The following is a 57,671-nucleotide window of genomic DNA, read 5'->3' as shown; positions in this document are numbered from 1 at the left end:
ATCAAGTCCGCCACATAGATGCGCTTACTGGGTAGATGATACAAGCTCAAATCTCTATCCGTATGACCGGGTGTGTGTATCGCTTGCCATTCGTTAAAGTAGGGCAAGCTATCGCCATCAGCTAGGAAAAAATCTGGTGATAATTGTCTTGGATACCAAAGGTTACGTTTGGCCTTGCGCTTTCTCCCTGCAACCCAAAGTGCTAGCGCCATATCGGAGAGGTGCATCATGACTCCATCAATACCACGATACCACTGACTGGGGGCATTTGCGGCCGCAATCTTTGCGCCCGTGAGTTTTTTGAGTTTATGCGCGCCACCGGCATGATCTGGGTGCATATGCGTGACCACAATCAGCTTGAGTGCGCTTAGTGGCTTTTGCATTTGTAGGATGTAGTTGCAGACCAACTCAACATCAGCACGACAGCAACCATCGAGTAACAGCAGATCCGTTTCGTGCTCAACCAGATAAATATGTTGAATATAGCCTTCTAAGACATGGATTTTCATTAGTCACACTCATTTCTCCAATCAGATCTCAACATAGCATAGGTTAAAGACATCTGACCAGTTGTGTGTGGAAGTGATAAATCGCAGACATAAAAAAACCGCAATGAAGCGGTTTTCTTATAAGTGATGGCGGAGAAGGAGGGATTCGAACCCTCGATAGGGCTACAAACCCTATACTCCCTTAGCAGGGGAGCGCCTTCAGCCACTCGGCCACCTCTCCGGCGCAATACTTTAAAAATGGCGGAGAGATAGGGATTTGAACCCTAGATACGCTATTAACGTATGCCGGTTTTCAAGACCGGTGCTTTCAACCACTCAGCCATCTCTCCATGGGCAAAGATAATACTTAGCGATTTAGGCGCTGTAAACCGTTTTTAAACTGTTTGCTTAAAAAATGTGCTAAAAGTGAGGTTTTTTTAAAATTGTGCTAGAAATTAGCGGTTTGACGAAGAGGTTTTGTACAAAAATGCTGGTTGAAGTGGTGCTTTTATGGTCTATTGAAACAAATGCTGACGAGAGCATGGCGGGTTGGGGCGCCATGCTCTGTGCAGACTTACTTATACATAATCACGTCTTTTAACGCTAAGTGTTGACCACATACTGCCAACCACTTCGTCCAATTGATACGACGTTGTTTAGTTGGTTGTGTTTGGTTAAACGTGTTTTGTGATGGGCTGCAAGGTGCAGCTGAATTAAGCATGTCTGGCTCCTAATAAGCTATGATTGAAAACAAGGCTATTTTGCACGCAATTTGTTTAAATTTAAAACGATAAAAATTGATGTTTTCGGATAAAAATAACTAATGAATTAATGGTTTGTTCATTTTTGTTTTAATGGGTTCTTTGCATGTTTATGCATGGTTGCGATTGTCTTGATTAGGCTGTAACCCAATTAATATGTGTGTTTGTGGTTTTTGTTTTTGATTTTTGGTTTTAGTTTTGGTTTTTTATTCATATAAGTTGAGTTTTTGTATTTAAGGGTTTTTATGCTGGTGGTAGTCAACCCTTTAGCGGGTGCTGAGGGGAAAGCGCAAATTGCATGGTTAAAGCAACAATTAACACAACAACAGTTGACGGCAACTTGGTTTAATACCACTGGAAACTTTGTCGCAGATAGGGACACAATTGCTCAAGCAGCTACGGCGGGAGTGAGCGTGGTGGTGATTGGGGGGGATGGCACTTTGCACCTAGTCGCCAATGCCATTGCTGAACGGGATAACACGCTTGCGCTGCTGCCAGCGGGGACGGGCAACGATTTTGCTCGGCAGTTTCATTATTCCAAAGCACAGTGGCGAGCAGCTGTATTTTCAGACAAGATCTCGAGTATTGATTTGGGTAAAGTCGACGGGCGCTGGTTTGTCAATGTTGCTGGGATTGGCTTTAACGCGCATGTCATGAATAACTTAGGACAAACCAAACGGCTAGGAAAGCTGAGCTATACCTATGCGGGATTAATGTCGCTATTTACTGCCAAACTCATTCGCTATCACAGCAATACGTGGCCTGAGCAGGGTATGATGTTGTTACTTGCGAATGGCAAACACTTTGGGGCAGGGTTAACTCCTGCTCCTATGGCTTGCCTTGATGACGGTCAGCTGGAGCTACTATGGTTCACGCCGCAAACGCATTGGCAGCGGATGGTTTTGTTTGTCAATATGCTACTTAAACGCCATATGGGTACAAGAAATGTGCACCACGGCCGCATTGCAGAGCTTTATATCGCACAAGAGGGGTATGACATTGAGGCTGATGGCGAGATTGTTGGGCGCACGCCTGCGACGATAACTTGCTGTCGCCGAGCTCTGAACATAAAAAAAGCGCCATTATAAAATGGCGCTGAAAAGTAAGAAGCTAAAGCATTGGTAAGACTTCAACTTCTAACTGGGGACCGAATGGACAACCAAGCGTAGATGCGATCTAAAGGCGTGAGTACAATCGCATTACCTAGGATGACCAAAATAAACCCAATAAAGGTGTTTTGCTGCCACTCAAAGCCTTCAAATAAGGTGCTCAAGGCCACGGCAACAAAAGGAAATAACACTATCAAATAACTCGCTTTCTCAGGCCCAATATTTTTGAGTAGTGAGAAATAACAACCAAAGGCAATGACGGTGCCAAACACGCTGAGGTAAATCAGAGACCACCAATATGATGCCGGCGCTTGGTTGATAAACTGATGTTCACTAAAGGCAACATAGGTTGCTAACATGACAGCGCTGTAAAGCATGCCCCACGCATTTCCCGCCATAACATCAATTTGCTGATTAGAATTGCGTACGCTCACCATATTACCGAGTGACGCGACCACCGTTCCTAATAGAGCTAATGATAATCCCAAGAAGGCCTCGCTTTGCAAATCAAATGCGACCAAGTCGTGCCAAAACAAGCTGACTATCCCAAGCGTGCCCAGTGATGCACCAAAGTAAATTCGCTTTGCAATCGGTTTGGCAAAAAATAACTTAGTGTTGACGATGTTAACGACCAATAATAATGAAAACGCAATTGATGCCATCGCTGACGTTAAATGTGCCTGAGCCCAATATAAGAAGAGATAGTTAGCACCAAAATTACACAGCGCTAAGAGGATGAAAAAGCCGTGATCTCGGCGAGAAAATCGCATTGGCACACGCTTATAGATGACAAACGCCCACATACAAACCGCGGCGAGGCCAAAGCGGTAAAATAGCGACACAAACTCGTTGATGCTGCCAAGTTGGTATTCAATGGCAAGCCATGTTGATCCCCAAATCAACACAGTGATGGCGTAAAGAAATAGATTTTTCATGATCGGCTCTAGATTCAAACAGCAGTGGAAGTCTGTAGTTTACGCTGTTATTCTGTATAAGCTATATACAGAATTTGCTAATTTATACCTATACAGATTATTGCTTATGAGTACCGTTATTCAACGCCAACATTCCGCCTTTCTCTATCAGCAGGTGATCCAAATGATCTTGTCGATGGCAGAACAAGAGTCCATTTTACCGGGCGAAAAGCTTCCCTCATTGCGTGTTATGGCGCAAAACTTAAATGTCAGTATCCCAACGGTAAAGCAGGCCTATCAAGCACTTGAAGATCAGGGAAAAGTCATTGCCAAAGAGAAGTCCGGCTACTTTTTATGTCACAGAACTTCGCACAACGACTCGCCGAAGCGTGCACGATTGCCCGCCAAACCTGTGGTGGTGAACAAGCAGGCGTTGATTGAACAAGTGTATAAGGGGATCCATCAGCCACATGCAATCCCCTTAGGTATCGCCAACCCCATCGCCATTGCTGGTACTGAGCAGGTTCTTGCCAAAATTATGCGCCGCGCAATGAAAGAAGCAGGGAACGAACTCATTAATTATGGCCCTATGGACGGTTTAGATAGCTTAAAAAAGCAAATCGTGCGGCGTTATTTGGATATGGGTTTAGCAATAGACATGGATGAAGTGGTGATCACCAATGGCGCGCAAGAAGCATTGGCGATTGCGTTACAAGCGGTAACCAAGCCCGGAGACGTGATAGCGATTGAATCTCCCTGTTATTTTGGCATTGTTGAACTGGCTGAAAACTTAGGGTTAAAGGCCATTGAAATACCTGTTTGCCCAGATGATGGCATTTGGCTGAGCGACCTTGAACGGGCACTTGAAAAGCATGATATTCGAGCGTGTGTGTTTTCTACCAGTATTAGTAACCCGCTTGGTAGTTTTATGCCTGATACGAGACGTGCGCAGCTGGTGGCGCTATTAGAGCAACGTGACGTGGTGTTGATAGAAGACGATGTGTATGGCGATTTATATTTTACCGAGCAGCGTGGCATTCCGGCACAAGCATTTAGCCAAAAGGGCTTAGTGATCACATGTGCGTCATTTTCAAAAACCGCAGCGCCTAGCTATCGGGTGGGTTGGATGGTCGCCAGTCAATTTAGTGCAAAAGCAAAGCGCATAAAACGTGCGTTGAGTTGCTCATCATCTTTAATGAATCAATGGGCACTAGCGGATTTTCTCAGCTCCGGAGGCTACGAGCGCCATTTAAAGTTGGTCCGTAAACGGTTAATTGAGAATCGAGACCGTATGATCCAAGCGGTGAATGTTGCATTTGGTAGTGAGGTAAGAGTCAGTCGCCCGCAAGGCGGTTGTGTGCTGTGGTTAGACTTAGGTAAGCACGTCGATGGTGCCTTGTTGTTCCAAAAAGCCTTGGAGTGTGGGATCAGTATTACGCCTGGTACGCTATTTAGTGCCAGCAAAAAGTATCAAAATTGTATACGTATCAGTTATGGCTTGCCGTGGGATGCGTCGGTAGAGCAAGCGATTAAAACGCTGGGGGAGCTGGCTGATGCACAAAGGAAAGGGTTGGCATAACGTACCCTTAATTAAATGTAAGTTATGCCAACGTCAGATTATTTAAATTTAAACAGTTGGTACTCTGACATGGCGGGAATAGACTTTGCGACAATGGCTTCGTTTTTCGCGATTTGTTCAAAGTCGCCACACAGTGCGTCGGCTTTTTTCTCAATAGATTCTGCCTGTTGTTCAACTTTGGTTTCGATTTGTGTTGCGAAGTTTTCCATACGTTGTTCAAAGCTGCTCATATCACCGTTTGCATCTGACATTTCGTTGCCAATCGCAACCAGTAAGCTACCTATCGATTGCATCATAGCACCTTGTACTGCGGTCTCGATTTTTTCTTCAAACTGATTATCAAAATTTTGGCCAAACTCATCAAAGGTTTGCTTGCCCATCACAAACGCACCTTGCTGATAAAACGTATTTTGCACTTCTGTTTCAAGATCATCGATCACAGCATGGATGCTATCTAAACTGGTTAAATTAAAGGTGTGTGCCACTTCATTAAGGGCGACGCCCGCTAGTTTTATGCCTTCAAAAGCAATATCAGCCACTTGTGGTAGGCGGCCTCTTAGTTCATCACCATATTGCGTGAGCATCGTTTTTTGCTGTGTATTAAGTGCGATGCGCTCGCCATTGAGTGTCAGCTCGCCAAGGTTGTTGATCTCAGCTGTTTTGTTTTTGGCCGTTGTGATCACCAAGTTATCAGGTGTGATCCTAACGTCATTCTGAAATTCTACTTCACAATTGTCACCGCTAAACGTGATGTTATTTTTTTCGTGTGCAGCGACGGTGGTTGTCATCATTGTTGCTGCTGTTAGTAGTAAAATTTTATTCATGGTCGATCCTTATTGGCTCAGTTTCATGATTGTTGTTACAAGAACAGTGCCAAATATAAACCCAAGTAAAATCAATATATTGTGTTATATTGTTGAAAGTTAATGTGCTCTAAAAGTGATGAAATTGACTAAAATATAGTTGTTTTTGTCAAAATGAATTAGGCGATAAAAAATTTTTATTGTAAGGATAAGAAACTCTCACTTTTCAGAATGACAATTTAGCGCTAAATAGTGATCTTGAGAGACGGCTCTCATTTTATTAATGACTATTTTATTTTGGAGTTAGTTGTGGGTAAGACATTCTCTTACGATGCGCTTGATGATGATTTTGCAGACGATGAATTTGAAAAGTTGGGTCGTAACCAACATGACAAGCAAAAGCGTAAAGTCAAAAGAAAGCTAGACGACTACTTAGAGCAAAAACGCCTACGTAGAAATCTAGGCGATGATGATTTCGACTATATTGATGACTGATCATTAAACGTCGTCTACGAGTCTAGCACTGACAGTAATTCAATTTGGCTGTGTGATTAAGCAGGGCTGTGGGTTACTCAATGCGATGTCTGAGTTATTGTGTCGTTGGTGATAGCCAAGCAAGTGACGAGATATTCAGATAGTAAGCAGCCGCAAATATGCGGCTGTTTTGTTTTGATTAATCTTTAAAAGATTTATGGCAGTCTTTACAGCCTTTTGCCCAATCTTTAAATGCAGAAGCAATCAGCTTTTTGTCACCTGAGTCAGCTGCAACAGCCAGTGCTTGAGCATACTCGGCAAATTGCTTGGCTTTACCATCGAACTCAGCTCTGTTTGACCAAACGGCTGGTAGGGCATCAGTATTGCCTTTGTCAGAACCGTCGATAAATGCTTCCCAAGGCATTTGCGATAATTGCGCAGCGTTGTGAGCACGTTGCTTAAATACTTCAGCATCAAATGGTACTTTGCCTTTTAGCATGTCGCCCATATTGCCAATCTGGAAACGGATCAATTGGAAAGACGCTTGGCGGTATTCAATTGCATCTTCAGCCGATTCAAACATAGTGTTAGCTTGCGCTGTTGCTGCAAGACAGCTAAATAGTGTGACGGTAAGTAGTTTCTTCATAGTAAACCCCTAATATTTTTCCCTATTTTCAATGTAAATTACAAATATAATCAAACAATTGCGATAAGTGCCCTGTGACGGAGGCAACTAGTTTTAAATAATCAACTCTCGATGTCTTTGAATATCATGCCTCTGCGCATACTGCGGGTGGCTAAAAAGATTTCTCCCAGCAAAGAGACAAATGCGCCAATAAGCAGCACCATAGCGGCGATAAAACAAGACGATAACGTAATGCCCAATGGCATACTGTACAAGTGTGACATGAACAGCAGCATAACCACTGCACACACAAGCAACGCACTGAGTACACTCATGCTAAATGCAACGTGAATAAAACGAGACCGTTTTAACAGTGCGCGCATTTCACGGCTAAAGTGCATTTTGAGCTCTTCATCTTGCGTGGTATTGATCTTGCGATCGAGTAAACGCGCCCTATCCGTGATCCGTGCTAAGCGGTTTGATAGTACCCCTAAGGTCGCAGCAATACCCGTAATTAAAAATACAGGGGCAACGGCGGTTTGGATAACTTTGGCCATCGTGAGAATGCTAACGACTTCTGGATTCATATAGTTACCTCGTTAATTCCAGTTTAGTTTTGATAAGGTGTTGGGTTGCTCACCGATGAGGGTTTGCATCACTCGGTTGCGTTCATCAAGCAAGATGACTCTAGGAATGCCTTTGTTGGCATACGTGTTGTAGATATCTCGATTGGGATCGGCAACAAAATGGATGGGCAATTGTATGGTTTCGTTGAATTGCTCAAGTGTAGTGTTAGTTTCTTCTCGGCCAATAGCAACGATGGTTAACTCGGCCTGGGTGAGTAATTCAGATTGTTTTAGTTCACTCAATAAGCGTTGCGAATCGGAGCACCAAGTCGCGAATAAAATCACCAGCTTTTTGTGATTAGCAGCGAACCTAACAGCTTGGTTTTTGATATCCGTAAATTGCAAATGTTTAAAGGAGTCGCCGGTGTGGATATAGGTCTGATAGCCATCATCTGCCTGTGGTAGCGCTTCGTTTGAGGCCTTGCAGTCACTAAATCCGGTGGTGAGAACGGTACTAAGTAGTAACATTTTTATTGTTGTTTTCATGTCTATTCCTTGTTTCCGTGTCTGTGTTTTTGAAGTCTTGCGCGCATTTCAGTATATTGCCCCACTTAGATGATTTCTTAAAGTCCAATTTCTTATAGCCGTTGATATGATTTACCTTTCTTTATTTGGGCTTGCATTTATTGCCGCAACCTTATTACCTGCGTCGTCGGAGCTGGCGCTGAGTGGGCTCGTTGTGAAACAACAAGGCGAACTGGTTTGGTTATGGCTGGCTGCGACAACAGGTAATTTACTGGGTAGCTGTGTGAACTATTATCTTGGCTGGTTTATCGCTAAGTGGCGGGATAAGCGCTGGTTTCCGGTTTCTCAACAGCAATATGATAAGGCTTGTGGACTATTTAATCGTTACGGCAAGTTTTCATTGCTATTTGCTTGGCTCCCCATAGTCGGAGATCCTTTGACTGTGGTAGCGGGGTCTCTACGGACCTCTTTTGGGTGGTTTTTTGTGTTGGTCGCGCTCGGTAAAGGCGCTCGTTATGCACTGGTGATTTACCTTGCCTTACAGATGATTTCTTAACACCAGAAGGCAAGGAAGTGAATATCAGAGTCTTATCGCTTAGTTTAGCTTCTGTACCAATCAAGCGTGAGTGACACTGAGTCAGCAAAACGTAAAGCGTGCGGTTTATCTACAGTGACTTTCGCATACGTCACGTCTCGATGCTGGTGACATTCTGCAAGTATGTCGGCCACCAATTTCTCAAGTAACAAAAAATGCCCTTCTTCTACTAGCGTGATGATTGCCTTGGTCACGGTTTTGTAGTTAAGCGCGTGAGCCACGTTATCATGATCTAAACATGCCGTATCCGCTGGGTAGTGAATCTCAATATTGATCACGACATCTTGCTTTTTCTCCCGCTCCTCGGGATTAAAACCAATAAAGGTACGTAGTCTTAAATTCGTCACCTTAATAATGGCATTCGACATAGCGTGCTTATCCTTTCACTAGCTGTAAAAATTCGTTGCGAGTTTTGGGGTCGCTTCTGAAGTTACCAAGCATGACAGACGTTCGCATACTAGAGTTTTGTTTTTCAACGCCACGCATCATCATACACATATGTTTGGCTTCAACGATCACGCCAACGCCTTTTGCGCCGGTGACTTCCTCAACGGCCTTGGCGATTTGATGAGTTAGCTGCTCTTGGATTTGAAAACGTCGGGCAAACATATCAACAATGCGGGCAAATTTAGACAAGCCGAGCACTTTACCGTTAGGTATATAAGCGATGTGACAACGGCCAACGAAAGGCAGAAGGTGATGCTCACACATAGAGTACAACTCTATATCTTGGATCAGCACCATGTCATCGGCATCCGAGCTGAATACCGCGTTATTGGTGATTTCATCCAGTGTTTGACGGTAGCCCTGAGTCAGATATTCCATCGCTTTCGCTGCGCGCTTGGGTGTGTCTAATAATCCTTCGCGGTCTGCATCTTCACCCACGGCTTCAATAATCGTTTTATAACTCTGTTGTAATTTATCTTGCATAATGCGTTACCTCAAATGGCGGCCACCGTCGATTTGTACCGTGCGTCCTGTCATATAGTTGCTAGAGAGTATCATGTCGACACTATTGATAACTTCTTTGCTACCAGGCTCAATTCCCATAATAGACTTTTTCAAGGTTTTTGCCTTGTACTCGTCACTATCGTCTTGATTAAAGATGATAAGAGAAGGTGCAATGCTATTCACTTTGATGTTAGGTGCAAACTTAGCGGCAAATGACCGAGTTAAGTTATCTAATGCAGCTTTACTTGCGGCATAGGCAATGTGTTTTGGACTGCCTTTTTCTACTACATAGTCAGTAATATGGATCACATCGCTGACGTTATTGCTAGCTGTCAATAAGTCGCTCAAGGCATGATTGATCAAATAAGGGACTTTAGCGTGGATCCGCATCATATTGTCGAATAATGCTGAAAAATCAGGGTTGTTGGCTTCACAATCCCAGCTCGATGCATTGTGGATGATGGCACTGAGTGCGTCGGTATGGGCACGAATTTGGTTGTTGAGTTGTGTGATTGCTTCTGGCTCGTCAAAATCAGCCTTGATACAAATGGCACCTAGTGATGCTAGTTCATCGATAACTTGATGTTTGGTGCGATACGTCAATATGACGGCTTGCTGTTTAGCGAGAAAGTGTTTCACCAAAGCAAGTCCAATGCGCTGTGCGCCACCAGTAATTAAAATAGGTGCAGCTGCGGGGCTCATACGTTAATCACCTTGTGAATTGAGAAATTAGGGTTGGCAGGATGAATAACTGGTTATCTCCTGCCAACAAGACTATTGTTCGTCGTATACTGTAGGAATTGGTTGACGCTTGTGTTGGGTGCGCTGATAAATGGCAATAAGTTTGTCGTTTACTTCACTGCTAACAGGCTTACCTTCAAGGAAGTCATCAATATTGTCATAGCTTAGTCCTAGCGCTTCTTCATCGGAAAGGCCTGGACGGTCGCATTCGAGATCGGCTGTCGGTACTTTATGTACTAATCCCGCAGGTGCCCCGAGAAAAGCCGCTAGTGCGCGAACTTGGCGTTTTGACAGGCCAAACAAGGGCGCTAAGTCGCAGGCGCCGTCACCAAACTTGGTGTAAAAGCCCGTGATGTTTTCAGCGCTGTGATCGGTACCGACTACTAAACCGCGAGTCAGGCCTGCTATTTCGTACTGCGCTACCATGCGCTGGCGTGCCTTTACGTTTCCTTTAATAAAATCCACGCTGGCTTGTGAAGGCAGTGGCACGCTTCCACCGGCCATGGCAGCAAGTGCTTGCTCGTGCATAGCATCGGCCGCAGGCTTGATGTTGACTGTTAAGCACTGACTCGGTTGGATAAACTCAAGTGCAAGTTGCGCTTCATCTTCATCAGCTTGAACGCCATACGGCAAGCGCATGGCAATAAATTTATAAGCCCCAGTACCATGTTCAGCATTGAGTTCATCGATAGCTAGCTGGCATAGGCGTCCACAAGTTGACGAATCAACGCCTCCGCTGATGCCAAGCACAAGAGTGAAGCAGCCAGAGGCTTGTAATCGTGCTTTTAAAAATGAGACACGTCGTTTGACTTCAAATTCCGGGTCAATAATTGGCTGAACTTTCATTTCGGCCATGATTGCTTCACGCATACTGTTTCCTCAATACTATCGGGGCGATAAACTTCTATTATGTTGGTGCTGACGCGCTTTTTAAAGCCCTAAATGTGCTTTGATGGTGGCGAGCTCTTGCTTTAATTGCTCAATCTCGGCGATCAAGCTCTCGATTTCGCTGTCATTTTGTGTGTAGGTTATGGGTTCTGCCGATGTTGTTGTTGGTTCAACGACTTGGTCACCAAACAAGTGTTGATAACGACTTTCTCGTTTTCCTGGTTCTCGGGCAAGCTTAACCACATAATCATGTTCTTGCATCGCACTTAATGTCGACTCAACGTCCTGTACGGAACTGAATTCTGCGAGGCGGCTGCTGCGGGTACGCAGCTCACCTGGGGTTTGTGGTCCACGCAGTAACAACAAACAGATAATCGCTTTTTGTTTCGCGTTGACTTTAAGGTGACCAAAATCACTGTTACAAAAGCGCTGGCTGTACTTGTCGACGCGACCAGACAGTGCTTCGTCGCAGGTAATTAAGCGTTTTTCTTGTAGGCGAGTCAATGTATCTAGCACGTCATTTTGAGAGAGTTCCATCACCGGCTCGCGATTTGACTTTTGATTACACGCATTGGTGAGGCCGTTGAGTGACATTGGATATTGTTCTGGGGTGGTGACTTGCTTTTCGATTAAGCTACCCAGTACACGTTGCTCTTGAGTATCTAATTGCATCACTTTCCTTATTTTTGTTGTTGCTGATGAGATTTATAACATCATCTTGATAATAGCAATATAATACCAATATTTACTGTAGCAAAGTGTGCGAGCTAACTTTGTTGGGCCGTAGACGAAGGTGCCTGCATTGTTTGCTGTGGTTTTACTTGCAGAAGTTTGGCTTTTAGCTCATCAAAGTCAATGGGTTTGGTGAGGTAGTCATCCATACCTGCATTGAGGCATTTTTCTCTATCACCTTGCATCGCGTTGGCGGTTAGTGCAACGATCACGCTATTCTGATGGTTTTTTCCGGCAACACCTTGGCGGATCTGCTGTGTTGCCTGATAACCATCCATCACCGGCATCTGACAATCCATTAGAATAACATCGTAAGGTTTGTTAATCGATTGCAAGTGTGCAAGTGCTAACTCTCCATTTTCTTGGCAGACTACTTTTGCACCTAAACGTTCTAACATGGTTATCGCAACGGTTTGGTTTATCCGATTATCTTCCACTAATAAGATTGAGCGTGCTAACAAGAGTTCAGCACTGACCGGTGAATCGGCTTTGACGGATTTCGGCTTGTCTGGATCTTGATAATCAGAGTTGAACACCTGAAGTGCTGCATATGGCGTAATGGGGTAGTACACCCGCTCACAAGAGGAAAATAGCGAGAGCGTTTCACTACTTTGTTCTTCAACGGCAACCACATGAGCGATCTGTTGTTGTGTTAGCTGCGTTTTGAGTGCTTGTTGCTTTTTCCGTGGTATGGCATTGAGTAACTTGGCATCCAAAATAACAGCAAGATGTGAGGATGGTTGTTGTAGCTGAGTCATGAGCATATCAAGTTGCTGCACGTGTAAGCACGTGATATGCCAAGGCTTCAGTAGTTTACTATAGTCTTCATTGATTTCGCTTAATATATATAACGTTGAATTATCAGACTTTTCATGCTCGGTAATGGGTTTGGCAGCAGTTAGTAGCACATTACAGGAGAACGTGCTGCCAACGTGTTCTTTACTAAATGCTTGTAGGTCGCCACCGAGCAATTGAGATAATTGCTTTGCAATGGTGAGACCAAGCCCTGTGCCGCCATATTGCCGAGTGGTTGATATATCTGCTTGGGTAAATGAATCAAAAACTTTATTGAGCTTTTCCTTTGATATACCGATACCAGTATCTTCTACACTGCACCAAAGCCGAGTTTGCTCGCCCGTTTGTTCTGTATGGCAGCTTAATGTCACTGAACCATCATGGGTGAACTTAATTGCATTGCTTAGCAAATTATTGAGAATTTGTTTGAGGCGATTCGGATCAGTTTGCGCGGTATGGACTTTCATACCTGATAAATCGATATGCAGCCGGTTATTGTTGGCATCAGCGGCGCGCACAAACCCAGACAGCATATTACTGAGCATCTCGATAAGATCGCACTCAACAAATTCTATCGTTAGCTTACCAGCCTCGATTTTGGAAAAGTCGAGAATATCATTAATTATAGTGAGCAAAGATTTCGCTGAACTATGTGCCAAGGAGAGCTGGTGGTGTTGAGTCGAAGTGAGTTGTGAGTGCATGACAAGCTCAACCATACCCATTACACCATTAAGTGGGGTGCGTATCTCATGACTCATGCTGGCTAAAAACTCAGCCTTCATTTTTGCGGATTGCTCTGCTAAATCTTTATCAATGATGGCTTGATTTTTTGCCTTTTGGTGGGCTTTATTGATAAAAAGGCCTCCTAACATGGCGGCGATAGACTTCATTAAACGGAGATCGCTTTGACCCCAAGCTGGACTTATTATGTCGTACTCTGCACAAAGAACGCCTAAGGTTTGGTTTTTATGACTGATAGGACAGCAAAGCATCGCCTTAATTTCAAAAGGCTCAAGGTACGTTGTGGTGAGGGCCATTGTTGTTGGGTGGTTTTCAGCTTGTTCCGCCGCAATTATTTGGCCACTCTCAATTTCATTGAATAACGCAGGCGCTATTGCTTTTCGCCAAGGAGGAAAGTGCTCTAAGTTATCCATCGCTGCATTTGAAAAACACACTGGGATCAGCTGGTTTTTATCCTCATTAAATTGCCAAATGCTAACTTTATTAACCTCCACTCCTTTGCTACAGGTATCTGCACAGAGTGTGAGTGCTTTGCTGAGATGGTTATTTAAGATGGCTTCGTGAGAGCTCAAATGGGCAAGGAGCTCATTATTTTTGGCGAATTTATCATGTTCCATCTCCATGATTTTGCGTTTATGAATATTTTGAATGGAACCAAAAATGTGGTTAGTGCGTTTGCCACTGCGAATAGCGCGTGCTTTCACCAGCACCCATAAGTCATCCATCTTTTGGGTTTGGATGATAAATTCTTCTTCGAACTCATGGCCGGTTTTTATAAGTTCATCAATACAGTCTTGCAAGCGCTTTCTGTGCAAACCTGCTTTGAAAAACTCTGTCGTATTCATCCAAGTAGGCTGAAATTGCCTTGGCACGCAGAAAATACTACGGGTGACGTCCGACCAAATAATATCACGGGTTTTGACGTTAATTTCCCATGCGCCAACTTCTGCGAGTATGCCCATATTGGTCAGTGATAAGGCATTGCGTTGAAGTTGCGATAGCAGTCGATTGATAAAGATAAATGCGGCAATAAAGATGACAATCAGCGCGATGATTGCTAAGCGAAAAGGCCATACTGCAGTTACTGCTGGTTGCCAGCCAATGCGGGGCACGGCGTAGAGTTCCCACTCACCGGAGGGCACATTAACACTAAATGCGATGGGGGCAAGCGAATGTATATTACTGTTGCCATAAAAATAATCACCTTCTCGGCCTTTGCCATCCACGCCTTGAATCGCAATCAGGTATTGACTTTCTAATGCGGTAAAGTTTGCTTGTTGATAAAGGTTATCCATATCGAGCACGACAGAGAGTAACCCCCAGAAGTGGGTTTTATCAGTGTAAACTGGAACTCTTGCGATTAAACCAGTCCCGCCCTGAAGTAATTCTAGTGGCCCTGCCATCACGATTTCGCGACTTTCTTTGGCGAGTAATGCGCCGTATTTTTGCGTCGGATGGGTTTGATAGTTTAGGCCTATGGCTTTTTCATTGCCTTTTAAAGGATAAATATAGCCGAGCCGCATATTTGGGGCTGCTCCGATATTGCGAAGGGTTCGGCTACTATCGAATAAGGGTTTTGCGAGCTGTTCGAAGCGAGCTTGAGATAGCTCGGATTGACCTGAAAGGGCAATGCCTAGCCCTCTGACAAGTTGTACATTTTTTGCCAGAATACCCTCTATTTTAGTGCGGTAGACATTCACTTCCTCGGTCGAGCGACTCTTTTCTATTGCGATTAAGCGGCGATAGTTTACTTGATCGACATACCATGCCATCGCAATGATAACGACCAGCAGAAGCCAGAAGCTATATTTCACAAAGCGAAATTTAAGTGGTGATGTCGATAGTTCAGAAATCATGGTGCTTTTGTGTTGAAGACGATGATTTAACTATAGTTCAGTCCTCACAAAGCGAAATCTAATTGAGCAAAATAAAACGTTTTAACTTGATTGTCTTATAACTGTGACACAGTCGAGAATATTGGTTTATTGGCCGATGACATGATATACCTTCCAGCTGTATATTTAGCACATTGTAAAGGATAGCTATGCTTACTTGGATTAAACGAATTGTTGTCGTACTGCTGTTGCTCGTATTACTAGGGACAGCGACCATCTATGGTCTGTTGGCATTGAGCTTGCCAGCACTCGATGGAAAAGGTAGTGCTACGACAATTGAAAATACCGTGACGGTAGCGCGAGATGCGATGGGACAAGCAGTGGTATCGGCGGACTCGCGAGCAGATGCGTCCTATGGTTTGGGTTTTGCGCACGGCCAAGACCGATTTTTTCAAATGGATTTATTACGTCGTAATGCTGCGGGTGAGTTGAGCGAGTTATTTGGTTCCGCTGCAATAGGTTTAGATGAAAGGATGCGATTTCATCAGTTTAGAAAGCGAGCTAAGTTAATTGTACGGTCCTTACCGAGTGCTTATCGATTAACTCTTGAGCGTTATACTCGTGGAGTGAATGATGGTCGAGCGCAATCTGGGTTCACCAGTTTTGAATATTTGCTATTGGGATCAAAACCTAAACCTTGGCAGCCAGAGGACAGCTTGCTAGTTATTTTCAGCATGTATCTAGATTTACAAACAGCCAACTATGAGCGTGATGAAGCCTTGATAGCCCTTAAGCAGCAATATGGTCAAGGTATGCTCGATTTCATTTTGCAGCCCAGCCACCATCAAGCCGCATTAGATGGTAGCGTAATAACGGCACCAACTGCCGCTATTCCAATCTTAGAGCCGCATCTGGCGCAAATTCAGCCTCAGCATATTGAAGATGTACCGTTATATGGCAGTAACAACTGGGCGGTAACCGGTGCGCTGACGAAAACAGGAGCGGCTATGTTATCGGACGATATGCATTTGGGTTTAAGCGTACCATCAATTTGGTATCGCGCGCAGCTAAACTATCAGGAACAGGGTAAAGAGGTACAAGTCACAGGCGTGTCGTTACCTGGCGCGCCTGCCATCGTTGTTGGTAGCAATAATCACATCGCATGGGGATTTACGAATGGCTATCTAGATGCTGCTGATTGGATAGAGCTTAATAGCGACACCAAAACACAGCAGATCGCTGAAGAGATTATGTTACCTAGCGGTGAGGTGCATACTTATCAGTTGGAAATGAGTGCGTTTGGCCCAGTAAAGCAGTTGGGTGGTAAAAAGCTTGCGCTGAGTTGGGTTGCTCACCAGCCCTATGCAGTCAATCTAGAGCTCATTCAGCTTGAGCTGTTCTCTGAAGTTGGAGAAGCGACTGCACATGCCAAAAATGTGGGCATTCCAATTCAGAATTTGGTCGTGGTGGATAGCCAAGGTAGTGCAGCGTGGACGCCGATTGGCGCTATTCCTGCTCGCAAATTTGCTCATGATACTGCGGTGAAGCAGGAAGAGTATGAATCCTCTTGGCAAAATAACGAGAGTATTCGCCCGGTGGTACAAGACCCTGAAAGCGGTAAGTTATGGACTGCAAACGCTCGAGTCGTGTCTGTCGCGGATAATCAACGCTTTGGTGATGGAGGTTATGCGCCAGGTGCACGCGCCGCACAAATTCGTGATGGCCTGATTAGTAAGCAAGTTTTCACCGAAGCAGATTTCTATCAGCTGCAACTGGATAACCAAGCGAAGTTTTTAACGCCTTGGCATGAGCGCTTAGTCACGCTATTGCAAACGCAAGACTCAAGCTCATTTGACAAAGATTTAAAGTTACTTAAAGACTGGCAGGGCTGCGCGTGTGCTGATTCAGTTGGCTACACTTTGGTGAAAGCTTATCGCAATGCCTTGATAGACACATTATATGCGCCGTTAGAGCAGTATTTACAAACGCAGAGCCTGTCGCTGAAGTCTGTTAAAGGTTATTTCGAACCCGGCCTTTGGCAGCTTTTAACTGAGCAACCAAATAGCTGGCTTGGCAGCTATAGCAATTGGAATGAACTTGAGCTGGCGGCATATCAACTAGCCAAACAAAAACTCAGTGAACGCTATGGCAGTAATATGGCCGCTTGGCGTTGGGGAAATGTGAATGCACTTAAGGTGCAGCACCCATTCTCCAAACAAATGCCTATGCTAAGTGGGTTGTTAGATATGCCAACCACACAAGCCTTTGGTGATACCTTTATGCCAGCAGTGCAAGGTAAAGCATTTGGTGCATCACAGCGCTTTATTGCACAACCTGGCCATTTAGAAAATGCGATTTTAACAGTTGCTGGTGGCCAAAGTGGACATCCGCTATCACCATTTTATCGTACGGGGTTTAATGACTATACTGAAGGAGGCAACACCCCCTTGTTACCAGGCAAAATAACTCACCAGATTGTCATTTCACCTAAGTAAGGCTTTGCACTGAACGTATCGGAGGGTTAACTGACGCCCTCCGATACACGCAAAATCGGTGCTGCGGTAACGCGGTTTCGACCTGAATGTTTGCTATCGTAAAGTGCGGCATCCGCATGTTGAATGACAACCTCAAAAGATTGACTAGGGTCCCAATTTGCAACGCCAAAACTCATGGTGACTTTAAGTATTTCGTTTTCAAAACTGGTGGCTTCGACGGCTCGTCGTAATTTTTCCATGCGCTGCATTGCCTCTCCACTAGAGCAAGGCGCCAGCACAATTAAAAATTCTTCACCACCCCAACGAACGGCAATGTCTGCAGGGTGAATATGTGCTTTGATTGTTTCGGCCACGCTTTTTAAGATTTGATCTCCTTTGTCATGGCCAAAGGTGTCATTGATTTTTTTAAAGTGGTCGATATCCGCCATCACCAAACATAAAGGAGAGTGAGTAGAGATACAGTTTTCTTTAGCATGGGTGATTAATTCGCGCGCATAGCGACGGTTGAACATTTGAGTGAGCGGATCGTGTGCAGCGAGTTCTTCTAATTTGTCTCTTTGTTGCACCGTCATTTTACGTATGTGGCTGATTGTGTAGATCATTGGAATACCACATATGAGCACATTGGCAAAATGGACATAGGGAATTAACTGTTGATAGCGATATTGATAGGCAACATCACCAAACAATAATTCTAAGACTGCGAATAGCGTGATCAACACAACGGAATAAATCACGGCATTGCGTAACCTGAGTTGGTAGTCTAACAACATGAGGCATGACACTGTCCAGAGATAGTACTGAAACCCGAGTGACATGCCGAGATAGGCACACACCAGCGTCGCATGGACGGCGACTTCAAGGCAGAAAACCCGCAGTGCAATAGAGGGCTTACTCGCATCAATGAGTTTAATGCCAACGTACCACATCAGCACACTACCCACGTTGACCCAAGCAAGTATGTTCACCTCTAAATGCCAAAATACACCAATGAGGCCAGCGTGTAGCCACATGCAATACGCGGCCACACGTCGTAATAATGCAAATTTTAATGCTTCTACTTGGTCTGGTTTGCTATAAGGGTGGTATTTAGTCAAACGTAAGCTCTTGTGGTATTCACAATAAAATAAAGTATAGAAGCTCTATTGTGATTTGCCGTCTATTTGACCTAAGCTCTGGTTATTCGCTCAGCATCCAGCAAGGTTGGCTGTAGTAGAGTGAGAGATAGGTAGATAATAAAAGCTTTGGAGTTGATATGTCTGTAGAAAAAGCGCGGATCACGCTATGTAACCTAGAAAAGCCTGACTACGATCAGGTTAAGTCATTAATGGATGAAGCCTACCCAGATCTCGGTGGAGCGTGGCCGAGTCATACGATATTTAGGTTGATTGACCAGTTTCCTGAGGGACAGATCGGTGTCAAAGACGGTGAGCGTCTCGTCGGTATCGCGCTGAGTGTTCAAGTTGACTATCAAACCTTTTCTAACCCGCATACCTATGAAGACATTGTTGACGCGCATAGCCGAATTTTTAGTGATAGTAATGCTGATGCGCTGTACGGGCTGGATGTAGTGATAGCCAAAAGCCATCGTGGTCTACGCCTTGGTCGGCGACTGTATGATGCCCGTAAAGAGCTTTGTCGTCAGTACAACTTGCGTGCGATTTTAGCAGGTGGTCGTATTCCGCTTTATAAGCAATTCCGTGGCAGTATGTCGCCAATGGAGTATATAAACAAAGTCGATCATAAAGAATTACACGACCCCATTCTAAGCTTCCAACTTGCCAACGACTTCCAAGTAAAGCGACTGCTTAAACAATATCTACCGGAAGATCAGGACTCCGAAGGCTATGCGACCCTACTTGAGTGGAATAACATTCTCTTCGAGCCCACCGATACCGTGATCGAAAGTAAGAAAACCATCGTCAGAGTGGGGGCTGTACAGTGGCAAATGCGCCGGGTGGAATCGGTAGAGGAGCTAATGAAACAAGTTGAGTATTTTGTGGACACGGTTTCGGATTACCAAAGTGACTTTATCCTGTTCCCTGAATTCTTTAACGCGCCACTAATGGGTCTCGGAAGCTATAGAAATCAGACCGAAGCTATTCGTGCGTTGGCGACGTATACCGAGCAGTTTAGAGCCGCTATGTCGCAAATGGCGATTGAGTACAATGCCAATATTATCACCGGCTCTATGCCGCTACTTGAGGGCGACAAACTCTATAACGTCAGTTACTTGTGTCACCGCTCTGGCAAAGTGGATGAACAACGTAAAATTCATATCACCCCTCACGAAGACTACGATTGGGTTATCAAAGGCGGTGATAAAATTGAAGTGTTCGATACGGATGCGGGCCGAGTAGGGATCCAAGTATGCTACGACGTGGAGTTTCCAGAGTTATCACGGATCATGGCTGAAAAAGGGCTGGATATTTTGTTTGTACCATTTTGGACTGACACGAAAAACAGTTATTTAAGGGTGAGGCACTGTGCGCAAGCTCGTGCGGTTGAAAACGAATGCTACGTTGTTATCGCAGGAAGCGTTGGCAACTTGCCACAGGTAGAAAGCCTAGATGTGCAGTACGCGCAGTCAGCGGTGTTGACGCCATCGGACTTTGCTTTTCCTCATGATGCTGCACTCAACGAAGCAACACCAAATACGGAAATGCTGTTATTTAGTGACTTAGACTTAGATAAACTCAAAATATTGCATAGTGAAGGAACGGTGCGTAATTTACGAGACCGAAGAAAAGACCTGTATTCTGTGGAGTTGAAACAAAAATAGTATGGCGTGGGTTTATTTAATTATGGCTGGCTTGTTTGAAATAGGTTGGCCCGTTGGTCTGAAAATGGCTCAACAAGCCGATACTCGTTGGTTAGGCATAGTGGTAGCCGTTGGTTTTATGGCCTTGAGCGGCTGGATGTTATGGCTGGCGCAAAAGCAAATTCCACTGGGTACCTCGTATGCGGTGTGGACGGGTATTGGCGCGGCAGGCACATTCTTAGTGGGTATCTTTTTCTACGGTGACCCAAGTAGTTTTATGCGCTACTTGGGCGTGTTACTTATCATCAGTGGGGTTGTGGTACTTAAGTTAGCATAACCAAAATAGCCGCAATGGCGATGAGTAAGAGTCCCATTGAGTCGCGCTTCTTTACCGGCGCTTTGAGCCATAAAAATGAGATAAGCAAAGTGAAAAACACTTCGATTTGGCCGAGTGTTTTCACGTAGGCTACATGCTCAAGGCTCATTGCGCTAAACCAACCTATAGAACCGATGCAACTGCTAACACTAATTGCCAGCGTCAGTTTACGACGTTGCCACAGCACGCGCCAAGAGTGTGGTTCGCGTATCGTCAAATACATACTCAACATCACAGTTTGGCAAACCAGCACTAACAGCAACACCCAGGCTGCACTGTGGGGGAAAGGTTGGCCCGATGCGATACTGGCTTCACGCACCCAAAGAGAAGTAAGCGCGAAGCTTGTTCCACAGGCAAGTCCTACTAGAGCAGTTTTACCATTGAAAGCACGCAGGCTAAACCCACTCAATAACAACACCGCGATGGCGCCGATAAAGACACCAAACCAACCGAGTAAAGTTAAGCTCGAGCCAAAAAAGAGTACGCCCAAAATCGCCGCCACGAGTGCCTCACTCTTCGCAAGTCCAGCACCTATGGCGTAATTATTTTGCTTAAACAGCACCACCATTAACCCCGTCGCGATGATCTGCATGACACTGGCCCCCAGCACAAAGGCTAAAAAGTCATCGCTAATGACGAGCGATTCTGCAGGAGCAATCTGGTAAAGGCTCCAAAGATATAACCCCGCAAGTGGGCTGGCTAAAATAAATCTTGCTAGAGTGACGCTGGCTGTGGAGGCGTTTTCACTCAATTTGCTTTGAAAAGCATTTCGCCAAGCCTGAGAAAAAGCCGCTAGCAAGGTGAACAAAATCCACATGAGAGGTGACTCTACAATGCTCGAATGTGTATCAGCATACCGGATAGGAGCGAGTCTGAATAAATGCATTTTCGTGATAGTGAAAATAATTCAATGTGTATCAAGGTGCTAGGGAAGCAACTCTTGTGGTTGGCGTACTGCGACAATTTGCCACATGTTCAATTTTCAGTATCACGATATGATTAAGATCGATGCTACAAGATTGGGCCATAGGTTAGGGTATTACGTATTCACTTATGGCTTTTCTTTTTAACGCTATTCTGCTCTACTGAGTTGAATAATCAAAAGGTTGAAGGAGTATCTTGTGGGTATACTAATCATCTGTGCAATTCTTGCTATCTTACTACCTTATTTTGCCAAAATTCCTGTGGCAGTGGCGATGAACAAAGAAGGGGGCTATGACAACAAGCTCCCGCGTGAACAGCAAAAGAAGCTGACAGGGCTGGGGGCAAGAGCATTAGCCGCACATCAAAACTGTTTTGAGTCATTAGCTGTTTTTGCTGTCGCCTTAGCCGTTGCGTTTGGCACCCAAACCTACACTTCTCTAGTCGAATGGCTAGCCATAGGCCATATTGTCGCTCGAGCATTATATTGTGTGCTGTATTGGGCGAATATTGACGTGCTGCGCTCCATCGTATGGGCGCTAGGACTCGGCTGTGCTATCGCCATTATTGTGGTGTGTGGTTTATAGTTGTCCTTTGCGTGACTCTACACTTAGGCTAATTTAATTAACTCTGCTGAAATCTCTTTCACTTCAGCGGAGTTAACCTCTAGTTGTGTCAATGCTAAGTTTGCGATACGCACTCGGTATAAGTCGATAACCCGATAACCACAGTGATGTGCCATTCTTCTGATCTGGCGATTGAGTCCTTGGCGTAACACTATTCTGAAGCGGTCATGTGCGATTTGTTCAACGGTACAGGGTAGGGTTATTTGGCCCTTCACTGGCACGCCGGCTGCCATTTTAAGGCAAAAACCTGGATCTAGAGGCTTGTCGACTTGCACCTCATATTCTTTCTCTTGATGATGGTCTGGGTGGATTAACTGCTGACACAGTGCCCCATCGTTGGTGAGTAGTAGTAACCCCCGGCTGTCTTTGTCTAACCGACCTATTGGATAAACACGACACGATTTAGGTAGTACATGATAGATACTAGCCGGGTCATCTGGATTCACTTTGCAGTCTATACCAACAGGTTTATGGTAAACAAAGAGCCTTCTCGCTTGCGGGGGCGCGACCAGTTCACCATCGACCATAATGGAATCGGTCAAATTGATGTGATCTATGTGATTGGCCAAGCGACCATTTACGGTCACTCTTGCGCTGTCAATTAAGCGAGACGCTTGTCGCCTAGAGCAAACACCGCAGTGGCTGAGATATTTAGCCAAACGCATCGGATAGGACATAGACATTCACATGATCAAAATGAGATAACAGCGCGTATTGTAGGGCAACAGACTGTTTGGATCCATGTATGGGGAATATCAATGGCCATTGCGTTTTCAAAGTTAAAACAACATCAGCCGCTGCAAAAGGTAATAGTGCATTCCATTGATTTAGCGCTTTATCAAGTCAGTGTGCTTATTAATAACGTGGAATATTATGTCACGGAAGAAAATGGTGAGTTTTTAAAAGCACATAACCCGCTGCAAATTCAAAAACGCCTGCTTGATATTAGCTACATGGAAATGGTGATTAGACATCAAAGTGCTTATGACGAAATGGTAGGGCACTCAGTATCAGGCAATGACAATACATTAGAAGTGCCCTTTGGTCGTAATAACCTCTTCTAAGCGTTATCTGTGGTTCGTGAGCACTTCACTCACCGCGGTTGCAAAATCGCGTTGGTGAGCGATCCCTATGTTAATCAATCTTGTGTCTTTTAGTGCACAATTTTTTGGTCTTGTTGCGTCGTCACTCGGTTGGCTCAGTGGCATGAGATCTTGCGTCGGTAGCTGCAAAGCCTTCGCCATGACCTGCGCCATTTCATATTTAGTGAATGCTTGATTGCCACTGATATGAATAATCCCACTAAGGTTAGGCTGTGCGATAACATCCTTGAGAGTTAGCGCAATATCATTGACATGGGTGGGGTAGCGAATGGCCCAATGATCGTGACTTGAAGCGGGGTTGGCTAACAGCTGTTTTGCAATAACGGTTACCGCAGATTCTTCCAGCGTTTTTACCTCGCCGTATAAAACTGGCACTCGCACTATGGTGTGTAGTGCGCTGTCTGCCAGTATTGCACGCTCCGCAGCTTGCTTAGTTTGACCGTAGAAGTTCACAGGATTAGTGATATCTGTTTCAACATAAGGTGCTGAGGTACCGTCAAACACATAGTCGGTACTAATAAAGAAAAATCGAATATCTCTTTCGCGGCAGGCTTGGGCTAAGAACTCGGTTGCCGCAACATTGAGCGCAAGCGTCGCCGCTTGGTCTCGCTCACATTGCTCTGGCCTGCGCTCTGCTGCTGCGTGAATAAGTACCTCTGGGCTGTGATTATCTAAGAAATCTAAAACCGAACTGTGGTCAGCCAAGTCAAGTTTGTGAAGTGGCGCGGCTGCTCGGCTAAAGCCACATCCTAAAATTTCGTGGGTACTACTTAGCTCTTGGCAAAGTGCGCGGCCAAGTAAGCCCGTTGCACCAGTGATCATAACTTTAGACATAGAAAACAGCATCCTTTTTTGAAAGAGCCAGTACAGTAGCAAAGTCGGAAGAAAAACGACATATTTGTGTTGTGTGACTCTATTTTGGACAAGGAATCGAGTTACAGAAATGAATAATAAAAGTTTATTGAACCGTATGTGTTTTTGTTGATATAGACATCAAGCAGCAATGGGCGTGCCGAATTGTAGTTATCTGATTTTAGCTTAGTTTGAGAAGATGTAGAAGTCATCACTCCTACATCTCCAATTCGTTTAAGCCGTTTGTTCTGTCAGTGGCTTTTCAGATTGTTTTTCCCAATGCTTGGTTTTAAGACCAAGCACACCGACAAATACACCAATACCGATCGTAAATAATGCAATTTGCAGATAAAGGTTGGGCAAGTCTTCGATATTATTAGGATCAAAGCTACCAGCGAGCAGACCCGAGAAGATATTACCAATGGAGTAAGTGAGTACGAAAACCCCCATCATTTGCCCTGCAAAACGTTTGGGAGATAACTTACTTACTGCGCTTAATGCCACAGGACTTAAGCAAAGCTCACCCACGGTGTGCAAAAAGTAAGTGGTGATCAACCACATTGGCGCTACTTGTAGGCCTTGAGCTGCATATTGGGAAGCGAAAAACATCACAATAAATCCGCTCGCCATGATGATCAGACCAATCGCACATTTCACGCTATAGGTTGGCGTGATCATGCGCTTAGCCAAGTTAATCCATAGCGCAGCAAAGAAAGGAGATAACACGATAATGAAGAAAGCGTTGGCTGATTGGAACCAAGCGGTTGGAATACTAAAACTGCCGACTAATCTGTCAGTGTAATCGCGGGCAAATAGATTAAGCGATGAGCCTGCTTGCTCAAAGCCAGACCAAAAGCAGGTAGAGGCAACGCAAACCAAAAAGAGAGCCCACATTCGGCGCTTTTCATTTTCATCTAGGTTTCCAGCAAAGTAGATATAACCATAGTACAAGAAAAACGTAATGGTGAAAGCGAAGGCTACATACTTTGCCAGTACCACAGGGTTTATCACTAATACGCCAGTAAATGCAGCAATGGTAACTGCTGCGACAGCCGCAATTGCAAGGCCTATAGCACTCCATGCTTTTACGCTCTCTTTTCCTTTCATGGGGTTAGTTGGCTCGTTACCGACAGTGGCAATATGTTTGCCTGTTAAACGATACGTGATAAGGCCGACTGCCATACCGACAGCCGCTGCGCCAAAGGCCCAGTGCCAGCCGACATTTTCCATAAAGTAGCCGCACACCATATAACCAATCACAGAGCCTAAATTGATCCCCATATAATAAATGGCGTAACCACTGTCACGACGATTATCCTCATCATTATAGAGCTGCCCAACCATGGCACTGATGTTTGGCTTTAATAAGCCCGTACCACTGGCAACAAAGATAAGGCCCACAAAAAAAGAAAACTCGCTAGGAATGGCGAGAATAATGTGGCCACACATGATGATGATCCCGCCGTACCAAACCGCGCGTTGACCACCAAGGAGGCGGTCGGCTATCCATCCGCCAGGTAACCCTAAGAAATAAACCGAACCAGTGTAGAGGCCATATATTGCGGCTGCAGATGCGACAGTAAAACCAAGGCCTTCTTGTTGTAAGGTTGCCGTCATGAAAAGCACTAACATGGCACGCATGCCATAATAACTCATTCGCTCCCACATCTCGGTGAGAAACAGTGTAAACAGACCTTTTGGATGACCAAAAAAGCCTGTGTCACTTGTTGTGTCCTGTGATGACATATTTCACTTCCATTATTATCGTTTTTTGGAAGTCAATATTAGTACGTTATTCAAGCACCGAATGCAACCGCATGAAAGGAAACATTACATCATCTTTTTTAACATTTGTATGTCATCGATTTCCACATTGGCTAATCCTTTGTACTGGTATGGTGTAAAGTGGTTGCGAAGCCAAGCACTAGGGCAGCCAGCACGGTGCGCTCCTTGTACATCGGTATCCAAGCTATCGCCGACATGTAAAAGTTGATGTGGTTTAAGGTTAAAATGCTGACAGGCAAGCTGGTAAAGCTCAGGGTGAGGCTTGGCGCGGCCATCAATTCCGGCGCGAAGCACTAAGTCAAAACTATCGCGAAGATTAAATTTATCTATCTCGACATTGCCATTAGTGATAGCAATAATGTGATATTGACTGCGTAACTGAGCAAGCAGGCTGATGACGGCGTCGCTGACCGTGATATTACTGCGGGCATCGGCAAAGGCTTGGTAGGCACGTAGTGCGTGCTGTTTACTTGTTGCGGTATCAAAGCCCAGTGCCGTGAAGCCCCATTCAAGTGCCACTTGACGCCACTTTGTCACATCTTCTGCAAGCGCACTGTTTTGTTTGAGCGTTTCGTTTCGACACTGAGACCAGAATGATCGCCCTTTCGCTTGCCACTCGGGAATAGTATCCAGGTGCGCTGTCATGGCGTTAACGGCCGCAATGATAATAGGCCTGTTGTCGTATAGTGTATCGTCTAAATCAAAACTGATGGCGGCAATGTCTGAAATGGGCTTATTGAATCTCATTGTTACTCGTCTTTTTGCTTTTTCGCTCTTGGGTGAGCGCTATCATACACTTTTGCTAAATGTTGAAAATCTAAATGGGTGTAGACCTGAGTGGCTGATAAGCTGGCATGTCCAAGCATCTCTTGTACCGCGCGCAAGTCACCGCTGGATTCTAGCATGTGGCTGGCGAACGAGTGCCTCAGTTTATGGGGGTGAATAGGTGTACTAACCCCTTGTTTCAGACCCCATTCTTTCATTCTTGCGCGGACATGGCGAGGACTGATCCGGCGCTTTAATTTGCTCACAAAAAGCGCGGGTTCTTCCAATGTTGCAAATTGCGGCCTTATTTTGAGCCAATCAGCTAGTGCGTTTAGCGCTTTACCACCGACAGGCACAACACGCTCCTTGCCGCCTTTACCAAGCACGCGTATTTCACCGTCTTTGACATCCAATAGGTTTGCGCCAATCAACTCGCTTAATCGCAAACCACTAGAGTACATTAATTCCATCATGGCCTTATCACGAATGGCAAGCGCATCATCTGCCTGAATTTCCAGAAGTTGTCCCATTTGGTCAACATCAAGGTTCTTTGGGAGTGGCTTTTGAAACTTAGGCCCTCGGATCCCTTGCGCGGGATTGACGACTGCCTGTTGCGATTGTGACTTGAGCTTGAGAAATTTATATAAGCTCCGAATACAACTGAGCTTAAGGTTGATGGTTCTTGGGCTGTAATTTTGACCGCGAAGCTTCATGCTGTAGCGGCGAATTTGCTCGCCACTGACTTCTAGCCAAGAAGAGGCGTGGTCACAAAAATACTGCGCTGCTTGAATAAGCTGAGTGTTGTATTGGGTTAGTGTATGTTCTGAGTAGTGCTTTTCGTGGCGCAAGTGTGCCATAAAGGCGGTTACTGGTTGCGTCCAATCTTCCGATAGTGGTGTTAGGCTCATGCCAGCGCTTCGAGCTTAAGCGATAATGTTTGAATAAAAGCCGTGATCAACATATTGTCGTGTTGTGGCGAAAAGTGTTCTGGTGAGCGGCTGGCAAAAGCCAGAATAAAGCGACCTTTGTCTGACGCATCAACGCGGTAAAGTGCTACCGATCCTACTTCAATATCGGCAAACAAGAGTTCAGCTTGTGACTGACTGAGTCGTCCTAAGTAGCAGTTGTTACTGCTCAGTTTAGCTGACACGAGTTCCAAAAGCGTATCATCGATGTTGATGAGTTTACATGCTTGGATGTCCGGGTGGTCCTCAAAGCGCTGCGCTAACGTATGATTGATTGCACTCAACTCAGTACAACGCATGATAGCCAATTGGCATTCACTCAATTGCTTGAAAACCAGCTCGTTGGCTTTTGCATAATGGACCATGTCTTTGATCTGCTGCTGTAGTGAGTTGACTTCATCGCGGAGCATCCGCTGTTGGTGCAAAGCAAGGTTTGGAAGCCCTTGCTGCTGGTGGTGTAGCTGCAAATCCAATAGCACATAAGGGTGCCTGAGCAAAAAATCAGGATGCTTGCGCAGGTACTCAATGACTAATTGTTCAGTCGAATTTGCTTCTTTTATGGTCATATTGCGATTTGCCCATCAAAAACATGCTCCGCCGGTCCGGTCATTTTCACTACTTGACCTTGACCGCCCCAACGCACTTGAAGACTGCCACCTGGTAGGTCGACCCTAACGGTTTCTTCTAACTTGCCTTGCATTATGCCTGCAACTACGGCAGCACATGCTCCTGTGCCACAGGCAAGCGTTTCGCCAGCGCCGCGCTCCCAAACACGTAGCTTAACGTATTCACGAGAAATCACTTCCATAAAGCCAATATTGGCCTTTTGTGGGAAACGTTCATGGTGTTCAAGGAGTGGTCCAAGTGTAGCTACCTCTGCGGTTTCTACACTATCGACAATAATCACGCCATGAGGATTGCCCATAGAAACCGCGCTACAAAACACCGTATGTTCGTCGGCTCTTAAAATATAGGTGTTTTCTTGTTTGTTTGCACGAAACGGAATGGCTTGTGGGTTAAAGTTTGGTTTGCCCATATTCACGGTAACTTGGCCGTCTTTTTCGGTATAAAGGGTGATATTGCCGCCCTTTGTAGAGACACAAACCTTGTGTTTGTTCGTTAAGCCCTTCATGCGGACAAAACGAGCAAAACAGCGAGCACCGTTACCACACTGCTCAACTTCGTTACCATCGGCATTGAAAATACGATAATGAAAATCTAAGTCCGGGGAATAAGGCGCTTCAACCATCAACAGCTGATCAAAGCCAATTCCAAAGTGGCGATCTGCTAACTTCTTAATTTGGTCTCGAGACAAAAACACATTTTGGGTGACATTATCTATCACCACAAAGTCGTTGCCTAAACCATGCATTTTTGAAAAGTTTATAAACATAGAGTGGTTATCTTTTGGTATAAAACCATGGCCTCACTTTACTAATACTTTGCCATGGATACCTCGACTAGGGAAGCTGCTTGGCATTAAGCCTTGTTTTGCACCCCTAGGATGTATCCAAGTCGATTATTGTGGCAGTAGTTGCTCAAATTGCCACAGAGATTCTAACGGCTCTCTTTGGCGGATTAGATGGTGTTGGTTGTTATCAACCATGACCTCTGCACAGCGGGGGCGTGAGTTATAGTTTGAACTCATGGTAAAGCCATACGCGCCTGCACTGCGCTGTACTAATAAGTCGCCAGCCTTAATTTTAAGTACTCGGTCTTTACCTAGAAAGTCACCCGTTTCACACACTGGACCAACCACGTCGTAATTTATCGCGTCAACGTCGTCTCGCGGTGTGGCTGGTACGATATTTTGCCAAGCCTGATAAAGCGATGGTCGTAACATGTCGTTCATACCAGCATCAACAATGGCAAAATGCTTATGCTCGGTTGGCTTAATAAATTCGACTTTAGTCACCAACACACCGGCATTGGCAGCAATCGCTCGACCAGGCTCAAAAATGAGTTCTAGATCATTGAACTGCGCCAATCGCGCTTTAATCTCTGCAGCGTAAGCACTCGGATGCGGCGGTTTTTCACCGTCATAGGGCACGCCAAGACCGCCACCGATATCGAGGTGATGCAAGTAAATTCCCGCTTTTTCAAGTTGAGAGATTAGAGTCAGCACTTTATCTAACGCCGCTAAAAATGGATTAACCTCAACCAACTGAGAGCCGATGTGGAAGTCGATCCCAACCACTTTTAAACCCGGTAGGGCATACGCGAGCTGGTAAACATCAAATGCGGCTTTGATATCAATACCAAATTTGTTCTCTTTTAACCCGGTTGAAATATAGGGGTGAGTTTTTGCATCGATATCTGGGTTTACACGCAATGAAATTGGCGCAATTTTATCCAGTCTGGTTGCCACTTCACTGATGCGGTGAAGCTCTGCAATTGACTCAACATTAAAGCATTTAATCCCAGTCTCAAGCGCAAACGCAATTTCATCTTCCGTTTTCGCAACACCAGAAAAAACGACTTTTTGAGGATCTCCCCCTGCTTTTAGCACTCGCGCAAGTTCACCCTTCGACACGATATCAAAACCAGAACCAAGCTGAGCCAAGACATTCAACACGGCGATATTTGAATTCGCCTTTACTGCGTAGCACACTAAGTGGGGATGACCGGCTGCGGCATCCGTAAAAGCGTGATAATGCCGCGTTAAAGTCTTCTTCGAGTAGACATAGCAAGGAGTACCATATTGCTCGGCGATTGTGGTTATGGCGACATCTTCAGCGAATAACTCGCCATCTTGATAATTGAAATAATCCATTTTAACGCTCCTGTTGTTCTGCTTCAGGCTGGTTTGCTTGTGCTGCTTTCGGTTGGTTTGGTTTTTTAGCCTGTTGTTCAGGCAAATAAAGCGGACCGCTTTGACCGCAACCCGATAATCCGATTAAAGTAGTAAAAACAAGTGCCGTTACGCTAAATTTATAAGGTGTCGCTTTCATTAGATAATTCGTGTCAGTGCCTTTATAATCGCAGAGTAACAGAATTGATAAAAAAAGCAGCTTTTCGCTATTGAAATTTCGTCTTCATCAAATTGCTCAAATAGCGAGTTAAGCTTAGGCACCATGCCGCAGTGCGTCAGTAAGAGGAAATCACGATGACAGAAAGTGAATATCATGAGTTAGCCGATGCGCTAATGTTGACTATTGAAGAGCAGATCGATGATTGTGACGCTGATTTAGATTACGAATCAGCATCGGGAATTCTAGAAATTATTTTCCCTGACAAGAGCAAAATTGTTATCAACAAACAAGCACCATTGCACCAAGTCTGGGTGGCGACTAAGTTTAATGGTCATCACTTTGAGTTGCGTGGCGATCAGTGGATTGATAATCGCTCCGGTGCTGAGTTTTGGCAATTTATGAGCGACGCGGCGACTAAACAGGCAAATATCGCAATAGAGTGGCAGCACGATTAATGTTGGAGTTTGTAGATTATCCTGCCAAAGGACAACATAAAGCGAGTATTATTTGGCTCCATGGTTTAGGCGATTCAGGAAACGGCTTTTTACCCATTGCCTCTGAGTTAAACCTGCCTGAGGAATTGGGTGCACACTTTATTTTTCCACATGCACCAGAGCAGCCGGTTACCATAAATGGTGGTATGGTGATGCGTGCATGGTATGACATTAAATCATTTGATCTGGATAAAAGAGCGGATGAGCAAGGTGTGCGAGACTCATCAGCTCAGGTTGAAGCGTTAATTCAGGCACAGTTAGATAAAGGTATTCCAGCTAACCGCATTATCTTAGCTGGATTTTCTCAAGGGGGCGTGATCGCGCTCCATCTTGCACCGCGTTTAACTGTTAAATTGGCTGGTGTCATGGCACTATCAACTTATATGTGTGTGCCTGAAAAACTCAGCGCAGAAGCACAGCAAAGCGAGCTCACTATTTTTATGGCGCATGGCAGTGCTGATCCTGTCGTGCCTATGTTTGCAGGTGAGCACGCATTTAACACGTTACAACAGCAAGGCTATGAAGTGAGCTGGCAAGACTACCCAATGGAGCATCAGGTCTGTCTTGACGAGTTAAAAGCCATTCGCGCTTGGTTAATTACGAGACTGAGCGATTAATATTAAGTGGTATAAGGTACTGGTGACAGATACAGGAGCAAAGCAATGTCACAAAAGATTGTCATAAAAACGTCGGTGAGTAAGCAACCCTCAGAGCCCTCAGCGGTGACCTATCAATGGCACTGGAAACGCATTTTTATGGCAACGGCAGCATTTGCTGGCATTGCGACCGCGGGGGTTTATGGTGTCGTGAATAACGTCAATGCAGATGAAGATGATACCCAAGTGGCAGTACCTATGCGTGCCACCATTGCGCAAACCGATACATCACTGAATGACTCTCCTGAATCAGTAGACTCTAATGAAGAGCGTGAGGGCGAGCAGCTAAGTGCGGATACCTCACCTGATACCGTTTTAACGACGCCCTCAATAGAGGTCGCTCAAGTCATTGCACTAGACCAAGAACAGCAACAAGCTTCTGAAGAAACAGAAACAGAAACAGAAACAGAAACAGAAACAGAAACAGAAACAGAAACAGAAACAGAAACAGAAACAGAAACAGAAACAAGGGCTGAAGCTAAAAATCAATTTGATGCTGAAGCGCGCATAGCCAGTGTCGCGCTAGGGGCAAAAATCGACACGCAATTTATCAGCCGCGCTGTACTCACTACTATGATTGATGACCGCGAACCAACGAATGTGTTGAAAGAGGTAATTGCGACCACTCAGTTTAGTGACAAGCTGTACTTTTTCACTGAAGTGCACGCGCTTAAGGATCAAGTGGTGTCGCACCTGTGGTTTCATCAAGACGAGCTGATGGCAGAAGTGGAGCTGCCGATCCAAGCCGCGCGCTACCGTACTTATTCAAGTAAGAACGTCATGCCGAGTCAAACCGGAGATTGGCGTGTTGAGGTGGTGACGCAGTCTGGACAACTGCTTGCCCAAAAGACGTTCCGCATTGTGGATAATAGTCAGCAATAATCTTACTCGCAGTATTGTGTATGGCAGCATGTGACTGACTGCCATCACCACATAGTTAACTATTTGCAGCGGCAATAACGCTGCAATAAATGAAAGGCAAATCATGACAGAACAAGTTTCCATATTACGTATTGCAACGCGCAAAAGTGCTTTGGCGCTATGGCAAGCCGAATTTGTTAAGGCAGAGCTTGAAAAACACCATGCGAATCTAAAAGTAGAGCTCGTGCCGATGTCGACGAAAGGCGACAAGATTTTAGATACGCCACTGGCAAAAATTGGCGGTAAAGGGTTGTTCGTCAAAGAGCTTGAGCAGGCCATGTTAGAAGGGCGCGCAGATATTGCAGTGCATTCAATGAAAGATGTACCTGTTGATTTCCCAGAAGGGCTCGAGCTGCATACTATTTGCGAACGCGAAGACCCAAGAGACGCGTTTGTGTCTAATACTTATACCTCACTGGCAGAGTTGCCTGAGGGTGCTGTGGTTGGCACATCAAGCCTGCGTCGCCAATGTCAAATTCGAGCAGCGCGTCCGGACTTAATCATTAAAGACTTACGCGGTAATGTGAATACTCGCCTAGCCAAGCTAGATGCGGGTGAGTTTGATGCCATTATTTTGGCCGCTGCGGGACTTATCCGTTTAGAAATGGTGGATAGAATCGCAAGTTATATTGAACCTGGAGCTTCATTACCGGCCAATGGTCAAGGCGCTGTCGGCATCGAGTGTCGTAGCGATGATGCTCAAACTAAAGCATTCCTTGCACCGTTGGAGCATACTGATACACGTATTCGTGTACTTGCCGAGCGGGCGATGAACCGCCGTTTGGAAGGGGGATGTCAGGTTCCAATCGGTGCTTATGCGGAAGTCTCGGGCGATCAGGTGCACTTGCGCGGTTTAGTAGGTGCTGTCGATGGCAGCGAAATTTTGCGTGGCGAATGCTCAGGTATGGTTGCAGAGGCTGAGCAACTTGGAATTCAATTGGCAGAATCCTTACTTGCGCAAGGTGCAGATAAAATTCTTGCTGAGGTTTATAGGGACGCTTAAATGAAAGTTGTGCTAACTCGACCCGTTGGCAAATCAGAGCCTTTATCTGAGTTGCTGACACAGCAGCAAATTAGCTCAGTGATTTGCCCAGTATTGCAGCTTAACGAAGTGGCGGTGAGTGACACCGCCAAAGCAATGATAAGCGAAGCCGAGTTAGCTATTTTTGTCTCGCCAGATGCGGTGCGATACTTTCACCAATTAGAAGTACCATTAGCTGGACATTGCGCAGCTTTTGCTGTTGGCGAAGGCACGGCCGATGCTATCCAGCAGACCCTAAATATCAAGGCTAAATACCCTAAACAACCTGATTCCGAAGGCTTGCTTGCACTCCCGCAGCTGTCCTCTGTTGAGGGCAAGCGTGTATTGTTGGTCAAAGGGAAAGGCGGGCGTCCCGTTATTGCGCAAACTTTAAAAGCGCGGGGGGCCATCCTTGACAGTTTGGTGGTTTATGAACGCGTTGCCGTAAAAGACAATGCAGATAGCTGGTTAGACCACTGGCGAAGCCAGCAGATTGAAGGTATAGTCATTACCAGTAATAGTGCAGCGGATGCGATTTTTAATACGCAGTCGTCAGCAAGTAAAGATTGGTTGGCTCAGCGCACTTTCTTTGTTGTGAGCCAACGTATTGCTGAGCATGTACAGCAATCCTATAACATCGAACAGTCTCAAATTGTGGTATGTCATGGCCCTGATAATCGTGCCATCGCAGGGAGTATCATCGACTATACCAAGCAGCAAGGGCGCAAAATGACTCAGTCTGAATCGCAAACAAAGAATACAAATACCCAGCAAGCTGCAAAAGCAGCAGAGCAAACCGTAACGCCACATCACGCTAAGGCTGGTGTGAGTAAGGTTGCGCTCCTTGCATTATTAGTGGCACTGGGTAGTGGTGCTGGCTATGTTTATTTGCAACAGCAACAACAGTTGCAACAAGCGTTGTTAGCTAACCAAGCGATTAACGCTGAAAATCAGCTACTAAACACACAGCTGAGTGGCGCTAAATCGCAACTTCAGCGAGTAGAAAATGTGCTTGATTCGTTGCAAGACAATGTCGCAAAGCGATTGGCTGAGCAGCAGCAACATGTGGAAACCCAGCTAACGCAGACGCTTGCCAAGGCGCAGCAGCAAGTAAGCGGTGCCGTGGCCTCTGAAGCATTGTATTTACAGCGCCTTGCTGCATTTAAGGTCGCGGCAGAGCAAGATTATCTTGGCGCAATCGCTATTCTGCAGCGCTTGCAAGAGAGCTTAGAGTCTGAGTCCAACACGGCTGCTGTTAAGCAGGCGATTGCTACAGATATTGCGGCTTTGAAGGCCTTACCTAAGCCACAAACGGAGTCACTTTACTTTGAGCTTCATGGTTTATTGTCTCAAGTTGATACGCTAACGATCAAAACCAAGCAGATTCCGCAAAAGGCAGCGAGTGAAGATGCTGCGCTATCGCAACAGGTTGATGATTGGCAAGCGAACTTAAAGCGCTCTTGGCGGGGGTTGGTTGATGCCTTTATTACCATACGCCACCATGATGAAGTGGTGATAGACCCACTCTTAGATAAAAATGAGCAGCTGCTTATACGCACGCAGCTGCGTGCTTATTTAACCCAAGCACAAACCGCATTAATAGATCAACAGGCGAGCATTTACTTCAGTGCGCTTGATAGTGCAGCCGACACATTGGCGCGTTATTTTGATACGCAACACGCGCCTGTGAGCGCGATGCAGCAGGCTTTAAACAAGCTGAGCCGCAGTGAAGTTCAGCGCCAAGAGTCGATTGAGCTTGCCACCCCAGCAGCAGTAAAAGGGTGGCTAAAATGATGGCAAAAATCATCACCTTCGCGCTTATCTTTATCGCGCTAGCCGCCAGTCATTTGCTCATTGATGAGAAAGGCTATGTGTTGATCTCGTTCAATCAAACCACGATTGAAGGCAGCATAGTGTCTTTCACTATCTTGTTGTTGCTTGTCATCACCGCTTTAGTGTTGTTGGGTAAGGTAGTGCGTTGGTCGTGGCATCGCCTAGTCAATACGAAAGGTCATTTTTCCAGAAAGCGCAAACTAAAAGCGCAACAAGCATGGAACGAAAGTTTGTGGCTATTTATTAACGGCGAAGTGGAACAAGCCGCAACTTTGTTGACGAAAACGCCGCAGCCGGATGAACGCCAAGACTATGTGCGTGCCATCGCAGCCAAAGCGGCGTTAAAACAAGGAGATGTTGTCAAAGCGAATACGGAGCTAGAAGCAATATCAGATGACAACCAAGGGCAGCTCGCGGCACTATGGCTAGAGGCAAATAATAGTGAACAGGCGTTGGCTTTACTTGATGATAAAATGTCTGCGGCTAAACCAACTTCTGCGGTGCTTAGCGGTTACATTTTAGCTTGCCTACAGGCTAAGCAACCCGAGCTGGCCGCTGCACAAATCGCGAAGTGGCACAAAAAGCTCAACTGGAGTGATACACAGTGGCAGAGTGTGTTCGAGCGCATGTTTGTGATAGCCCCAGAGCAAGCAGACACTTTGTTTAATATGCTACCTAAGGCAGTAAAAGCGCATGCAATACCTGCTCTTAATAAGGTGAAGCTGCAACAGGGACGCATAGCGGAAGTGTTGGGCGAGCTCAAGAAGCTGCTTAAACAAGGTCAATATCACCAGTTGGCGGACTATCTGCAACACAGCACGCAAAGTAGTAATGAACTCAAATTAGCACTGCAGCAGCAATTGAAAAAACATCCAGATGACAAGGAGTTGCTGTTCTCATTGGCTTGCCTTTGCAATGCTGAGGGGGATTATGAACTTGCTGCGAAGATCTTTGATTCTTTAAGCGCAAACCCTTGGGAAGCGCGCTGGAGTAAGCAAGCTCAGCTTGCCTACGAAAAAATGCATACCTACGAGAAAGCGTATTTAATCGCAAAATCGTAACGAAAAGCCTGCGCAGCAATGTGCAGGCTTTTTTGTACTAAAGTTAGCTATACTCAATTCTGACATATGTCCTTGCTATCTCAGTTTAGGTGCGTATGATCCCAAAAATTTTAACTGCAAATCGAGTCTCTTATGATCAATAACACACTCCCACTATTAGATTTACATCGCCACTTAGATGGTAACGTTCGTGCTACAACGATTTTAGAACTTGGCCAGCAGTTTAATATGGATTTACCAGCAACGGATCTCGAAGGTCTACGCCCGCATGTTCAAGTGTTGGACAATGCACCTAATCTAATGGCGTTTCTTGAAAAACTAGATTGGGGCGTAAAGGTACTAGGTGACTACGATGCTTGTCGCCGTATTGCGATTGAAAATGTTGCCGACGCAGTTGCACAAGGTATTGATTACACTGAGCTAAGGTTTAGCCCTTACTACATGGCAAAAACCCATAATCTACACCCGCAGGGCGTTGTTGAAGCCGTAGTCGACGGTGTACAAAGTGCAGTTAAAGGCCAAGACATTAAGGTTAACCTGATCGGGATTATGTCACGCACATTTGGTGTTGAGAAATGCCAATATGAGCTAGACGCGCTACTTGCCTTTAAAGAGCAGTTGGTTGCGATTGACCTCGCGGGTGACGAGCTGGGCTTCTCGGGCGAGCTGTTTATTGAACATTATAAGCAGGTTCGCGATGCTTACCTTGGTGTGACGGTACATGCTGGCGAAGCTGAGGGCGCGGTAAGTATCTGGCAAGCCATTAAAGAACTTGGTGCAACACGTATCGGTCACGGAGTTAAAGCAATCCATGACCCAGCTCTGATGGACTATTTACGTGATAATCGTATCGGGATCGAGTCTTGCCTAACCAGTAATATCCAAACAAGTACTGTCGAAAGTTTAACCACGCATCCATTGAAAGCATTTTTAGATCATGGTGTATTGGCAACCATCAATACCGATGACCCTGCGGTTCAAGGTATCGAGTTGGACAACGAGTATAGCCATGCAGCTGCGGCGGCAGGTTTAGATTTGAGTGATATCCATAAAGCGCAGCGCAATGCGGTTGAGATTGCCTTTTTAAGCGAAGCTGATAAAAAAGCGTTGCTTGCAAAGAAAGCGTAGGCTGAAATTGCTGTGTGGGATCACCCCGCACAGCTAAGATAACTCTCTTTTAGCGCCGCAACGACTTGGCTACGTGTCACAATTCCAATCACTTTGCCTTCATTGAGTACGGGATAAACCTTAGGACTATTTTGCTGCATACGTTGTGCAAGGTCGACAACGGTTGTTGCAGCTTCGATACTGAGGGCAGGCGTAGCCAGTAAGTCTCTCAGCTGTACTTTACCATCACAAAAGTAGCTGGAATTAAGCAAAGGCTTGAGTAGCTGCTGCTCTGAAATAAATCCAACAAGATGACGCTGTGCATCTATCACTGGCGCACCAATTAAATGATGCTTTTGTAGCAAACTAATCGCGTCGGTTAGTTCGGTCTCGGCGGTTAACTGTGGGAAATCGGGTGACATGATGTCACGAACATAGAGTTTACTCATCATATTTCTCGCGGTGTTTGTGTGTAATATGAGAGTAGCGGGTGAGACTGCTTTGGTAAAATGGATTGTTTTGATTGGTTCGTTCTGTTTTTCCAATGTGTGACTAAACACCTGCCACACATTGGATAAATTACTATTAAATAACTTGGCTTAAGTTACTTAATAAACGCAAAAGCGTCGGCGTACATAAAGTCGCGCTCAGCTCCATGATTGATAAAGTCATCACGCACGATACCTATCATGTCAAAGCGGCCAGCCATATAAATACTGTACGGTTCTAAAGAAACGATATCTTTCATCACAGCCTGATGAACGAAGCCGCGATGGCCTTGCCATGCCTCACTGGCATTTTCTACCACAGGAATAAACTGAAAGTGTTTATTTGAGGCGGCCCAAGCTTCCATCTCCGCTTTTGCATATAGCGCAGATTCTTCTTTTACACCCCAATAAAATAAAACAGGTTGGTCGTAACCTGTTTCAGCCAAGTGATCGGCCATAGATTTGACATAAGAAAACCCAGTGCCGCCGGCAAGTAGAACTAGTGGACGCGCTTGATCAACACGGATCTGAGATACGCCAAGACCAACTTCTAATGCAACGGTTTGCTTTGTATCAAAAGCGTTACGTAGGTGATCTAGTGATTGCATGGCATAAGAGTCTGCGCCAGAAGCACCGATATGTAACTCTAACTGCTCTGTTTTTGAAGGGCTGCTGGCAATCGAGAAAGCACGTTTGTCTTTTTCACCAAGTACCAATTGCAGATACTGGCCGGCTTCGAATTGCACCGCTTCTTCAGGTTTTAATATAACTTTGTGAACAAATTCCGTAAGAGGTGTAATTGAGACAACCTCTGCTGCTAATACTTGCATGTGTTACCTTTATTAAGCACGTGGCTAAAGTCTGTGCACTCTAGCATAGCTGAGTGCACAATGTTAGATGATATATGTCATTTGATGGTGATCCCTAGGGTATCCCAAATTTCGTCAACGCGTTGTTTAACCTTGGGATCCATAACGATAGGCTCGCCCCATTCACGGTCGGTCTCACCCGGCCACTTGTTGGTTGCGTCCATACCCATTTTAGAACCAAGTCCGGACACAGGGGAAGCAAAATCGAGATAATCAATAGGCGTGCTTTCAACTAAGGTGGTGTCTCTTGCGGGATCCATACGTGTTGTTATCGCCCAAATCACATCATTCCAGTCGCGAGCATTTACATCATCATCACAAACAATGACAAACTTGGTGTACATAAATTGTCTAAGGAAAGACCATACGCCCATCATCACGCGTTTAGCATGACCCGGATACTGCTTTTTCATGGTGACGACCGCCATGCGGTATGAGCAGCCTTCTGGTGGAAGGTAAAAATCGACGATTTCCGGAAATTGCTTTTGTAAAATCGGCACGAATACTTCGTTGAGCGCAACACCAAGAATAGCTGGCTCATCAGGCGGGCGGCCCGTATAAGTGCTGTGATAAATAGGATCTTTGCGATGTGTCATATGAGTGACAGTCATTACAGGGAAGTCGTCAACTTCATTGTAGTAGCCGGTGTGATCGCCATATGGGCCTTCTGGCGCGAGCTCGCCCGGTTGAATATATCCTTCTAAGACGATTTCGGCACTCGCTGGTACTTGCAGTTCGTTTGAAATTGATTTAACAACCTGCGTCTTACTACCACGCAGTAGACCTGCAAATGCGTATTCGCTTAGCGTATCTGGAACTGGGGTTACCGCACCTAAAATCGTCGCGGGATCAGCGCCAAGTGCAACAGATACCGGATACGGTTCGCCGGGGTGCTCTTTGCACCACTCCTGAAAATCAAGCGCACCGCCACGATGTGATAGCCAGCGCATAATAATTTTGTTTTTACCCAATAGCTGTTGACGATAAATCCCTAGGTTCTGACGCTTTTTATAAGGACCTTTGGTTACCGTTAACCCCCATGTAATTAAAGGTGCGGCATCACCAGGCCAGCAATGTTGAATAGGTAGTTTAGTGAGATCAACCTCATTATCGCTCAGTACAACTTCCTGACATGGGGCTTTTTTCACTTCTTTGGCTGGCATATTCAACACTTGTTTGAATACCGGTAGCTGGCCAATGGCTTCTTTAATTCCCTTCGGTGGATCGGGTTCTTTTAAAAAAGCGAGTAACTTGCCGACTTCTCTTAGTTCACTGACATCGCTTTGTCCCATCCCCATTGCGACGCGCTTTGGTGTGCCAAATAGGTTAGCCAGTACCGGAATGTCATAACCAACAGGGTTTTCAAATAGGATAGCGGGTCCACCTGCTCGCAGCGTTCGGTCTGCAATTTCAGTCATTTCTAGTTTGGTGGAAATGGGCTGCTTGACGCGAACAAGTTCTCCTTGTTTTTCAAGCTGGGCTATAAAATCTCGTAAGTCTTGGTATTTCATCGGCGCACTGTGAGTTGAGTTTGGCCTAGTATATCAACTAGGCATATTTTTCCTAGCTGTACGGATGGGATGGTGAAAAGGTTTAGTGACTCACTTTTGCGTCTACACTATTGCGAAATAGACTACACTTTCAGAGCGTATCGGCTTGTCAGTACGCCGGAGCAAGTGTATAAATTGTTATAAAAAGATGTGTGTGTTGAGTTGTTTTGATATGAAACAAGCAAAAATCGACTTTCGATGTAGCTCACATACCCTTTGCGCTATAGTCGCCGCGGTTGCATAAAACGATATCCTGAGGGGTCTGAGTTTGAAGTTGATGTCAAAATTGTTCGGGGGGCTGCTGTTGCTGTTTTGTATTTCAGCACCAGCTAACGAGTTACCATATTATACTTTTTCTAATCATAGCGCGGTGATGTTGATCATCGAGCCCACGTCTGGAAAAATTTTGGATGCCAATAAGGCTGCTGCCGCATTCTATGGTTATAGCGAGGCGGTACTAGAATCAAAAGTCATTCAAGATATCAACTTATTTACCGCCGAGCAGGTTGCCAATGAGCGTCAAGCGGCATTAAATGAAGGCCGCAATTATTTTATCTTCCAACATCAAACTGCAGACGGTAGTACTAAAACAGTGAGTGTTCACTCAACGCCGTTTGAAGATAGCGATGGTAAACCAAGGTTACTTTCTATCATTCAAGATATGAGTGAGCAGCGTAAGCTACAGCAAGATCTTTGGCATTACCAAGCCAATCTTGAACAACAGGTCATGCTGCAGACTGAAAAAATCAAGCAAGCCAATATGGTACAGGTCATTTTGTTAACTGCGGTAATTGCTGTGCTTATTCTATCGATGGCGGTATTGATGACCGTTTTGGTCAGGCTAAGGCGCTCCAATCAGCGAGCACAAGACCAAGGTGCGAAGCTCAGTGCCATTTTTGATGGTATTAAAGCATATCTGGTGTTTACGGATGAAACTCATCACATTGAAGCCGCTAATGGCTCAGTGTTAAAGGATTTTGATAGTTTAGAAGCGTTAAAATCAAAATCTATTTATACCTTATTTGATGTGCTTGATAGTGAAAAGCTGCTAACGGAAGGAACGCTTGAGTGCCAACTTGATGCGCGTTTTGGTTATCGCAATGTGCGGGTTTCTTGTGCCCCGGTGGTAAGTGAAACACAAGCAAAACTGGGTTTTATCTATGTTATTCAAGATATTACGGAAGAGCTTGAGAACGAAAGAGAACAGCGCTTGGCAAGTACGGTATTTTCGACAACCTCTGAAGGTGTGTTGGTCTCCGACAAACATAATCAAATCCAAATGGTAAATCGTGCATTTAGCGAAATTACAGGCTTTGGCATGGATGAAGTGATAGGGGAGACTCCATCAATCCTGAACTCTGGACGTCACGATGAGCGCTTTTTCAACGCGTTATATGATGACTTGGTTAACAAAGGCCATTGGGAGGGAGAGATTTGGAACAAGCGCAAAAATGGTGAAATTTATCCGAGTTGGCTGCAAGTATCTGCAGTATTTAACGATGCTCGGGAAATTGATATGTATGTTGCGTTATTCAGTGATATTACCTCGAGAAAACGTAACGAACAGTTGATGTGGCAGCAAGCCAACTTTGATAGTTTGACAGGTCTTGCAAACCGCCATCATTATCACGTTAAATTTGATTTAGCGTTAAAACGAGCAGCTCAGCTAGAAGAGCGCTTTGCAATTTGTTTTATCGATCTTGACCGCTTTAAAGCAGTGAATGACACGCTTGGACATCATATTGGTGATCTACTACTCAAAGAAGCTGCAAACCGTATTAATGAGTGCGTGCGCAGTTCTGATACCGTTGCAAGATTAGGTGGGGATGAGTTCGCGTTATTGCTACAAGATATAAGTTCTATCAGTGATTTAGAGCAGGTTGCGACTAAGATTTTACGTGCACTAGCCAACTCTTTTCATTTGGAAGGGCACGAAGCTTATGTATCCGGTAGTATGGGGATCACGCTTTACCCAGATGACGGCACCGATCGAAAAATCTTGCTACGTAATGCCGATAGTGCAATGTATAAAGCGAAGGAGCATGGTCGCGACTGTTTTCAATTCTATACTTCAGCGATGCATCAACATGCCAAAGCGCGTAGCGTGTTAGAAAGTGCCTTGCACAAAGCGCTGTCTAATCGAGAATTATCACTGGTGTACCAACCTATTTTTTCACAGCTTGGTAGAGGCGACCTCGTTGGCTGCGAGGTGTTGTTAAGATGGAAAAGTGAGTTGCTAGGCCATGTTTCTCCAGAGCAATTTATTCCCGTTTGCGAAGAACTAGGGCTTATCTTACCCATTGGAGAATGGGTGCTGTATCACGCTTGTTCTCAAGTTAAAGCTTGGCAAGACAACTACGGTAGACCCTTATTTATTGCAGTTAACGTTTCTAGTATCCAGTTTAAACGTCAAGATATGGTTGCATTAGTAAGAAAAGTACTTAAAGACACCAGACTAGAAGCTAAATATCTGACATTGGAAATCACAGAGTCAGTACTAGTTGAAAACTCAGACAAAATATTGTCACAATTAAAAGCATTAAGAGAAATCGGCGTAGAACTGGCGATTGACGACTTCGGTACTGGATATTCGTCGTTGAGTTATCTCAAGCGCTTCCCGCTTTCTAAATTGAAAATTGATAGAACCTTTATTCGTGATTTACCTGAAGATGAAGAAGATAAAGCGCTCGTCAGTGCGATTATATTGATGGCGCATAAATTGAACTTAAGGGTCATTGCGGAAGGGGTTGAAACCCCCGCACAATGCATGTTTTTAAAGAATTTACTGTGTGATATGACTCAAGGCTATTTTCATTCTAAACCGGTGGCACAACAAGAGTTTGAAGCAAACGTTTTGACTGTGCAGTATCACAAGCAAAGTCACAGTTAACAGGGGTGGTCTTGGCATAACTTAGCCAGGGCTGTCTGTGCTTTATGATTACCTTGCTCTGCGGCAAGTTTAAGCCAGTGGATCGCTTTTTTAATGTCTTTTGCACCGCCTTCACCGTCGCGAAGCATTGTCCCATAGTTATATTGTGCCCAAGGGTTGCCGGTTTTAGCCGCTGCTGCAAATCCCGTTTTTGCTTCTTCAAAGTTTCCTTGGCTGTAAGCGTGAATTGCTTCTTGGTTCTGTGCAGAGAGCTTAGGTCCATTATATAGTGGCTTCGGCTTTTTAAATCTTTGTCTAACAACGCCGCCGAGTACATGGATCCCTACAGGCCTGTATACGGAGACTATGGTTTCATCGTCAAGTAAGTCTAATAGATTGTCTTTTTCTAGCGTCAGCCTTTGTGGCTTAAAATAATGATCGGTCATTAGCATGCTGACACGGATATCTCGGGTGATGTTACGCATTGTTCGATAAGTGTAGGCACTTTCCTTCACTTCAATGTTGTCATCTGTCAGCTCAGTAATTTGTAATATCTGAAAAGCAGGATCATAAACTTGCCCAGTGTTCTTGCCAGCGTCAAAAATAATCAGGTCATCGATTTGTGGGGATGCTAAGTATGTTTGATAACTAGCGATTTGTTGTTGATGCTGGTTATAAAAGTAAAATGCAATAGTGACCACAATTAGTGCCGACACGGCAACTTTATATTTACTGATGAAGTTGAATATTGTGTCGTAAAAGGAAAAAAATACGCTTTTGATTTCCATATTCTATTAGTTAGTTAGGTGTGGGTATGTCTAAGGTAGGCAACTTGAGTGTAGGGGACAAGTGTACTTGTCCCCATAAGTGTAAGATTTTATTTCCCTGCCATTTTCGTTTTGGCATCGGCTGCCATTAAGGCAAATACGGCGTATGCCGCGGTATTTTGCTTTAGTTTTTCTGGATCGACTTTATCAAGCGTGTCATCAGCTGTGTGGTGATAATCAAAATAATCGGTTCCATCTTGGTGTAAAGCGAAGATTGGCGCTGATGTAGCATTTTTCAGCGGAATTAAGTCAGGACCACCATGTGCGCTATTCTTGCCAATATAAGTAACGCCAAGTGGCGCCAATTGTTTTGCAATCTCACGCACAACCGGTAAGGAAGCGGCATTTACGTTTGATTCAAACGCATACACTACATCTGCACCAAAATCGGACTCGGATGCGGCTACGATGCGGTCTAATTCTGCCTGATGCTTTTTAAAATAAGCTTTTGCTCCCCAAAGACCGAGTTCTTCTGCTGCAAATAGGACTACGCGGACACTACGTTTAGGGCGTTTTACATCGGCAATATGCTTAGCTGCCGCCATCGTTAATGCAACACCAGCACCATCATCGAGTGCACCAGTACCCAGATCCCAAGAGTCTAAGTGACCACCAATCAAGACATATTGCTCTGGAAACTCAGTACCCGAGAATTCACCGATGACGTTATAACTGGTTCCTTCACCTAAGTCCTCAGTTTGAATATTTAGCGCGACTTTAACTGCATGACCAGAGTTGATAAGGCGTGCTAGCTGATCCGCATCTGGGTTCGCAACTGCAGTGGACGGGATCTTTGTCACTCCCGCTTTATAGTGACTGCCGCCAGTGTGCGCGAAGCGGTGGTGGCTGGTGCTGACTGAGCGCATCATATAGGCGATAGCGCCCTTTTTAGCCGCTTCTACGGCGCCGCTATTACGAGCTCTTACTGCCGGTCCATAGCCATTACCATCAATATCGCGGTTCATGCGGTAATTAATAAAAGCTATTTTACCTTTTAAGCTGTTGTCTGGCGCAGCAATCAGCTCATCGAGAGTTTCAAACAACACTACTTCGCCACTTAAGCCATCTTTTGGTGTACTGACACTGTTACCGAGCGCTGTAAGGTGTAGCGGTTGTTCGCTCGGTATCAGGATTTTTGCAGACTCATGGTAGCGGCGCCATTCAGGAAAGGTCGCTTTCTCAAGCCAGACTTTGTCAAAGCCCAGTTGCTCAAATTGTTTCTTTGCCCAAGCTACCGCTTTTTTATCATTTTCGGTACCTGGTAAGCGTGGGCCTACTTCTGTGGTGAGGGATTCTAGTAGTTGCCAACTTAGGTTGCTGTGGCTTGCGGCTTCTCTAACTTGTTTAACTTGTTCTAATTGTTGTGTAGTAAATTCTTCGGCTTGCAGTGCTGTACTCAAACCTGCGCTTAATAAACCAAATGCCAATAGTGATTTAAACTTCATGATAATCCTTGGTAAAAATGGAGTTACCGAGAGATTAAAGCATAAATTGTGATGTAAGTCCGTGTATTGCGATGAGGATAATTCATCCACAATCTAGGGGGGCTTTATCTTGGAATAATAGAGTAAAGCGGTTAGCGAATTTACACATTTGGTATAAAATACGCGATTAAGATAGCGAATAGGAAAGCACTGTGTCGATCACTTCATTTTCTCAATTACCTCTAAACCAAGCGCTTACTCAGCGCCTTGTAGATCTTAACTACATGGTGCCAACAGCAGTACAGTCTGTGAGTTTAGCGCCGGCGCTGACCGGACGAGATTTAGTCGTGAAAGGGAAAACTGGATCTGGTAAAACACTGGTGTTTTCACTTGCGCTGCTGAATAAGTTGCAGCCCGAGTACAATGAGGTTCAGGCTTTGGTGTTATGTCCAACGAGAGAGTTGGCTGATCAAGTCGCACAAGAGATCAGAAAAATTGCGGCTTTAATTGGTAACGTCAAAGTGCAAACACTCTGTGGAGGAACGCCAATTGAACCTCAAACACGGGCGTTGCAACACGGTGCGCATATTGTTGTTGGTACACCTGGTCGAGTTGAAGAGCATGTTTTTAATGGCTCACTCATGCTAACTGAAACGCAGACTGTGGTATTCGACGAAGCTGATCAGATGCTGGATATGGGCTTTACTGAAACGCTAGAAAGCATTTTAGTGTATGTGCCTGAAGTTCGACAAACACTAATGTTTAGTGCGACTTACCCAGATAAGATCATGAAACTGGCGAAGCAATATATGCGTGAGCCAGAGTTTGTTGAAGCAAAAGAAGAACAAGCACACCACAGCATTAAGCAAACCTTTTATAAGTTAGACAACAATAAAATGCGCTTTAACGCGCTGAGAGTGCTGTTAATGCAGCACCAGCCGCAAAGCTGTATCGTTTTTTGTAATACCAAAGCTGAGACTAAGCGACTATTCGAAGAATTACGCCAAACCGGACTTGCTTGTGTCGAGTTACATGGCGATTTAGATCAAGGTGAGCGTGAGTGGTCATTGCTCACCTTTGCTAATAAGAGTGCCAATATTTTGGTTGCCACTGACGTGGCCGCTCGAGGGCTCGACGTTGAGGAAGTTGAGCTTGTGGTTAACTATCATTTGGCGCTTGAGCCACAGACGCATATTCACCGTGTTGGTCGTACGGGCCGGGGTGAGCACAAAGGTATCGCAGTATCTCTTTATGGAGAAAAAGAAGCCTTCAAAATAAAACAGTTGGCGGAAATATATGGTCAAGAGCTAAAACATGGCACGTTGCCGGGCCATTCACTGCTCGAAAAACCAGCCTATAAGTCGAATATGGTGACCCTCATGATTGAAGGTGGAAAGCAACAAAAGCTTCGCAAAGGAGATATCGTCGGCAGCTTGACAGGTGAAGAGGGCATTAACTTTAAACAAATTGGTAAAATCAATATATATGATGTACAAACCTTCGTGGCTGTAAAACGCGAGGCAGTAAAGCCTGCACTACGAAAGCTTAACAATAGCAAAATTAAAAATAAGCGCTATAAAGCCCTACGTGCTTAAGGTCTGCTTAAGTATCTCATACTCGTTCATTAAGCGTTTGAAAGCCTCCTCATCACCTGATTTATCTGGGTGATGAGTCAGGGCCAGTTTTCTCCAACATTGACTTAACATCCTGCGATCATATCCGTTAGGCAGTCGCCAGCGTGTTTTAATCGCGTTTAATTCGTCAGCCTTGATATTAATTCGCTGGCGAGCGCCATTGAATGCAAAGCGCTGCCAAAAGTTATCCAACAGAGCACTCACTTCTTCACTGCTGGTTTCATAGTGTTGCCAATCTAAATAGTAGCTTCTGAGCGGATCATCTAATGCTAATTGATGTTCACCTAGTTGTGGAGCTAGATAAACATTGAGCGCTTCAACATGCAGGTATTGACCCTCAGCGAATACTTCTTGCTGAAGTTGGTACAGGGCATTCATGATCAGAAAGTTGCGCTTGAAGAGATTTTTATTTTCATCTTCATCAAGGCGAGGTAGTTGCTGTTGTTCCATCAGAGCGGCGGCAATAGTGTGTACTTTTAAAGATTGATTTTGACAAATTAATTTAAAAATAACATCTGTAAGCGGATTGAACATTGTCGCCTCTTTAGTCTTGGTGTATCTTCACACTACCACGCAGACTAAATGATAAGCAATGGAGAGCAACAATGAATTTATCGAGGCTACTAAAGCCCAGATCTGTGTTTGCGTGTTGTTTTTATCTCTCTACTACTTTTCATGCGGAATATGCAGTGAGTAATACTTCACTCACTGAACGCATTACGGAAATGAAGCTGATTACGAATTGGCAACAAAAAAAAATTCTAGGCAAGGAACTTCTCGCTGAGAAAAAGCTCGGAAAAGAGAAAAAAGTGGACATTTTGTTTAGCCTTGGTAAGTCTGCTTATAGTCACAATCAGTTTAAAGATGCACTAGCTTTTCTTAGTCAGCTAGAATTAATCACCCAGTCAGAGCCCTTAACTGACAACCACTTTACTGCTGTTAAGCTACAAGGGATCTGTAATTTCTATCTCGGTCAATACCAACAGGCAATAGAGTTTTACTCTCGTGCTTTAGCGCTGGCTGAGCAGCGTAATATCCCTATTGAAATGGCTAACTTACACAGCAACCTAGGGTTGGCCTACTTTAAAAACTTTACTTTAGATCTTGCACTACAAAACTATTTAAAAGCGGACGAGCTCTATCAGGAGTTTGGCAATGCTCAAGATCACGCTGACATTCTACTCAATATTTCAGGGGTTTATATTCGTCAAGCTGCCTACGATAAAGCGGAGGAGATGCTACATACCGCGCTTAAAGCTTTTAATGAATTGGGTGATGAATATGGTGTCGCGCTTGCTCATGCAGATCTTGGAGTCCTGTATACGGAAACGAAAAAGCCTGAATTGGCTAAAGCTTCTTATCAGGCCGCCATTACGTATTATGAAGCTCAAAATGATGTTCGCCATTTATCGTACGAATACGTTAACCTCGCACTTCTTAGCTATTCCTTAGATCAGCTTGACGTTGCTGAAAAAGAGGCGAATTTTGCACTTTATTACGCTGAAAAGGCTCAAAACCCCGCTAATGTTATGGAGGCGCAATATACATTAGCACAAATATTTTTTGCACAAGGCAGACTTGTAGAAGCCTTAGCGAATGCTGAGCAAAGTTTAGCTGCCAGCCGATTGATGCACGAGCAGAAGAAGGAGCGAATGTCGCTACGTTTACTAGCGCTAATTGAGGCTGCTCAAGGTAATATACAACAAGCTAGAGAATATGACTCGCAAAATCTGGAAGCGCAAAAGCGCTTAATGAATGATGACGTGCTTAAGCGAATCAATGATTATCGTGCTAAGTATGAAGCGAGTGAGCTTTCTCGAGAAGTTGAAGTGCTCAAGCAAGAGCAAAAATTACAGCTACTGAAAGAAGAGCAGCGCAGCCAGTTACAATTGTTGGGTGTTATCATTGCACTATTAACCTTACTGACAACTTTCGCACTTTACCGACGTAAGGTTGAGCAAAGAGCAAAACTGGAGCTAAGTCAAAAAGTCGCACTCAGAACATCTGAGCTTCAGCAAAAAGCGGATGAGTTAAAAGCGGCAAATCAAGTGAAAAGTCAATTTCTAGCAAACATGAGCCATGAAATCAGAACGCCACTTACTACGGTGCTGGGACATGCAGAAGACTTGTTGGTCGAACAAGATTTAAATGCTCAGGCACAAGCTTCAGTCAGAACTATCTATAATCAAGGGTTACACTTACGAGATCTCGTCAATGATATTCTTGACCTAAGTCGAATCGAAGCTGAGCGCTTAGAGCTTGAATCAACAGAGTTTTCGGTAAGCAGCTTACTTGCGGACTTATGCGATATGTTTCAACAAAATATCCAGAGTAAGGAATTAGAGTTTATCGTTTGTGACCAGGTCAGGGCTAACGCTTACGTGCGTTTAGATTACATTCGAGTAAAACAAATACTAATAAACTTGCTAAGTAATGCCCTAAAGTTTACCGAAAAAGGCCGTATTGAATTAGAAGTATCTGAAACGCACCATGGCTTACAGTTTGTGGTGAAGGACACAGGTATTGGCATGACTGAGCAGCAGATAGGCCGAATTTTTGATAATTTCCAACAAGCTGACAACAGCATAACAAGGCGCTTTGGTGGCTCTGGGCTCGGATTAAGTTTGTCGAGCCAGCTTGCGCATATGATGAATGGTGAAATAAAAGTTCAAAGCATTATTGATAAAGGCAGTATCTTCTCTTTTCATGTACCTTGTACTGTGTATCTCAATGTCGCGGCCACTGAAGCGCAAGAACCTCAGCTAAAGCAACCTTTGTTATCAGGTACTGTGTTGGTTGTAGAGGATCACCCTGAAAACCGCCAATTATTCTCTCGTATGATCGAGCGGACGGGGGCGACGGTCATTGTAGCCGAAAATGGTGCTCGAGCGGTTGAACAGTGTCTTAGTGATTTTCCTGATTTGGTGCTTATGGACATTCAAATGCCAAGAATGGATGGTGTCGAAGCATTAAGGATTATTCGTTCTGCTGGCTATTCTGGGCCGATATACGCGCTAACCGCTAATGTACTGATGGAAGAAGTCAAATCATATATTGATTCTGGATTCAATGGACATATTGGCAAGCCGATTAATAAAAATGAATTGCTGGGAGTTCTGAATACGCATTTGAACTTTGAGCATGGCAAAGCATATGAGCTTAATATCGATTTATCGGACTTAAGAGATAGCTTCGCAAGTACTTTTGAACAAGAGCGTTATTTACTAATTGATGCTTGGCAAAATAAAGAGCTGCTCACACTCCAGGCTATTTGCCATAAGTTGGCGGGGGCGGCATCTATGTTTGAATTTCCCGAACTGGCAAGTATAGCCATAGAATTTGAAAAAGTGTTAAAGCAAGGAAATGAAGATCAGTTTCAGTCTTTGTTCTTAGCGATGTGCGATCAGCTAAAATCTAAAGAGTCTTTAGCGTCCTAAAATAGTTCTATATCATCAGCATTCCCCACATTTGAGTTTTCAGGTTGCTCAATATTACTGATTGATACCCGTGAACTGTCTTTTCTGGTGTCTAGTTCCGAGGTGTAATCTGAAATCTTAAACATGGATAACTTGGAATGAATACTTTGCGATAGTGCTATGAGGTCACGATTGGAGACAGCCTGTATTCTTGTACTTGAAAGTGCATCTGAATTCAGGTGCACCATTGACTCTATGCTCTCTTGAGCTTCGTCAGAGGCTTGCTTCTGTTCTCCAACTTGTCGATGAATATCGTGAGACATTTGGTTGATAGAGAGCATCGCGTTTTCTATTTCATCAACCTCTTTTGTAGAGGCTTCGCTTAATTTTACCGTGTTATCTGTTTCCTCTAGTGCTGCTTGCATGAGTGCGTAAACAGAATCTGTACCGGATTGAATTTTTCTGATAACCAGACTTACTTCTTTTGTAGATTGGCTTGTTCTTGCCGCTAAATTACGAACTTCATCAGCAACGACGGCAAAGCCTCTGCCCAGCTCGCCAGCTCGTGCTGCTTCAATCGCAGCGTTTAGCGCAAGTAAATTGGTCTGCTCTGCAATAGCATTAATAACTTCAAGCACTGAGCTAATTTCGTTGCTGTCTGTTTTGAGCAACTCTATTTGTTCATTGGTTTTTTTGATGTTATCTGCAAGAGTTAGCAGGCTTTCTTGGCTTTTGTCAGTATCTAATCTGGTCTGCTTCACTGCCGTTGTAGCGTTTTCTACAGATGCGTAGATCTGCTCTAAGCTAGTATCTAAACGCGCGGAAATCTCTAACATAGACTGTATCGAGGTGGCTAAGTATTCTCCGTGAGTATGTTGTAGCGTCGCCTTTTGCGTCATGGATGCGTAGGTATCTCTTAAACTATCTGCCATTGGGTGAAGTCGAGAAGAAGATGCGTATACTTCACTAATTATATGTTCTATAACGGCGAAGCAATCATTCATTAGTAGGCAGGACTTAGAAATATTTTTATCTTGTTCGTTAAAGCGATACGTTAGGTCGACACCATTGTCGTTGATAAAGTTGCGAACGAGATGTTCCATATGCTTTTCAGCGGAAGAGGTTTTCTTAAAGTATAAAAGCTGGAATAGCACCCCCAGTACTAGAGCTCCGAGAGCAACAGCTATTTTGGCTGTATCAGAAGATAGCAAGGTGATTGCGAGTGTTACCGAAGCCAGATTAAACAGTGTGACTGTGACAATAATACGACTCGGCTTCATTCTAAGTCCCTAGGTTCATTATACAAATACGGTTTAAATTCACTAGATAGGTATAGAACAAAAACAGGCAGTTGGCGAACCTGAAAAGCAAAAAGCCAGCATAAGCTGGCTTTTCAAAAATTAGACTTAGAGTCTACTTACTTACGACGCATTGAGTCGAAAAACTCATCGTTTGTTTTGCTCATGGAAAGCTTATCAATAAGGAATTCCATGGCATCGATCTCACTCATTTCATGCACAATCTTACGCAAGATCCACATCTTTTGAAGCTCATCAGTCTTCGTTAGTAGTTCTTCACGACGAGTACCAGAGCGGTTGAAGTCGATAGCTGGGAATACACGTTTTTCCGCAATCTTACGGTTTAGGTGTAGTTCCATGTTACCCGTACCTTTAAACTCTTCGTAGATAACTTCATCCATCTTAGAGCCGGTATCGATAAGTGCCGTTGCGATGATGGTTAAGCTTCCGCCTTCCTCAACATTACGCGCAGCACCAAAGAAGCGCTTAGGTTTGTGAAGTGCATTGGCATCAACACCACCAGTTAATACTTTACCTGAGGAAGGAATAACCGTGTTGTATGCTCGAGCAAGACGTGTGATTGAGTCAAGTAGAATAATAACATCCTTCTTATGCTCAACTAAGCGTTTTGCTTTTTCGATTACCATTTCTGCTACTTGAACGTGGCGGTTGGCAGGTTCGTCAAACGTAGAAGCAATTACTTCACCTTGAACAAGACGCTGCATCTCAGTTACTTCTTCCGGACGTTCATCGATTAGTAGTACCATCAATGTTGCATCTGGGTTGTTGTATGTGATGGACTGAGCAATGTTTTGAAGCAACATTGTCTTACCCGCTTTTGGTGGTGCAACGATAAGTGCACGCTGACCTTTACCAATTGGAGAAGCAAGGTCTAATACTCGAGCGGTAATATCTTCTGTACTACCGTTACCTCGCTCCATTACCATACGCTCATTAGCATGAATAGGCGTTAGGTTTTCGAATAGGATTTTGGTACGAGAGTTTTCAGGCTTATCGAAGTTAACTTCATTAACTTTCAATAATGCAAAGTATCTTTCGCCATCTTTTGGTGGTCTGATTAAACCACTGATGGTATCACCGGTACGCAGGCTGAAACGTCTAATCTGGCTCGGAGAAACATAAATATCATCAGGGCCAGCTAGGTAAGATGCTTCTGAAGAACGTAAAAAGCCGAAGCCATCTTGTAAAATTTCTAAAACACCGCCGCCGTATATATTCTCGCCGCTTTTCGCGTGCGCTTTCAAAATAGCAAAGATAATATCTTGTTTTCTTAAACGAGCTACGTTTTCAAGTCCCATGGACTCAGCAAGTTTTACAAGTTCATTGATTGACTTGTCTTTTAATTCGCGTAAATGCATATTGGTGGGTTCTTTATTACAGTTGTCATTCTCGTTAGTTTCACGAGAGAGGTTGATTTGATAAAGCTTAAAGGTTTGTGGCTTTATAAGTTAGCAGCTAGGCGTCAGGTCGTCCAGTGTTTATACAAATTTTATTCTATTAAAAATGATATAGATCAGGTCTACAACTGCGGCAGTGATGCCGCAGAGTATGTAACAGCCTGAATTACAGGTTGTTTTCTAGGAACTCAACAAGTTGAGTCTTAGATAGAGCACCAACTTTGGTTGCGGCTACTGCACCATCTTTAAACAGTAATAGTGTTGGAATACCACGGATACCGTACTTAGGTGGAGTTCCTGCGTTTTGGTCAATATTCAGTTTGCCGATCGCAACGCGGTCACCGTGTGATTCTGCAACTTCATCAAGGATAGGCGCAATCATCTTACAAGGGCCACACCATTCTGCCCAGAAATCTACTAGTACAGGCTTGTCAGATTTGATTACGTCAGCTTCAAAGCTGTCATCAGTTAGTTGGATAATTTTGTCGCTCATTACGCTCTCCGTTAGAATTAGGCGAAATATTTAATGCGTATTTAAACACTCTTGTTTCTTATTGCAAGTTTAAACGTTATGCTTTATTGCTATGACTAAGACACATTTGACCAATAAAACATTCAACGACTTTGCTTTAGCGCCGGAAGTGGTCGCCGGTTTACAGGAAAATGGCTTCGAATTTTGTACGCCAATCCAAGCAAAGTGTATACCTTACATCTGTGAAGGCCGCGATATCGCGGGTCAGGCACAAACTGGTACGGGCAAAACCCTTGCGTTTTTGACCGCGACCTGTCATCGCCTATTGCAGACTAAAAAGGATAAAAAAACGCAACCTCGTGCAATTATTATGGCACCGACTCGAGAGTTGGCTATCCAAATACATAAGGACGCGCAAGTCATTGCGCCACGTTGTGATCTTAAGCTTGCCCTTGTATATGGTGGCGAAGATTACGAAAAACAACGGGCTCAACTGGAAAAAGGTGCGGATATACTAATCGGAACGACTGGGCGTTTAATCGATTTTTATAAGCAGGGTGCTTATAACCTCAATGATATCGAAGTGGTTGTGCTAGATGAAGCAGACCGAATGTTTGATTTAGGTTTTATCAAAGACATTCGTTATTTGTTTAATCGCATGCCAGGTCGTGAAGAGCGATTAAATCTATTATTCTCTGCAACACTGTCATACAGAGTGCAAGAGTTAGCATTCGAACACATGACCAATCCTATTCATGTGCAAATTGAGCCAGATGTTAAAACGGGCAAGCGTATTCAAGAAGAGCTATTTCACCCGTCAACAGAGGACAAAATACCTTTACTGCTTACTTTGATTGAGGAAGAGTGGCCAGAGAAGGCAATCATTTTTGCTAATACTAAGCACAGCTGCGAAAACGTATATGCATGGCTGAAAGCGGATGGTCACCGTGCTGGTTTGCTTACTGGCGATGTGAACCAAAAGAAACGCCAATCGATATTAGCGCAGTTTACGCGTGGTGATGTTGACTTGCTGGTTGCGACTGATGTTGCAGCACGTGGTTTACATATTCCTGAAGTAAGTCATGTGTTCAACTTTGACTTGCCGGATGACAGAGAAGACTATGTTCACCGCATTGGTCGTACGGGTCGAGCTGGTGCATCTGGGCATGCGATTAGTTTCGCGTGCGAGCAATATGCCTACAATTTACATGAGATAGAAGAATACATAGAACATGCAATTCCTGTTTCTCATTATGATAAAACAGCACTATTAACTGACTTGCGTGCGCCTCAAGTAAATAAACGTCGTCATTCAGGCCATGGTAATAGTGGTAACAAGCAACGTGGTGGCGGTCGCCGAACTGGTGGCTATAGAAAACCACAATCCAAATAAACTTGGATAGTAAAGTAGTAAGCGCTTAATGCGATTTGTTGAGGTTTGAAAAGTGGCAAAGACTGCTTCGAAGGAAGATATTTACGCTGTAATAGACTTAGGTTCTAACAGCTTTCATATGTTGATAGCGAAACATATGGCAGGCGGTATTCACACAATCGGCCGTGTGAAAAGGAAGGTGCGGCTGGCATCTGGGCTTAATGACCAAAATGAATTGTCGCTTGAGGCGATGCAAAGAGGATGGGAGTGCCTTGCTTTGTTTGCTGAGCGCTTACAAGATATCCCCAAGCAAAATGTCAGTATTGTAGCGACTGCGACATTGCGTTTGGCTACTAACGCTCACACATTTATCGAAAAAGCGGAGCAGATCCTTAATCATCAGGTAAATGTGATAAGTGGAGAAGTGGAAGCTAAAACGATTTACAAAGGTGTCGCTCACACATCCGCCTGTCAAGGTAAGCAACTCGTTATTGATATTGGCGGCGCGAGTACCGAAGTTGTGATCGGAAAAGGCTTTGATGCCTTACTGTATAAAAGTTTAAATATGGGTTGTGTGACTTATCTTGATAGATATTTCAGCGATGGCCTATTAAGTCTGAAAAACTTTGACGCTGCAGAGCTGGCTGCAAAACAGGTTATTCAGCCTATTCAAGCCAAATATAAAAAGCTTGGCTGGGAGTTAGCCATTGGTGCGTCAGGTACTGTTCAAGCCATTCAGGAAATTTTCGCTGCGATGGGCGAGAATGAACAACTGACTCTGAGCAAGTTGGAAGAAGTAAAGCTTAAAGCAATTGAATGTGAAACGGTGGCTGCGCTAACTTTACCTGGGCTAATTGAAGAACGCCGCTTAGTCTTTGTATCGGGCCTTGCAATTTTGATTGCACTATTCAAGTCATTGGATATTCAATCTATGGGTCTTGCCGGTGGCGCACTTCGTGAGGGTGTACTTTATAGTATGATCCCTGATTTTCAGGCTGTCGATATCTGTCAGCGCACATTGGATGGTTTCACTCAGCGTTATCATGTTGATACCGAGCAGGCGCTGCGAGTATACGAAGTGGTGTCTGATATTATCGCCCAAGTGTCATCAAGCTGGGGTCTCGATGAACAAGCGAGTCTTCACTTGGCAAAGGCAATCGCATCTCTTCATGAAGTAGGCTTGCTGATTGACTATAAACAGTACCATAGACACAGCGGCTATATATTGGCGAATACTTCAATGCCTGGATATAGCAAAGCGCAAAAAGATATTATCGTTGCTATCGTTAAAAATCATAGAGCTGACCTTGTTGCCAAAGATTTTGATCGATTAGGTTGTCACTTTGGATACGCTAAGTTGTTATGCGTCGTAGTTCGACTTGGTGTTTTGTTATCTATGCGTAGAAAAGACGATGTTCTACCTAAAGTAACAGTGCAAGCCAACAATAAAGAGAATAAGTCCCTGACTATGCAAATGCCCAATCCTTGGCTATCCCTTCATCCGTTGATGTTAGCGGAGCTCATTCAAGAAGCAGCTTACCTATCAAAATTCGGTTGGGAATTAAAAATAGAGCGCATTTAGCGCTCTTTTTGTTTGTAAAACATGCAAAAATAACTGTCTTAGAGTGATTTCTATCCAAACAATCTGTTTTTCGCAATTTTCTTTAAAAAAAGGGTTGCACTAAAATCGGATCGCCCTATAATGCGACCCCACTGACACGGAGCGCTACGCTGAAAAGCAAAGCAGCAACGAGTTAGTGTCAAGTAAAACTTAAGTTCGAAACTTCTTTTCAAGAAATTCAAAATTAAGTGTTGACAAAAAATTGGGAGTGCTTAGAATGCACATCCCTCGAAACGGCGAAATGTTTCGAAACGTTCTTTAAAAATATGAAGCAATCATCTGTGTGGGCACTCGTACAGGTTGAGTTCTAACAGCAGATTCTAGTTCACTAGATGACGCAAACAAATTTAGAGTCTCAATTGTAACTGAGTGACTATATAGTCAATTCGTTTTGATTTTACTTTTTTGAAAAGTAGAAACAAACAATCAGAATTCATTGAGCACGAAACTTAGGTTTCGAAAAAACTTTTAATTGAAGAGTTTGATCATGGCTCAGATTGAACGCTGGCGGCAGGCCTAACACATGCAAGTCGAGCGGTAACATTTCTAGCTTGCTAGAAGATGACGAGCGGCGGAC

Annotated in this window: 54 protein-coding genes, 2 tRNA genes and 1 rRNA gene (1 of these 57 running past the window's edge); 22 read left to right on the top strand and 35 right to left on the bottom strand. The window is 44.5% G+C overall.

The features are described 5' to 3' along the window. From DS891_RS22820 to DS891_RS22805, 4 genes are all read right to left on the bottom strand, one after another. Positions 1 to 509 carry the 5' portion of an MBL fold metallo-hydrolase gene (locus DS891_RS22820; protein ID WP_174171011.1) on the bottom strand. Its footprint begins 241 nt before the window's first position, so the window shows 509 of its 750 coding nt (coding positions 1-509); it begins with the start codon at positions 507 to 509; the stop codon falls past the left edge of the window. 127 nt (positions 510 to 636) lie between these two features. Then, a tRNA-Ser gene (locus DS891_RS22815) sits at positions 637 to 729 on the bottom strand. 18 nt (positions 730 to 747) lie between these two features. Beyond that, positions 748 to 838, bottom strand: a tRNA-Ser gene (locus tag DS891_RS22810). Between the two features lie 224 nt (positions 839 to 1,062). Continuing rightward, the gene (locus DS891_RS22805; RefSeq protein WP_017219379.1) at positions 1,063 to 1,209 is read right to left on the bottom strand and encodes a hypothetical protein; all 147 of its coding nucleotides are present in this window, start codon (positions 1,207 to 1,209) and stop codon (positions 1,063 to 1,065) included. Between the two features lie 285 nt (positions 1,210 to 1,494). Between DS891_RS22805 and DS891_RS22800 the strand changes: the two genes are divergently transcribed. Continuing rightward, entirely contained in the window at positions 1,495 to 2,337 is an 843-nt protein-coding gene (locus DS891_RS22800; protein ID WP_174171010.1) for a diacylglycerol kinase family protein, read from the top strand. A gap of 41 nt (positions 2,338 to 2,378) precedes the next feature. Here DS891_RS22800 and DS891_RS22795 read toward each other — a convergent pair whose 3' ends face one another. Then, entirely contained in the window at positions 2,379 to 3,293 is a 915-nt protein-coding gene (locus DS891_RS22795) for a DMT family transporter (RefSeq protein WP_039490974.1), read from the bottom strand. On the opposite strand from DS891_RS22795, the gene DS891_RS22790 reads away from it, so the two are divergent. After that, positions 3,292 to 4,851 carry a PLP-dependent aminotransferase family protein gene (locus tag DS891_RS22790; RefSeq protein WP_174171009.1) on the top strand — a complete coding sequence of 520 codons (1,560 nt, stop codon included), beginning with the start codon at positions 3,292 to 3,294 and terminating at the stop codon, positions 4,849 to 4,851. The genes DS891_RS22795 and DS891_RS22790 overlap by 2 nt on opposite strands. A 38-nt stretch (positions 4,852 to 4,889) precedes the next feature. Here the strand turns inward: DS891_RS22790 and DS891_RS22785 are convergent, their stop codons facing one another. Further along, positions 4,890 to 5,675: a YggN family protein gene (locus tag DS891_RS22785; RefSeq protein WP_102055818.1), complete on the bottom strand. Its 786-nt coding sequence runs from the start codon at positions 5,673 to 5,675 to the stop codon at positions 4,890 to 4,892. Between the two features lie 288 nt (positions 5,676 to 5,963). Here DS891_RS22785 and DS891_RS22780 point away from each other — a divergent pair, with 288 nt between their 5' ends. Then, entirely contained in the window at positions 5,964 to 6,149 is a 186-nt protein-coding gene (locus DS891_RS22780) for a PA3496 family putative envelope integrity protein (protein WP_010604204.1), read from the top strand. Positions 6,150 to 6,327: 178 nt separating this feature from the next. On the opposite strand, the gene DS891_RS22775 is transcribed toward DS891_RS22780, so the two are convergent. The 3 genes from DS891_RS22775 to DS891_RS22765 all read right to left on the bottom strand — a co-directional run bounded on the left by DS891_RS22775 (position 6,328) and on the right by DS891_RS22765 (position 7,865). Further along, the gene (locus DS891_RS22775; protein WP_010378096.1) at positions 6,328 to 6,774 is read right to left on the bottom strand and encodes a cytochrome c; all 447 of its coding nucleotides are present in this window, start codon (positions 6,772 to 6,774) and stop codon (positions 6,328 to 6,330) included. 101 nt (positions 6,775 to 6,875) lie between these two features. Beyond that, entirely contained in the window at positions 6,876 to 7,340 is a 465-nt protein-coding gene (locus tag DS891_RS22770; RefSeq protein ID WP_017219384.1) for a DUF2721 domain-containing protein, read from the bottom strand. A gap of 12 nt (positions 7,341 to 7,352) precedes the next feature. Next, complete coding sequence (locus tag DS891_RS22765; RefSeq protein ID WP_174171008.1) at positions 7,353 to 7,865, bottom strand: thioredoxin-like domain-containing protein; 513 nt, start codon at positions 7,863 to 7,865, stop codon at positions 7,353 to 7,355. Between the two features lie 106 nt (positions 7,866 to 7,971). On the opposite strand from DS891_RS22765, the gene DS891_RS22760 reads away from it, so the two are divergent. After that, on the top strand, positions 7,972 to 8,400 hold the full coding sequence (locus DS891_RS22760) for a YqaA family protein (protein WP_069018891.1): 429 nt from the start codon (positions 7,972 to 7,974) through the stop codon (positions 8,398 to 8,400). 44 nt (positions 8,401 to 8,444) lie between these two features. Here DS891_RS22760 and folX read toward each other — a convergent pair whose 3' ends face one another. The 6 genes from folX to DS891_RS22730 all read right to left on the bottom strand — a co-directional run bounded on the left by folX (position 8,445) and on the right by DS891_RS22730 (position 15,143). Continuing rightward, complete coding sequence (gene folX, locus DS891_RS22755; protein ID WP_095727082.1) at positions 8,445 to 8,807, bottom strand: dihydroneopterin triphosphate 2'-epimerase; 363 nt, start codon at positions 8,805 to 8,807, stop codon at positions 8,445 to 8,447. A gap of 7 nt (positions 8,808 to 8,814) precedes the next feature. Next, the gene (gene folE / locus DS891_RS22750; protein ID WP_010604208.1) at positions 8,815 to 9,369 is read right to left on the bottom strand and encodes a GTP cyclohydrolase I FolE; all 555 of its coding nucleotides are present in this window, start codon (positions 9,367 to 9,369) and stop codon (positions 8,815 to 8,817) included. 6 nt (positions 9,370 to 9,375) lie between these two features. Further along, positions 9,376 to 10,092, bottom strand: a complete 717-nt coding sequence (gene folM, locus DS891_RS22745; protein ID WP_095727080.1) for a dihydromonapterin reductase — start codon at positions 10,090 to 10,092, stop codon at positions 9,376 to 9,378. Positions 10,093 to 10,164: 72 nt separating this feature from the next. Then, positions 10,165 to 11,001 (bottom strand): ammonia-dependent NAD(+) synthetase, encoded by an 837-nt coding sequence (gene nadE, locus DS891_RS22740; protein ID WP_174171007.1) that lies wholly within the window; start codon positions 10,999 to 11,001, stop codon positions 10,165 to 10,167. Positions 11,002 to 11,061: 60 nt separating this feature from the next. Then, positions 11,062 to 11,691 carry a YceH family protein gene (locus DS891_RS22735; RefSeq protein WP_010604211.1) on the bottom strand — a complete coding sequence of 210 codons (630 nt, stop codon included), beginning with the start codon at positions 11,689 to 11,691 and terminating at the stop codon, positions 11,062 to 11,064. Between the two features lie 95 nt (positions 11,692 to 11,786). Continuing rightward, the gene (locus tag DS891_RS22730) at positions 11,787 to 15,143 is read right to left on the bottom strand and encodes an ATP-binding protein (RefSeq protein WP_174171006.1); all 3,357 of its coding nucleotides are present in this window, start codon (positions 15,141 to 15,143) and stop codon (positions 11,787 to 11,789) included. A gap of 188 nt (positions 15,144 to 15,331) precedes the next feature. Here DS891_RS22730 and DS891_RS22725 point away from each other — a divergent pair, with 188 nt between their 5' ends. Next, on the top strand, positions 15,332 to 17,617 hold the full coding sequence (locus DS891_RS22725; RefSeq protein WP_174171005.1) for a penicillin acylase family protein: 2,286 nt from the start codon (positions 15,332 to 15,334) through the stop codon (positions 17,615 to 17,617). 26 nt (positions 17,618 to 17,643) lie between these two features. On the opposite strand, the gene DS891_RS22720 is transcribed toward DS891_RS22725, so the two are convergent. Next, positions 17,644 to 18,714 (bottom strand): GGDEF domain-containing protein, encoded by a 1,071-nt coding sequence (locus DS891_RS22720; RefSeq protein WP_174171004.1) that lies wholly within the window; start codon positions 18,712 to 18,714, stop codon positions 17,644 to 17,646. 158 nt (positions 18,715 to 18,872) lie between these two features. On the opposite strand from DS891_RS22720, the gene DS891_RS22715 reads away from it, so the two are divergent. Then, positions 18,873 to 20,399 carry a carbon-nitrogen hydrolase family protein gene (locus DS891_RS22715; protein WP_010604215.1) on the top strand — a complete coding sequence of 509 codons (1,527 nt, stop codon included), beginning with the start codon at positions 18,873 to 18,875 and terminating at the stop codon, positions 20,397 to 20,399. A gap of 1 nt (position 20,400) precedes the next feature. Then, positions 20,401 to 20,715 carry a multidrug efflux SMR transporter gene (locus tag DS891_RS22710; RefSeq protein ID WP_174171003.1) on the top strand — a complete coding sequence of 105 codons (315 nt, stop codon included), beginning with the start codon at positions 20,401 to 20,403 and terminating at the stop codon, positions 20,713 to 20,715. Here DS891_RS22710 and DS891_RS22705 read toward each other — a convergent pair. Continuing rightward, entirely contained in the window at positions 20,702 to 21,571 is an 870-nt protein-coding gene (locus DS891_RS22705) for a DMT family transporter (RefSeq protein ID WP_174171002.1), read from the bottom strand. The two genes, DS891_RS22710 and DS891_RS22705, sit on opposite strands and share 14 nt — an antisense overlap. Before the next feature lie 304 nt (positions 21,572 to 21,875). On the opposite strand from DS891_RS22705, the gene DS891_RS22700 reads away from it, so the two are divergent. Beyond that, a complete protein-coding gene (locus DS891_RS22700; protein WP_010604218.1) occupies positions 21,876 to 22,262 on the top strand; it encodes an MAPEG family protein in 387 nt (128 codons plus the stop codon). A gap of 23 nt (positions 22,263 to 22,285) precedes the next feature. On the opposite strand, the gene DS891_RS22695 is transcribed toward DS891_RS22700, so the two are convergent. After that, a complete protein-coding gene (locus DS891_RS22695) occupies positions 22,286 to 22,978 on the bottom strand; it encodes a pseudouridine synthase (RefSeq protein ID WP_174171021.1) in 693 nt (230 codons plus the stop codon). A gap of 81 nt (positions 22,979 to 23,059) precedes the next feature. Here DS891_RS22695 and DS891_RS22690 point away from each other — a divergent pair, with 81 nt between their 5' ends. Next, positions 23,060 to 23,365, top strand: a complete 306-nt coding sequence (locus tag DS891_RS22690; RefSeq protein ID WP_174171001.1) for a DUF6482 family protein — start codon at positions 23,060 to 23,062, stop codon at positions 23,363 to 23,365. Positions 23,366 to 23,368: 3 nt separating this feature from the next. On the opposite strand, the gene DS891_RS22685 is transcribed toward DS891_RS22690, so the two are convergent. The 8 genes from DS891_RS22685 to DS891_RS22650 form a co-directional block, all read right to left on the bottom strand. Continuing rightward, complete coding sequence (locus DS891_RS22685; RefSeq protein ID WP_174171000.1) at positions 23,369 to 24,238, bottom strand: SDR family oxidoreductase; 870 nt, start codon at positions 24,236 to 24,238, stop codon at positions 23,369 to 23,371. A 252-nt stretch (positions 24,239 to 24,490) separates the two neighbouring features. Beyond that, positions 24,491 to 26,002 carry a peptide MFS transporter gene (locus DS891_RS22680; RefSeq protein WP_174170999.1) on the bottom strand — a complete coding sequence of 504 codons (1,512 nt, stop codon included), beginning with the start codon at positions 26,000 to 26,002 and terminating at the stop codon, positions 24,491 to 24,493. A gap of 84 nt (positions 26,003 to 26,086) precedes the next feature. Next, positions 26,087 to 26,788 carry an HAD-IA family hydrolase gene (locus tag DS891_RS22675; RefSeq protein ID WP_174170998.1) on the bottom strand — a complete coding sequence of 234 codons (702 nt, stop codon included), beginning with the start codon at positions 26,786 to 26,788 and terminating at the stop codon, positions 26,087 to 26,089. A 2-nt stretch (positions 26,789 to 26,790) separates the two neighbouring features. Beyond that, positions 26,791 to 27,714 carry a tyrosine recombinase XerC gene (locus DS891_RS22670; protein WP_102055832.1) on the bottom strand — a complete coding sequence of 308 codons (924 nt, stop codon included), beginning with the start codon at positions 27,712 to 27,714 and terminating at the stop codon, positions 26,791 to 26,793. After that, positions 27,711 to 28,337, bottom strand: coding sequence for a DUF484 family protein (locus DS891_RS22665; protein WP_039491010.1), 627 nt, complete (start codon positions 28,335 to 28,337; stop codon positions 27,711 to 27,713). The genes DS891_RS22670 and DS891_RS22665 overlap by 4 nt, the downstream gene beginning before the upstream one ends. After that, positions 28,334 to 29,164 carry a diaminopimelate epimerase gene (gene dapF / locus DS891_RS22660; protein ID WP_174170997.1) on the bottom strand — a complete coding sequence of 277 codons (831 nt, stop codon included), beginning with the start codon at positions 29,162 to 29,164 and terminating at the stop codon, positions 28,334 to 28,336. Before dapF ends, DS891_RS22665 begins: the two co-directional genes overlap by 4 nt. A 126-nt stretch (positions 29,165 to 29,290) precedes the next feature. Next, positions 29,291 to 30,544: a diaminopimelate decarboxylase gene (lysA, locus tag DS891_RS22655; protein WP_174170996.1), complete on the bottom strand. Its 1,254-nt coding sequence runs from the start codon at positions 30,542 to 30,544 to the stop codon at positions 29,291 to 29,293. Position 30,545: 1 nt separating this feature from the next. Continuing rightward, the gene (locus DS891_RS22650; protein WP_099031388.1) at positions 30,546 to 30,722 is read right to left on the bottom strand and encodes a lipoprotein; all 177 of its coding nucleotides are present in this window, start codon (positions 30,720 to 30,722) and stop codon (positions 30,546 to 30,548) included. A 155-nt stretch (positions 30,723 to 30,877) separates the two neighbouring features. On the opposite strand from DS891_RS22650, the gene cyaY reads away from it, so the two are divergent. From cyaY to add, 7 genes are all read left to right on the top strand, one after another. Next, on the top strand, positions 30,878 to 31,198 hold the full coding sequence (gene cyaY, locus DS891_RS22645; RefSeq protein WP_010378141.1) for an iron donor protein CyaY: 321 nt from the start codon (positions 30,878 to 30,880) through the stop codon (positions 31,196 to 31,198). Continuing rightward, the gene (locus DS891_RS22640) at positions 31,198 to 31,854 is read left to right on the top strand and encodes an alpha/beta hydrolase (protein ID WP_174171020.1); all 657 of its coding nucleotides are present in this window, start codon (positions 31,198 to 31,200) and stop codon (positions 31,852 to 31,854) included. The genes cyaY and DS891_RS22640 overlap by 1 nt, the downstream gene beginning before the upstream one ends. A gap of 45 nt (positions 31,855 to 31,899) precedes the next feature. Beyond that, positions 31,900 to 32,775, top strand: a complete 876-nt coding sequence (locus DS891_RS22635; RefSeq protein WP_174170995.1) for a DUF2914 domain-containing protein — start codon at positions 31,900 to 31,902, stop codon at positions 32,773 to 32,775. A 103-nt stretch (positions 32,776 to 32,878) separates the two neighbouring features. Beyond that, positions 32,879 to 33,817 (top strand): hydroxymethylbilane synthase, encoded by a 939-nt coding sequence (gene hemC / locus DS891_RS22630; RefSeq protein WP_174170994.1) that lies wholly within the window; start codon positions 32,879 to 32,881, stop codon positions 33,815 to 33,817. Further along, positions 33,818 to 35,629, top strand: coding sequence for a uroporphyrinogen-III C-methyltransferase (locus DS891_RS22625; protein WP_174170993.1), 1,812 nt, complete (start codon positions 33,818 to 33,820; stop codon positions 35,627 to 35,629). It abuts the gene before it with no gap. Beyond that, positions 35,626 to 36,729 carry a heme biosynthesis HemY N-terminal domain-containing protein gene (locus DS891_RS22620; protein WP_039491018.1) on the top strand — a complete coding sequence of 368 codons (1,104 nt, stop codon included), beginning with the start codon at positions 35,626 to 35,628 and terminating at the stop codon, positions 36,727 to 36,729. The genes DS891_RS22625 and DS891_RS22620 overlap by 4 nt, the downstream gene beginning before the upstream one ends. Before the next feature lie 132 nt (positions 36,730 to 36,861). Beyond that, positions 36,862 to 37,857, top strand: a complete 996-nt coding sequence (add, locus tag DS891_RS22615; protein WP_174170992.1) for an adenosine deaminase — start codon at positions 36,862 to 36,864, stop codon at positions 37,855 to 37,857. Between the two features lie 20 nt (positions 37,858 to 37,877). On the opposite strand, the gene DS891_RS22610 is transcribed toward add, so the two are convergent. From DS891_RS22610 to ubiD, 3 genes are all read right to left on the bottom strand, one after another. Further along, positions 37,878 to 38,285, bottom strand: a complete 408-nt coding sequence (locus DS891_RS22610; RefSeq protein WP_010604237.1) for a CBS domain-containing protein — start codon at positions 38,283 to 38,285, stop codon at positions 37,878 to 37,880. Between the two features lie 155 nt (positions 38,286 to 38,440). Then, positions 38,441 to 39,154 carry an NAD(P)H-flavin reductase gene (fre, locus tag DS891_RS22605; RefSeq protein WP_010604238.1) on the bottom strand — a complete coding sequence of 238 codons (714 nt, stop codon included), beginning with the start codon at positions 39,152 to 39,154 and terminating at the stop codon, positions 38,441 to 38,443. 77 nt (positions 39,155 to 39,231) lie between these two features. Beyond that, positions 39,232 to 40,704 (bottom strand): 4-hydroxy-3-polyprenylbenzoate decarboxylase, encoded by a 1,473-nt coding sequence (gene ubiD / locus DS891_RS22600; RefSeq protein WP_174170991.1) that lies wholly within the window; start codon positions 40,702 to 40,704, stop codon positions 39,232 to 39,234. 316 nt (positions 40,705 to 41,020) lie between these two features. On the opposite strand from ubiD, the gene DS891_RS22595 reads away from it, so the two are divergent. Continuing rightward, positions 41,021 to 43,633: an EAL domain-containing protein gene (locus DS891_RS22595; protein WP_174170990.1), complete on the top strand. Its 2,613-nt coding sequence runs from the start codon at positions 41,021 to 41,023 to the stop codon at positions 43,631 to 43,633. On the opposite strand, the gene DS891_RS22590 is transcribed toward DS891_RS22595, so the two are convergent. Together DS891_RS22590 and DS891_RS22585 are read right to left on the bottom strand one after the other, a co-directional pair. Further along, complete coding sequence (locus DS891_RS22590) at positions 43,630 to 44,400, bottom strand: tetratricopeptide repeat protein (protein ID WP_174170989.1); 771 nt, start codon at positions 44,398 to 44,400, stop codon at positions 43,630 to 43,632. The two genes, DS891_RS22595 and DS891_RS22590, sit on opposite strands and share 4 nt — an antisense overlap. 89 nt (positions 44,401 to 44,489) lie before the next feature. After that, a complete protein-coding gene (locus tag DS891_RS22585) occupies positions 44,490 to 45,884 on the bottom strand; it encodes a M20/M25/M40 family metallo-hydrolase (RefSeq protein ID WP_174170988.1) in 1,395 nt (464 codons plus the stop codon). A 191-nt stretch (positions 45,885 to 46,075) separates the two neighbouring features. Here DS891_RS22585 and dbpA point away from each other — a divergent pair, with 191 nt between their 5' ends. Next, the gene (gene dbpA / locus DS891_RS22580; RefSeq protein WP_174170987.1) at positions 46,076 to 47,458 is read left to right on the top strand and encodes an ATP-dependent RNA helicase DbpA; all 1,383 of its coding nucleotides are present in this window, start codon (positions 46,076 to 46,078) and stop codon (positions 47,456 to 47,458) included. On the opposite strand, the gene DS891_RS22575 is transcribed toward dbpA, so the two are convergent. Next, complete coding sequence (locus DS891_RS22575; protein WP_174170986.1) at positions 47,447 to 48,031, bottom strand: DNA-J related domain-containing protein; 585 nt, start codon at positions 48,029 to 48,031, stop codon at positions 47,447 to 47,449. The two genes, dbpA and DS891_RS22575, sit on opposite strands and share 12 nt — an antisense overlap. A gap of 155 nt (positions 48,032 to 48,186) precedes the next feature. Here DS891_RS22575 and DS891_RS22570 point away from each other — a divergent pair, with 155 nt between their 5' ends. Further along, complete coding sequence (locus DS891_RS22570) at positions 48,187 to 50,934, top strand: response regulator (protein ID WP_249122739.1); 2,748 nt, start codon at positions 48,187 to 48,189, stop codon at positions 50,932 to 50,934. On the opposite strand, the gene DS891_RS22565 is transcribed toward DS891_RS22570, so the two are convergent. The 3 genes from DS891_RS22565 to trxA form a co-directional block, all read right to left on the bottom strand. After that, positions 50,931 to 52,193, bottom strand: coding sequence for a methyl-accepting chemotaxis protein (locus DS891_RS22565; RefSeq protein ID WP_174170984.1), 1,263 nt, complete (start codon positions 52,191 to 52,193; stop codon positions 50,931 to 50,933). The genes DS891_RS22570 and DS891_RS22565 overlap by 4 nt on opposite strands. A 137-nt stretch (positions 52,194 to 52,330) precedes the next feature. After that, a complete protein-coding gene (rho, locus tag DS891_RS22560; protein WP_010604247.1) occupies positions 52,331 to 53,590 on the bottom strand; it encodes a transcription termination factor Rho in 1,260 nt (419 codons plus the stop codon). A 205-nt stretch (positions 53,591 to 53,795) separates the two neighbouring features. Then, positions 53,796 to 54,122, bottom strand: coding sequence for a thioredoxin TrxA (gene trxA, locus DS891_RS22555; RefSeq protein WP_010378172.1), 327 nt, complete (start codon positions 54,120 to 54,122; stop codon positions 53,796 to 53,798). A gap of 91 nt (positions 54,123 to 54,213) precedes the next feature. Between trxA and rhlB the strand changes: the two genes are divergently transcribed. The 3 genes from rhlB to DS891_RS22540 all read left to right on the top strand — a co-directional run. Continuing rightward, positions 54,214 to 55,494 carry an ATP-dependent RNA helicase RhlB gene (rhlB, locus tag DS891_RS22550; RefSeq protein ID WP_010604249.1) on the top strand — a complete coding sequence of 427 codons (1,281 nt, stop codon included), beginning with the start codon at positions 54,214 to 54,216 and terminating at the stop codon, positions 55,492 to 55,494. 52 nt (positions 55,495 to 55,546) lie between these two features. Next, complete coding sequence (gene gppA, locus DS891_RS22545) at positions 55,547 to 57,055, top strand: guanosine-5'-triphosphate,3'-diphosphate diphosphatase (protein WP_174170983.1); 1,509 nt, start codon at positions 55,547 to 55,549, stop codon at positions 57,053 to 57,055. Positions 57,056 to 57,563: 508 nt separating this feature from the next. Continuing rightward, positions 57,564 to 57,671, top strand: a 16S ribosomal RNA gene (locus tag DS891_RS22540); the annotation flags it as partial.

It is taken from the genome of Pseudoalteromonas sp. JC28 (assembly GCF_013319255.1).
Taxonomy (GTDB): Bacteria; Pseudomonadota; Gammaproteobacteria; order Enterobacterales; family Alteromonadaceae; genus Pseudoalteromonas.
This window is presented reverse-complemented; position numbering and strand designations above follow the sequence as displayed.

Coding starts and splice junctions, on each gene's coding strand:
- DS891_RS22805 (WP_017219379.1), bottom strand. CDS start 1,209: ATGCTTAATTCAGCTGCACCTTGCAGCCCATCACAAAACACGTTTAAC.
- DS891_RS22800 (WP_174171010.1), top strand. CDS start 1,495: ATGCTGGTGGTAGTCAACCCTTTAGCGGGTGCTGAGGGGAAAGCGCAA.
- DS891_RS22790 (WP_174171009.1), top strand. CDS start 3,292: ATGATCGGCTCTAGATTCAAACAGCAGTGGAAGTCTGTAGTTTACGCT.
- DS891_RS22795 (WP_039490974.1), bottom strand. CDS start 3,293: ATGAAAAATCTATTTCTTTACGCCATCACTGTGTTGATTTGGGGATCA.
- DS891_RS22785 (WP_102055818.1), bottom strand. CDS start 5,675: ATGAATAAAATTTTACTACTAACAGCAGCAACAATGATGACAACCACC.
- DS891_RS22775 (WP_010378096.1), bottom strand. CDS start 6,774: ATGAAGAAACTACTTACCGTCACACTATTTAGCTGTCTTGCAGCAACA.
- DS891_RS22770 (WP_017219384.1), bottom strand. CDS start 7,340: ATGAATCCAGAAGTCGTTAGCATTCTCACGATGGCCAAAGTTATCCAA.
- DS891_RS22765 (WP_174171008.1), bottom strand. CDS start 7,865: ATGAAAACAACAATAAAAATGTTACTACTTAGTACCGTTCTCACCACC.
- DS891_RS22760 (WP_069018891.1), top strand. CDS start 7,972: ATGATTTACCTTTCTTTATTTGGGCTTGCATTTATTGCCGCAACCTTA.
- folX (WP_095727082.1), bottom strand. CDS start 8,807: ATGTCGAATGCCATTATTAAGGTGACGAATTTAAGACTACGTACCTTT.
- folE (WP_010604208.1), bottom strand. CDS start 9,369: ATGCAAGATAAATTACAACAGAGTTATAAAACGATTATTGAAGCCGTG.
- folM (WP_095727080.1), bottom strand. CDS start 10,092: ATGAGCCCCGCAGCTGCACCTATTTTAATTACTGGTGGCGCACAGCGC.
- nadE (WP_174171007.1), bottom strand. CDS start 11,001: ATGCGTGAAGCAATCATGGCCGAAATGAAAGTTCAGCCAATTATTGAC.
- DS891_RS22735 (WP_010604211.1), bottom strand. CDS start 11,691: ATGCAATTAGATACTCAAGAGCAACGTGTACTGGGTAGCTTAATCGAA.
- DS891_RS22730 (WP_174171006.1), bottom strand. CDS start 15,143: ATGATTTCTGAACTATCGACATCACCACTTAAATTTCGCTTTGTGAAA.
- DS891_RS22725 (WP_174171005.1), top strand. CDS start 15,332: ATGCTTACTTGGATTAAACGAATTGTTGTCGTACTGCTGTTGCTCGTA.
- DS891_RS22715 (WP_010604215.1), top strand. CDS start 18,873: ATGTCTGTAGAAAAAGCGCGGATCACGCTATGTAACCTAGAAAAGCCT.
- DS891_RS22710 (WP_174171003.1), top strand. CDS start 20,401: ATGGCGTGGGTTTATTTAATTATGGCTGGCTTGTTTGAAATAGGTTGG.
- DS891_RS22705 (WP_174171002.1), bottom strand. CDS start 21,571: ATGTGGATTTTGTTCACCTTGCTAGCGGCTTTTTCTCAGGCTTGGCGA.
- DS891_RS22695 (WP_174171021.1), bottom strand. CDS start 22,978: ATGTCCTATCCGATGCGTTTGGCTAAATATCTCAGCCACTGCGGTGTT.
- DS891_RS22690 (WP_174171001.1), top strand. CDS start 23,060: ATGGCCATTGCGTTTTCAAAGTTAAAACAACATCAGCCGCTGCAAAAG.
- DS891_RS22685 (WP_174171000.1), bottom strand. CDS start 24,238: ATGTCTAAAGTTATGATCACTGGTGCAACGGGCTTACTTGGCCGCGCA.
- DS891_RS22680 (WP_174170999.1), bottom strand. CDS start 26,002: ATGTCATCACAGGACACAACAAGTGACACAGGCTTTTTTGGTCATCCA.
- DS891_RS22675 (WP_174170998.1), bottom strand. CDS start 26,788: ATGAGATTCAATAAGCCCATTTCAGACATTGCCGCCATCAGTTTTGAT.
- DS891_RS22670 (WP_102055832.1), bottom strand. CDS start 27,714: ATGAGCCTAACACCACTATCGGAAGATTGGACGCAACCAGTAACCGCC.
- DS891_RS22665 (WP_039491010.1), bottom strand. CDS start 28,337: ATGACCATAAAAGAAGCAAATTCGACTGAACAATTAGTCATTGAGTAC.
- dapF (WP_174170997.1), bottom strand. CDS start 29,164: ATGTTTATAAACTTTTCAAAAATGCATGGTTTAGGCAACGACTTTGTG.
- lysA (WP_174170996.1), bottom strand. CDS start 30,544: ATGGATTATTTCAATTATCAAGATGGCGAGTTATTCGCTGAAGATGTC.
- DS891_RS22650 (WP_099031388.1), bottom strand. CDS start 30,722: ATGAAAGCGACACCTTATAAATTTAGCGTAACGGCACTTGTTTTTACT.
- cyaY (WP_010378141.1), top strand. CDS start 30,878: ATGACAGAAAGTGAATATCATGAGTTAGCCGATGCGCTAATGTTGACT.
- DS891_RS22640 (WP_174171020.1), top strand. CDS start 31,198: ATGTTGGAGTTTGTAGATTATCCTGCCAAAGGACAACATAAAGCGAGT.
- DS891_RS22635 (WP_174170995.1), top strand. CDS start 31,900: ATGTCACAAAAGATTGTCATAAAAACGTCGGTGAGTAAGCAACCCTCA.
- hemC (WP_174170994.1), top strand. CDS start 32,879: ATGACAGAACAAGTTTCCATATTACGTATTGCAACGCGCAAAAGTGCT.
- DS891_RS22625 (WP_174170993.1), top strand. CDS start 33,818: ATGAAAGTTGTGCTAACTCGACCCGTTGGCAAATCAGAGCCTTTATCT.
- DS891_RS22620 (WP_039491018.1), top strand. CDS start 35,626: ATGATGGCAAAAATCATCACCTTCGCGCTTATCTTTATCGCGCTAGCC.
- add (WP_174170992.1), top strand. CDS start 36,862: ATGATCAATAACACACTCCCACTATTAGATTTACATCGCCACTTAGAT.
- DS891_RS22610 (WP_010604237.1), bottom strand. CDS start 38,285: ATGAGTAAACTCTATGTTCGTGACATCATGTCACCCGATTTCCCACAG.
- fre (WP_010604238.1), bottom strand. CDS start 39,154: ATGCAAGTATTAGCAGCAGAGGTTGTCTCAATTACACCTCTTACGGAA.
- ubiD (WP_174170991.1), bottom strand. CDS start 40,704: ATGAAATACCAAGACTTACGAGATTTTATAGCCCAGCTTGAAAAACAA.
- DS891_RS22595 (WP_174170990.1), top strand. CDS start 41,021: ATGTCAAAATTGTTCGGGGGGCTGCTGTTGCTGTTTTGTATTTCAGCA.
- DS891_RS22590 (WP_174170989.1), bottom strand. CDS start 44,400: ATGGAAATCAAAAGCGTATTTTTTTCCTTTTACGACACAATATTCAAC.
- DS891_RS22585 (WP_174170988.1), bottom strand. CDS start 45,884: ATGAAGTTTAAATCACTATTGGCATTTGGTTTATTAAGCGCAGGTTTG.
- DS891_RS22575 (WP_174170986.1), bottom strand. CDS start 48,031: ATGTTCAATCCGCTTACAGATGTTATTTTTAAATTAATTTGTCAAAAT.
- DS891_RS22565 (WP_174170984.1), bottom strand. CDS start 52,193: ATGAAGCCGAGTCGTATTATTGTCACAGTCACACTGTTTAATCTGGCT.
- rho (WP_010604247.1), bottom strand. CDS start 53,590: ATGCATTTACGCGAATTAAAAGACAAGTCAATCAATGAACTTGTAAAA.
- trxA (WP_010378172.1), bottom strand. CDS start 54,122: ATGAGCGACAAAATTATCCAACTAACTGATGACAGCTTTGAAGCTGAC.
- rhlB (WP_010604249.1), top strand. CDS start 54,214: ATGACTAAGACACATTTGACCAATAAAACATTCAACGACTTTGCTTTA.